The organism is Streptomyces antibioticus, from assembly GCF_002019855.1.
In the GTDB taxonomy this organism is placed as follows: domain Bacteria; phylum Actinomycetota; class Actinomycetes; order Streptomycetales; family Streptomycetaceae; genus Streptomyces; species Streptomyces antibioticus_B.
The window spans coordinates 4,883,648-4,940,552 of the sequence record NZ_CM007717.1 but is presented as its reverse complement, the minus strand read 5'-3'; the positions used below and the strand labels follow the sequence as shown (position 1 = coordinate 4,940,552).

The 56,905-nt window shown below is 71.4% G+C and carries 51 protein-coding genes and 2 rRNA genes; 18 read left to right on the top strand and 35 right to left on the bottom strand.

Going from position 1 to position 56,905, the window contains the following annotated elements:
* Nucleotides 1-669: 669 nt before the first annotated feature.
* A complete protein-coding gene (locus tag AFM16_RS22390) occupies nt 670-1,107 on the bottom strand; it encodes a DUF7144 family membrane protein (protein WP_030790394.1) in 438 nt (145 codons plus the stop codon).
* Nucleotides 1,108-1,303: 196 nt separating this feature from the next.
* Between AFM16_RS22390 and AFM16_RS22385 the strand changes: the two genes are divergently transcribed.
* On the top strand, nt 1,304-1,606 hold the full coding sequence (locus AFM16_RS22385; RefSeq protein ID WP_030790397.1) for an SHOCT domain-containing protein: 303 nt from the start codon (nt 1,304-1,306) through the stop codon (nt 1,604-1,606).
* Nucleotides 1,607-1,728: 122 nt separating this feature from the next.
* Here AFM16_RS22385 and AFM16_RS22380 read toward each other — a convergent pair whose 3' ends face one another.
* Nucleotides 1,729-2,292: a sigma-70 family RNA polymerase sigma factor gene (locus AFM16_RS22380; RefSeq protein WP_245177764.1), complete on the bottom strand. Its 564-nt coding sequence runs from the start codon at nt 2,290-2,292 to the stop codon at nt 1,729-1,731.
* 159 nt (nt 2,293-2,451) lie between these two features.
* Complete coding sequence (locus AFM16_RS22375) at nt 2,452-3,219, bottom strand: hypothetical protein (protein ID WP_370628059.1); 768 nt, start codon at nt 3,217-3,219, stop codon at nt 2,452-2,454.
* A 196-nt stretch (nt 3,220-3,415) separates the two neighbouring features.
* On the opposite strand from AFM16_RS22375, the gene AFM16_RS22370 reads away from it, so the two are divergent.
* Both AFM16_RS22370 and AFM16_RS22365 read left to right on the top strand, forming a co-directional pair.
* Nucleotides 3,416-4,027 carry a LuxR C-terminal-related transcriptional regulator gene (locus tag AFM16_RS22370; RefSeq protein ID WP_030790408.1) on the top strand — a complete coding sequence of 204 codons (612 nt, stop codon included), beginning with the start codon at nt 3,416-3,418 and terminating at the stop codon, nt 4,025-4,027.
* A 254-nt stretch (nt 4,028-4,281) separates the two neighbouring features.
* Entirely contained in the window at nt 4,282-4,545 is a 264-nt protein-coding gene (locus tag AFM16_RS22365; RefSeq protein WP_030790411.1) for a hypothetical protein, read from the top strand.
* A 75-nt stretch (nt 4,546-4,620) separates the two neighbouring features.
* On the opposite strand, the gene AFM16_RS22360 is transcribed toward AFM16_RS22365, so the two are convergent.
* From AFM16_RS22360 to AFM16_RS22325, 8 genes are all read right to left on the bottom strand, one after another.
* On the bottom strand, nt 4,621-7,089 hold the full coding sequence (locus AFM16_RS22360) for a SpoIIE family protein phosphatase (protein WP_078634421.1): 2,469 nt from the start codon (nt 7,087-7,089) through the stop codon (nt 4,621-4,623).
* A 116-nt stretch (nt 7,090-7,205) separates the two neighbouring features.
* The gene (locus AFM16_RS22355; protein ID WP_030790415.1) at nt 7,206-8,423 is read right to left on the bottom strand and encodes an MFS transporter; all 1,218 of its coding nucleotides are present in this window, start codon (nt 8,421-8,423) and stop codon (nt 7,206-7,208) included.
* Nucleotides 8,424-8,478: 55 nt separating this feature from the next.
* On the bottom strand, nt 8,479-9,741 hold the full coding sequence (locus tag AFM16_RS22350; protein WP_078634420.1) for an ArgE/DapE family deacylase: 1,263 nt from the start codon (nt 9,739-9,741) through the stop codon (nt 8,479-8,481).
* A 72-nt stretch (nt 9,742-9,813) separates the two neighbouring features.
* Nucleotides 9,814-11,229, bottom strand: coding sequence for a sensor histidine kinase (locus AFM16_RS22345; RefSeq protein ID WP_078634419.1), 1,416 nt, complete (start codon nt 11,227-11,229; stop codon nt 9,814-9,816).
* Nucleotides 11,230-11,967, bottom strand: coding sequence for a response regulator transcription factor (locus AFM16_RS22340; protein ID WP_078634418.1), 738 nt, complete (start codon nt 11,965-11,967; stop codon nt 11,230-11,232). It abuts the gene before it with no gap.
* Between the two features lie 102 nt (nt 11,968-12,069).
* Nucleotides 12,070-12,705 carry a CE1759 family FMN reductase gene (locus tag AFM16_RS22335; RefSeq protein ID WP_078634417.1) on the bottom strand — a complete coding sequence of 212 codons (636 nt, stop codon included), beginning with the start codon at nt 12,703-12,705 and terminating at the stop codon, nt 12,070-12,072.
* The gene (locus AFM16_RS22330; RefSeq protein WP_078634416.1) at nt 12,702-13,823 is read right to left on the bottom strand and encodes an LLM class flavin-dependent oxidoreductase; all 1,122 of its coding nucleotides are present in this window, start codon (nt 13,821-13,823) and stop codon (nt 12,702-12,704) included. Before AFM16_RS22330 ends, AFM16_RS22335 begins: the two co-directional genes overlap by 4 nt.
* A 91-nt stretch (nt 13,824-13,914) precedes the next feature.
* Nucleotides 13,915-14,805, bottom strand: a complete 891-nt coding sequence (locus AFM16_RS22325) for a zinc-binding dehydrogenase (RefSeq protein WP_078634415.1) — start codon at nt 14,803-14,805, stop codon at nt 13,915-13,917.
* Nucleotides 14,806-14,946: 141 nt separating this feature from the next.
* On the opposite strand from AFM16_RS22325, the gene AFM16_RS22320 reads away from it, so the two are divergent.
* Nucleotides 14,947-15,363: a winged helix-turn-helix transcriptional regulator gene (locus AFM16_RS22320; RefSeq protein WP_078634414.1), complete on the top strand. Its 417-nt coding sequence runs from the start codon at nt 14,947-14,949 to the stop codon at nt 15,361-15,363.
* A 12-nt stretch (nt 15,364-15,375) separates the two neighbouring features.
* Here the strand turns inward: AFM16_RS22320 and AFM16_RS22315 are convergent, their stop codons facing one another.
* Genes AFM16_RS22315 through AFM16_RS22305 form a run of 3 tightly spaced genes read right to left on the bottom strand, consistent with a single transcriptional unit; the run spans nt 15,376 to nt 17,700 of the window.
* Nucleotides 15,376-16,128: a TIGR03943 family putative permease subunit gene (locus tag AFM16_RS22315; RefSeq protein WP_078634413.1), complete on the bottom strand. Its 753-nt coding sequence runs from the start codon at nt 16,126-16,128 to the stop codon at nt 15,376-15,378.
* Nucleotides 16,125-17,168, bottom strand: coding sequence for a permease (locus AFM16_RS22310; protein ID WP_078634412.1), 1,044 nt, complete (start codon nt 17,166-17,168; stop codon nt 16,125-16,127). Before AFM16_RS22310 ends, AFM16_RS22315 begins: the two co-directional genes overlap by 4 nt.
* Nucleotides 17,169-17,226: 58 nt before the next feature.
* Nucleotides 17,227-17,700 carry a hypothetical protein gene (locus tag AFM16_RS22305; RefSeq protein WP_078634411.1) on the bottom strand — a complete coding sequence of 158 codons (474 nt, stop codon included), beginning with the start codon at nt 17,698-17,700 and terminating at the stop codon, nt 17,227-17,229.
* Nucleotides 17,701-17,891: 191 nt separating this feature from the next.
* Here AFM16_RS22305 and AFM16_RS22300 point away from each other — a divergent pair, with 191 nt between their 5' ends.
* From AFM16_RS22300 to AFM16_RS22290, 4 genes are all read left to right on the top strand, one after another.
* A complete protein-coding gene (locus AFM16_RS22300; protein WP_078634410.1) occupies nt 17,892-18,668 on the top strand; it encodes an SDR family NAD(P)-dependent oxidoreductase in 777 nt (258 codons plus the stop codon).
* Nucleotides 18,668-18,841: a hypothetical protein gene (locus AFM16_RS39450; protein WP_167797234.1), complete on the top strand. Its 174-nt coding sequence runs from the start codon at nt 18,668-18,670 to the stop codon at nt 18,839-18,841. Before AFM16_RS22300 ends, AFM16_RS39450 begins: the two co-directional genes overlap by 1 nt.
* 29 nt (nt 18,842-18,870) lie before the next feature.
* Nucleotides 18,871-20,130: a tyrosine-protein phosphatase gene (locus tag AFM16_RS22295; protein ID WP_078637049.1), complete on the top strand. Its 1,260-nt coding sequence runs from the start codon at nt 18,871-18,873 to the stop codon at nt 20,128-20,130.
* Nucleotides 20,131-20,277: 147 nt separating this feature from the next.
* Complete coding sequence (locus tag AFM16_RS22290) at nt 20,278-20,988, top strand: hypothetical protein (protein WP_078634409.1); 711 nt, start codon at nt 20,278-20,280, stop codon at nt 20,986-20,988.
* 39 nt (nt 20,989-21,027) lie between these two features.
* On the opposite strand, the gene AFM16_RS22285 is transcribed toward AFM16_RS22290, so the two are convergent.
* Nucleotides 21,028-22,221, bottom strand: coding sequence for an RtcB family protein (locus AFM16_RS22285; protein WP_078634408.1), 1,194 nt, complete (start codon nt 22,219-22,221; stop codon nt 21,028-21,030).
* 207 nt (nt 22,222-22,428) lie between these two features.
* Between AFM16_RS22285 and AFM16_RS22280 the strand changes: the two genes are divergently transcribed.
* From AFM16_RS22280 to AFM16_RS22270, 3 genes are all read left to right on the top strand, one after another.
* Entirely contained in the window at nt 22,429-23,286 is an 858-nt protein-coding gene (locus AFM16_RS22280; protein ID WP_078634407.1) for a hypothetical protein, read from the top strand.
* A gap of 121 nt (nt 23,287-23,407) precedes the next feature.
* Nucleotides 23,408-24,334 carry a DUF3558 domain-containing protein gene (locus AFM16_RS22275; protein ID WP_078634406.1) on the top strand — a complete coding sequence of 309 codons (927 nt, stop codon included), beginning with the start codon at nt 23,408-23,410 and terminating at the stop codon, nt 24,332-24,334.
* 76 nt (nt 24,335-24,410) lie between these two features.
* A complete protein-coding gene (locus AFM16_RS22270; RefSeq protein ID WP_078634405.1) occupies nt 24,411-25,718 on the top strand; it encodes a DUF2637 domain-containing protein in 1,308 nt (435 codons plus the stop codon).
* A 51-nt stretch (nt 25,719-25,769) separates the two neighbouring features.
* Here the strand turns inward: AFM16_RS22270 and lysS are convergent, their stop codons facing one another.
* On the bottom strand, nt 25,770-27,509 hold the full coding sequence (gene lysS / locus AFM16_RS22265; RefSeq protein ID WP_078634404.1) for a lysine--tRNA ligase: 1,740 nt from the start codon (nt 27,507-27,509) through the stop codon (nt 25,770-25,772).
* A gap of 162 nt (nt 27,510-27,671) precedes the next feature.
* Here lysS and argS point away from each other — a divergent pair, with 162 nt between their 5' ends.
* Nucleotides 27,672-29,441, top strand: coding sequence for an arginine--tRNA ligase (gene argS, locus AFM16_RS22260; protein ID WP_078634403.1), 1,770 nt, complete (start codon nt 27,672-27,674; stop codon nt 29,439-29,441).
* Nucleotides 29,442-29,618: 177 nt separating this feature from the next.
* A complete protein-coding gene (locus tag AFM16_RS22255) occupies nt 29,619-30,404 on the top strand; it encodes a DUF4253 domain-containing protein (RefSeq protein ID WP_078634402.1) in 786 nt (261 codons plus the stop codon).
* A 19-nt stretch (nt 30,405-30,423) separates the two neighbouring features.
* Here AFM16_RS22255 and AFM16_RS22250 read toward each other — a convergent pair whose 3' ends face one another.
* Both AFM16_RS22250 and AFM16_RS22245 read right to left on the bottom strand, forming a co-directional pair.
* On the bottom strand, nt 30,424-31,641 hold the full coding sequence (locus tag AFM16_RS22250; protein WP_030798213.1) for an aminotransferase-like domain-containing protein: 1,218 nt from the start codon (nt 31,639-31,641) through the stop codon (nt 30,424-30,426).
* 133 nt (nt 31,642-31,774) lie between these two features.
* Entirely contained in the window at nt 31,775-33,037 is a 1,263-nt protein-coding gene (locus tag AFM16_RS22245; protein ID WP_179123295.1) for a helix-turn-helix domain-containing protein, read from the bottom strand.
* A 170-nt stretch (nt 33,038-33,207) separates the two neighbouring features.
* On the opposite strand from AFM16_RS22245, the gene AFM16_RS22240 reads away from it, so the two are divergent.
* Complete coding sequence (locus tag AFM16_RS22240; protein WP_107419133.1) at nt 33,208-33,918, top strand: DUF4232 domain-containing protein; 711 nt, start codon at nt 33,208-33,210, stop codon at nt 33,916-33,918.
* 3 nt (nt 33,919-33,921) lie between these two features.
* On the opposite strand, the gene hemB is transcribed toward AFM16_RS22240, so the two are convergent.
* The gene (gene hemB / locus AFM16_RS22235) at nt 33,922-34,914 is read right to left on the bottom strand and encodes a porphobilinogen synthase (protein WP_078634400.1); all 993 of its coding nucleotides are present in this window, start codon (nt 34,912-34,914) and stop codon (nt 33,922-33,924) included.
* 195 nt (nt 34,915-35,109) lie between these two features.
* Between hemB and AFM16_RS22230 the strand changes: the two genes are divergently transcribed.
* On the top strand, nt 35,110-36,078 hold the full coding sequence (locus AFM16_RS22230; protein ID WP_078634399.1) for an alpha/beta hydrolase family protein: 969 nt from the start codon (nt 35,110-35,112) through the stop codon (nt 36,076-36,078).
* A 110-nt stretch (nt 36,079-36,188) separates the two neighbouring features.
* Here AFM16_RS22230 and AFM16_RS22225 read toward each other — a convergent pair whose 3' ends face one another.
* The 5 genes from AFM16_RS22225 to AFM16_RS22205 all read right to left on the bottom strand — a co-directional run bounded on the left by AFM16_RS22225 (nt 36,189) and on the right by AFM16_RS22205 (nt 41,881).
* A complete protein-coding gene (locus AFM16_RS22225) occupies nt 36,189-37,892 on the bottom strand; it encodes a bifunctional uroporphyrinogen-III C-methyltransferase/uroporphyrinogen-III synthase (protein ID WP_078634398.1) in 1,704 nt (567 codons plus the stop codon).
* Entirely contained in the window at nt 37,889-38,848 is a 960-nt protein-coding gene (hemC, locus tag AFM16_RS22220; protein ID WP_078634397.1) for a hydroxymethylbilane synthase, read from the bottom strand. The genes AFM16_RS22225 and hemC overlap by 4 nt, the downstream gene beginning before the upstream one ends.
* Nucleotides 38,845-40,551 carry a glutamyl-tRNA reductase gene (locus AFM16_RS22215; protein WP_078634396.1) on the bottom strand — a complete coding sequence of 569 codons (1,707 nt, stop codon included), beginning with the start codon at nt 40,549-40,551 and terminating at the stop codon, nt 38,845-38,847. Before AFM16_RS22215 ends, hemC begins: the two co-directional genes overlap by 4 nt.
* Nucleotides 40,548-41,351 carry a redox-sensing transcriptional repressor Rex gene (locus AFM16_RS22210; RefSeq protein ID WP_078634395.1) on the bottom strand — a complete coding sequence of 268 codons (804 nt, stop codon included), beginning with the start codon at nt 41,349-41,351 and terminating at the stop codon, nt 40,548-40,550. The genes AFM16_RS22215 and AFM16_RS22210 overlap by 4 nt, the downstream gene beginning before the upstream one ends.
* Nucleotides 41,352-41,593: 242 nt before the next feature.
* Entirely contained in the window at nt 41,594-41,881 is a 288-nt protein-coding gene (locus AFM16_RS22205) for a glutaredoxin family protein (RefSeq protein ID WP_179123294.1), read from the bottom strand.
* 119 nt (nt 41,882-42,000) lie between these two features.
* Between AFM16_RS22205 and AFM16_RS22200 the strand changes: the two genes are divergently transcribed.
* The 3 genes from AFM16_RS22200 to AFM16_RS22190 all read left to right on the top strand — a co-directional run bounded on the left by AFM16_RS22200 (nt 42,001) and on the right by AFM16_RS22190 (nt 45,580).
* Nucleotides 42,001-42,930 carry an HAD family hydrolase gene (locus AFM16_RS22200; RefSeq protein ID WP_078634393.1) on the top strand — a complete coding sequence of 310 codons (930 nt, stop codon included), beginning with the start codon at nt 42,001-42,003 and terminating at the stop codon, nt 42,928-42,930.
* Between the two features lie 380 nt (nt 42,931-43,310).
* Nucleotides 43,311-44,093 (top strand): ECF subfamily RNA polymerase sigma factor, BldN family, encoded by a 783-nt coding sequence (locus tag AFM16_RS22195; protein WP_030798235.1) that lies wholly within the window; start codon nt 43,311-43,313, stop codon nt 44,091-44,093.
* A gap of 245 nt (nt 44,094-44,338) precedes the next feature.
* Nucleotides 44,339-45,580: a DUF5667 domain-containing protein gene (locus AFM16_RS22190; RefSeq protein ID WP_078634392.1), complete on the top strand. Its 1,242-nt coding sequence runs from the start codon at nt 44,339-44,341 to the stop codon at nt 45,578-45,580.
* Nucleotides 45,581-45,643: 63 nt separating this feature from the next.
* Here the strand turns inward: AFM16_RS22190 and AFM16_RS22185 are convergent, their stop codons facing one another.
* From AFM16_RS22185 to AFM16_RS22135, 11 genes are all read right to left on the bottom strand, one after another.
* Nucleotides 45,644-46,726: a lysophospholipid acyltransferase family protein gene (locus AFM16_RS22185; protein ID WP_078634391.1), complete on the bottom strand. Its 1,083-nt coding sequence runs from the start codon at nt 46,724-46,726 to the stop codon at nt 45,644-45,646.
* Nucleotides 46,727-46,740: 14 nt separating this feature from the next.
* The gene (locus AFM16_RS22180; protein WP_030798241.1) at nt 46,741-47,826 is read right to left on the bottom strand and encodes an NAD-dependent epimerase/dehydratase family protein; all 1,086 of its coding nucleotides are present in this window, start codon (nt 47,824-47,826) and stop codon (nt 46,741-46,743) included.
* A gap of 185 nt (nt 47,827-48,011) precedes the next feature.
* A complete protein-coding gene (locus AFM16_RS22175; protein WP_003948845.1) occupies nt 48,012-48,110 on the bottom strand; it encodes a 30S ribosomal protein bS22 in 99 nt (32 codons plus the stop codon).
* Nucleotides 48,111-48,298: 188 nt separating this feature from the next.
* Nucleotides 48,299-48,511 (bottom strand): helix-turn-helix domain-containing protein, encoded by a 213-nt coding sequence (locus AFM16_RS22170; RefSeq protein WP_051781202.1) that lies wholly within the window; start codon nt 48,509-48,511, stop codon nt 48,299-48,301.
* 129 nt (nt 48,512-48,640) lie between these two features.
* Complete coding sequence (locus AFM16_RS22165; RefSeq protein ID WP_370628144.1) at nt 48,641-49,465, bottom strand: phosphatase; 825 nt, start codon at nt 49,463-49,465, stop codon at nt 48,641-48,643.
* A 120-nt stretch (nt 49,466-49,585) separates the two neighbouring features.
* Nucleotides 49,586-50,758, bottom strand: a complete 1,173-nt coding sequence (locus tag AFM16_RS22160) for an acetoin utilization protein AcuC (RefSeq protein ID WP_078634390.1) — start codon at nt 50,756-50,758, stop codon at nt 49,586-49,588.
* Nucleotides 50,709-51,932, bottom strand: a complete 1,224-nt coding sequence (locus AFM16_RS22155; RefSeq protein ID WP_078634389.1) for an MFS transporter — start codon at nt 51,930-51,932, stop codon at nt 50,709-50,711. The genes AFM16_RS22160 and AFM16_RS22155 overlap by 50 nt, the downstream gene beginning before the upstream one ends.
* 66 nt (nt 51,933-51,998) lie before the next feature.
* The gene (locus AFM16_RS39115) at nt 51,999-52,742 is read right to left on the bottom strand and encodes a VC0807 family protein (protein WP_078634388.1); all 744 of its coding nucleotides are present in this window, start codon (nt 52,740-52,742) and stop codon (nt 51,999-52,001) included.
* Nucleotides 52,743-52,811: 69 nt separating this feature from the next.
* Nucleotides 52,812-53,456, bottom strand: a complete 645-nt coding sequence (locus tag AFM16_RS22145; RefSeq protein ID WP_078634387.1) for an HAD family hydrolase — start codon at nt 53,454-53,456, stop codon at nt 52,812-52,814.
* A 63-nt stretch (nt 53,457-53,519) separates the two neighbouring features.
* A 5S ribosomal RNA gene (gene rrf, locus AFM16_RS22140) occupies nt 53,520-53,636 on the bottom strand.
* Between the two features lie 90 nt (nt 53,637-53,726).
* Nucleotides 53,727-56,848: ribosomal RNA gene (locus AFM16_RS22135) — 23S ribosomal RNA — on the bottom strand.
* Between the last annotated feature and the right edge of the window lie 57 nt (nt 56,849-56,905).

Genomic DNA, 56,905 nt, shown 5'->3' with positions numbered 1-56,905 from the left:
GGAGAACGACGGCGGCCGCGGCCCGTCGGCCTGTGCGACTGCGCCTACGTCTACGACTACGACAGGTCATGGCGTCGAGTCCTCGTCTGTGCGGGAGGTCAGCGGGGGGCCGGCGAGAGACCCGGCCCCGTGCGCCCAGGCTGCCGCGATCTCCCCGACCCGGCACGCGGGACAGGCCCACTCGGCTGAATCGGGGGGCGCTGCCGCTTGGACGGGGGCCGGTCGTGCGGGGTGCGGTGTCGCCCCGGCTGTCCCACGGCCCGGTCGGTCGGCGGGCGCCGAGGGCGAACCTCGGTGGCAGGCACCGCCCGTACACATGGGTCAGGGTGACGCGTGCGCCGACCGGGGGGCGAATCCGACGGGCTTCCAGGAGCCGTCGTACGCCCCGGGGCCCGGCATTTAGCGGAGGGCGCGCGCCGAGGCGGGCAGGCCAGGGCAAGCAGGCCGGGGGCGATACGTCGGTGGCAGCAGGCTGGCGACGACAGGCCGGGGCCGGCAGGTCAGGGGCCGGCAGGTCAGGGACCGGCAGGTCAGGGGCCGGCAGGTCAGGGACCGCGGCACACCGCCCTGCGGCCACGATCCGCCGTCCGCCCGGGCGGGCCTCGGGACAAGCGTGAGCCGCGGCTCGCCTCGAACCGCGGCTCAGCTCACGCCGTCACTGCGCCCCCGTCACATCCCGCCCCCGAAGGTCCTCGCGTCCCGGGACGGTCCGACGCACAGGGCCCAGATGACGAAGCCGTCGATGATGATCAGCATGATCGCCCAGAACGGGTACCACGGCAGCCAGGCGAAGTTGGCGATCATCGAGAGGCCGGCCAGGGTGATGCCGACGAAGCGGGCCCAGGTCGCGCCGCTGAAGAGGGCGAAGCCCGCGAGGGTCACCACGATGCCGAGCACCAGGTGCAGCCAGCCCCAGCCGGTCAGGCTCCACTGGAAGGTGAAGTTGGGGGTGGCGACGAAGACGTCGTCCTCGGCGATGGCGGCGATGCCCTGGAAGATCGCCATGATCCCGCCGAACATCATCATGATCGCGGCGAAGACGGTCCAGCCGGACATGGCCACTCCGCGGCCGCCGGCGCTCTGCGTTCCCGTGCTCTGCGTGGTCATCCCGGACTCCTTAGGACTGGGCCTCATCGCCGTACCCCGCCCCGTCCCGGACCGGGACAGGGACCGGTCGGCGATCCACACGCATCCAGCGTGACACGGGAGCCGGGGCCCGGCAGATCCACCGGCCCGCCGCCGGAATGCCGGGAAATGGCGGCGGTGGTCCAATGGAGGAAACCCGGCGCGAGAGGGGATCGCCATGCCAGGTCTGATTCGCGGGGTCGCCCGCACCGCGGTCGTCGCGGGTACGGCGACCGCCGTCTCCAACCGTGTGTCCCGCCGCCAGCAGGGCCGCTGGGCGGCGCAGGAGGGCTACCACCAGGAACCGCAGCCCCAGTACCAGCAACCGCCCCCGCCGCCGCCCCAGCCCGCCGCCGCCACTCCTCCCCAGGACGAGATGACCCAACGCATCGACCAGCTCAAGCAACTCGGCGACCTCAAGGCCCAAGGCGTGCTCACCGAGGCCGAGTTCGAGGAACAGAAGCGCAGGTTGCTGTCATAGGTCAAAAGGTCATGGGCCGTAGGTCATGGGCCGTAGGTCATGGGCCGCAGGCCGTAGGTCATAGGCCGTAGGCGCCGCAGGACCGGCTGCCGTGCGGGAGGAGGGCGGCAACTCGGGTCGGATCAGGGGGAGTCGATCAACTCCACCAGGGCCGACCTCGCCCGGGCCACTCGCGAACGAACCGTGCCCACCGGGCAGTTGCTCACCCGGGCCGCCTCCGCGTACGGCAGTCCCGCCAGTTGGGTGAGGACGAACGCCTCACGGCGTTCGTCCGGGAGCGCGGCCAGCAGGTCGAGCAGGGCGATGCCGTCGTCGAACCCGGGCAGGCCGCGCGGCTGGGCGGACTCGACGGCCCGCTGCCAGTCCGCCGTGTCGGAGAGCCGGGGCCGGGTGGAGGCGTACCGGTAGCTGTCCATGACGGCCCGCCGGGCGATGGACAGCAGCCAGACGCGCGCCGAGGAACGGCCCTCGAAACGGTGCAGGCTGCCCAGCGCCCGCAGGAACGTGTCCTGCGCGAGGTCCTCCACGGCCTGGGGATCGGCGCAGAGATGGGCGACGTACCGCAGCACGTCACGGTGGAGGGCCTGCACGAACCGTTCGACGGCGGCCGGGTCGCCGGCGCGGGCGGCGAGCGCCCAGGCGGTTATCGACTCGTCGGGGCAGGCCGGAGGGGCGGAAGCGATCACTTGGTGTCCTTCTCGGTCATCCGTGATCCGGACCGGGCACGCCGGTGCCCCGCCGCACGCCCGACGACGGCACGGCGGCGGAACCAGGGCGGAACCGGGTCCGGCAGTGGGGAAATCGGGGCGCGCGCGGACGGCGGCCCCGGGTGTCACCGGCTGTCGTCAGGCGACAGCGGGCCCCACGGGCGGACCCCGAGAAGTGATCGCGTGGACGAGGAGAAGGCGCGGAACGCGTTCGGACCGGCCGCGCGCGAGGCGCCGGCGGGGGCGGTCCGGGGTGTCGGGCAGGGCGAGCAGCAGCCGCAGCGGCGCGACCAGCCGGGCGGCCATGGCGCGCAGGACCCGGAACGCGGCCCGCTCGCCGTGCGCCAGCCACAGTCCGCACAGCAGCGCGGCCAGCAGGTGCGCGGCGAGCATCCCGGACGACGACGACACGAGCGACGACGACCAGGCACCGAGGCCGGTCAGCCCGTCGCCGCCCCCGCCCATGTCCATGGCATCCATGCCGCCCACGGAGCCCATCGAGCCCGTCGAGCCCATGGAGCCCATCGCGTGCGCGTGCCCGGCATGACCGTGCATCGCCATGTGCCCGACACCACCGACACCACCGACACCTCCGGCGTCACCGGCACCACCAGCACCACCGGCAGGCCCCGCATGCCCGTCCGGCCCCTGCGCGAGCGAGAACCCCACGTGCAGAGCCGTCTGCGCCGCGACGACGACCGACACGACCGTCGGCATCCCCCGCTCCCGGCCCGCCAGGCACCACCCCGCCGCACCGGTCGCGGCCGCGCCCGCGGCCAGGGTCCAGCCGGGCACATGGACGCCGGACATCAGCACGTGGCCCAGGGCGGCGAGCAGCACACAGACGGCCGCGAACAACGCGGCCCGCACCGTGCGCACACCCCACCCTGCGTCCACGCGCCCCATCCTGGCATCCGGTCCCGGGTCGTCATGTCTGAGTACGGAATTCCCCCCGAGGCCACACTCAGCGCACCGAATGTGTCACACGCCACACTCCGCCACCCGGGCGCTCCGTCCCGTGCCCTCCCACCACGCCGACGCGCCCGAGCCGCCCATGTCGCAGAGACTGGGAAGAGTGGGTGCTTCGAGAGCGGAGAGACCGATGAGCGGGTGCCCCGAGCGGGTGCGGATCGCGCTGGTCTGCGACTGCCCCCTCTTCCGGCACGGTGTCTCGCAGCTCATCGGCACCACCCCCGATCTGTACCTCGTCGCCCACGCGCCGTCGGTGGAGCGCGCGGACGGCAGCCTGCGCGGGGCGCACGTCGTGCTGATGGACCTCCAGGAGACCGGGCCCCGGCTCGCCGCGGCCGTGACAAGGCTGCGCAGGCGCGGACACGCCGTGCTGGTGGTGTCGTCGTCGCCGCAGATCGACGCCGTGCAGGTGATCCAGGCGGGCGCGAGCGGCTTCCTGAGCCGGCGGGCGGAGCCGGACGAGGTGCTGCGGGCGATCCGTACGGTGGGCGCGGGCCGCAGCTATGTGTCCGGGCCGGCCAGCGATCTGCTCAGCCACATCCCGCATTTCACGGACCGGGAGCAGGAGATCCTGAACCTTCTCGCGCACGGTTCCACGGACCACGAGATCGCGGCGCGCCTCGGCATCAGCAAGCACACCGTCCAGTCGCATCTGGACCGGATCGGTGAGAAAACCGGCTCCCGGCGCCGCCCCGACCTCACCCGGATCGCCGTCGAGAACGGTCTCGCCGACCAGCGCTGACAGCGCCGCAGGCGGCCCCGGACAAGCCCCCACGTGGGCAGTTCTACCCCGGTCCCCCTGGGCAGTTGTCTCCCTTGACCGGTCCCGCGCGAAAGCCGGACGGTGGAACCGAACCACTGGCGCAGCACGAGAATCAGCCGGGAGCAGTCATGCGCAATCGTCGTCTCGCAATTCTCGCCGTCGCAGCGGTTCTGCCTCTGGGCGGAGCGTCGCTGTTGGTGGCCGGTCCGGCATCGGCAGCGCCGCCGCCTCCCGTGACGGTCTCCGGGACCGTGGAGGACTGCGACAGCGGCTCCTCCCCGGAGGACGTGACGATAGAGACGAGCAAGGAGACGAAGTCCAAGGACGTCTCGGGCACCAACAAGTACTCCCTGGTGTTCAAGAACGTCCCCAAGAACGGGCGGGCCGGCACCGCGACGGTCACCTGCGAGGACGGGACCTCCTACGACCAGAAGGTCAAGATCAAGGGATCGCAGAACGCGCAGCCCGCGAAGCAGAAGATCAACCTGGAGCCGTAACGGCGGCGGGAACGACGGAGACATACCCGGACGGCCGGGCGTCGCGGAGCGCGATGCCCGGCCGCATCACGTACGTCACTCCGCCGCCCCGATCTCCTGTTCCGCCCAGATCGTCTTCCCCTTGGCGTGCGGCCGCGTCCCCCAGCGGCGGCTGAGCTGGGCGACCAGCAGGAGCCCGCGCCCGCCCTCGTCGTAGCCGCGGGCGCGCCGCATGTGGGGTGCCGTGCTGCTGGCGTCCGTGACCTCGACGATCAGGGTGCGGTCATGGATGAGGCGGAGCCGGATCGGCGGCTCCCCGTGCCGGATGGCGTTGGTGACGAGTTCGCTGACGATCAGCTCGGTGACGAACGACGCCTCGGTCAGCCCCCACGCCTCCAGCCGGGCGACGACGTTCTTGCGGGTGTCCGCGACCGCGGCCGGATCCGGGCTGACGGTCCAGGTGGCGACCCGGGCGCTGTCCAGCGCCCGGGTGCGGGCGACGAGGAGCGCCACGTCGTCCATCGGCCGCGACGGCAGCACCCGGTTCAGGATCCGGTCGCACAGGGCGTCCAGATCACACGGTGTGGGCTGCGCGTCCGCCGGTCCGGTCAGCGCGGCGCGCAGCCGGGCGAGGCCGTCGTCCACGTCGTCGTCCGGGCTCCTGGCGGCGACCAGGCCGTCCGTGTAGAGGACCAGCAGGCTGCCCTCGGGCAGTTCGGTCTCGACGGGTTCGAAGGGCAGACCGCCCAGGCCCAGCGGCGGACCGGCGGGGACGTCGAGCAGGTCGACCGTGCCGTCGGCGCGGACCACGGCGGGCGGCGGATGCCCGGCCCGGGCGAGGGCGCAGCGCCGGGAGACGGGGTCGTAGACGGCGTAGAGGCAGGTGGCGCCGACGCCGTCCCCGACGCCGTCCGCCGGGTCGGTGTCGCCGGGGAGGTCCACGTCGGCGGCGAGCCGGGCCACCAGGTCGTCGAGGTGGGTGAGCAGTTCGTCGGGCGGCAGGTCGATGTCGGCGAGGGTGCGCACGGCGGTCCGCAGCCGGCCCATGGTCGCGGAGGCGTGCAGTCCGTGCCCCACCACGTCGCCGACGACCAGCGCGACCCGGGCGCCGGAGAGCGGGATGACGTCGAACCAGTCGCCGCCCACCCCGGCGCGGGCGCCGGCCGGGAGGTAGCGGTAGGCGACCTGCACCGCCGACTGCTCGGGCAGCCGCTGCGGCAGCAGGCTGCGCTGGAGGGTGACCGCCGTGCCGCGTTCGCGGGTGTAGCGGCGGGCGTTGTCGATGCAGACCGCGGCGCGGGCCGCCAGTTCCTCGGCGAGGACGACGTCGTCGTCCTCGAAGGGGTCGGGGCGCCGGTGCCGGACCAGGACGACCACGCCGAGGGTGGTGCCGCGGGCCGACAGGGGTACGGCGATGAGGCTGTGGAAGCCGAAGTCCCGGATCCGGGCGGCGCGGGCCCGGTCTCCGGCGATCCAGCCGGCGATCAGGGTCTCGTCGAACCGGTGCCGGACGGCCCGGCCGGAGCGCAGGCTCTCGGCCGCCGGGGAGCCCTCCGGGTACATGTCCACCTCGCCGCGGGCGAGGACGGCCTCGGGGACGCCGGGCAGCACGGACTGGTGGGCGGCGCGCCGCAGGGTCAGGGGCGCCCCGGCCGCGGCCTCCTCGGCGCCGTCCTCGAACGCCGTCAGCAGGTCGACGCTGACGAAGTCGGCGAGGCCGGGGACGACCACGTCGGCGAGTTCCTGCGCGGTCCTGGTCACGTCGAGCGTGCTGCCGATCCGGCCGCCGGCCTCGGCGATGAGCTGGAGGCGTTCGCGGGCCCGGTGCTCCTCGGTCATGTCGTGCCCGGTGGTGGCCACGCCCAGGATCCGGCCGTCCGGGCTCTCCAGCCGGTGGACGTCGACCGACCAGGCGCGCCCGCGGGTCTCGCCGGGGGCCCGCGCGTGGTTCTCCAGATGGCACGGCAGGCCGGTCTCCAGGGTCCGCCGCATGTGCGCCTCGGTCTCCTCGGCCACCGGCAGGCCGACGACGTCCGTCAGGCGCAGTCCGCGCGACTCGTCGTCGCTCAGGCCCAGCAGCCGCTGTCCGGCCGGGGTGGAGCCGCGCAGCCGCAGGTCGGTGTCGTAGACGGAGACGGCGCAGGCGGGGGCCTGGAGGAGGCCGGTCCGCAGCAGTTCCTCGTCCTCGGGCCGGGGCCGGCGGCCGGTCACGGCGCCGATCAGGAGCCAGTCGTGGGTGCCGTCGGCGGCGGTCCGGCGGTGGGCCAGGACGGGGACGTCCAGGCGCCGCCCGTCCCGGTGGCGGAGGGCGAGCGTGCCGTGCGGGCGCGACACCGCGGCGGGATCCGTGAGGGCGGCGAGTCTCGCGAGGTCCGCGGGGCCGGGCGGCTCGGCGAGCAGCTCGGCGGCGGGCCGGCCCAGCGCCCATGCCGCCGGGTGGCCGAGCAGCCGTTCGGCGCCGGTGTTCCAGGCGGTCACGGTGCCGTTCGCGGCGACGGTGACGCGTGCGGTGAGCGCCTCGGCCTCACCGGCGGAATCCGGCCGGCGGTCGGGGGGAGGCTCCATCACCGCTCATCTCTCCTTCGGTCGCTCTCGCGGGCATCGCACCACTTGACCGTATGCTGCGCAATTATTCCCCCCATTGCTATGTGCCCGCTTATTGCCATCCATCCCATCTATTGCTATAAGTCCGCAAAAGCGCGCACCTGCCGCAGGCCCAGCGGTACGGCCGTGGTCACCGCGAGGGCGGCCAGGCCCACCCAGAGCACCGGCCCAGGACCGAAGGCGCTCGCCGCGACGGGTGCCAGCGCCAGCCCGGCCGGCTGAAGGCCGTACGTCCCGAGGGTGTCGATCGCGAAGACCCGGCCCAGCATGTCGGCGGGGATCGCGCGGTGCAGGGCGCTGGCCCAGGTGACGTTGAAGACGGCGTACCCGAAGCCGGTCACGGCCATCGACGCGCCCAGCAGCGCCAGGGGCGCGGCCGCAAGCAGACACAGCACCTGCGTGGCCAGCAGGCCGAGACCGAGGACACCGACCGTGCCGGGCGAGCGCGGGGTCCAGGACGCGATCACCATGCCGCCCACGATGGAACCGCCCGCCTGGAGCGCCACCATCGGCCCGTACGCGGCGAACTCGCCCCGCTCCTCCAGGAGGATCGGCAGGAGCACCGCCACCGGGGCCATCACCAGCAGCAGTTGCAGCGTGCCCTGCACGATGATCGTCAGCACCCACGGCCGTTCCCGCACCGCCGCGAAGCCCTCGCGGGCCTGCCGGAGCACCGTGCCGCCCGCCGCTCCCGGCCGCCGGACGTCCCGGGAGCCTGCCAGGGTGAGCGCGCTCACCGCGAAGGTCACGGCGTCCGCCCAGAACGCCGGACCGGCCCCGCCCGAGGCCCCGCCGGAGCCCGCGGTCAGCAGCAGGCCGCCGAGCGCCGGGCCGAGGACCTGGCCGGTGCGTACGGTGATGGAGCGCAGCGCGTTGGCCTTCGGCAGGTCCTCGGCGGGCACCAGGTCGGGGATGAGCGCCGCGAACGCGGGGGTGAACACCCCGGCCGCGAAGCCGGTCGTCAGGGCCAGCAGCACCGGCACGGCCAGTGGGGCTCCGGCCGCGCCGAGCGCGAAGCACACCGCCGTGACCAGCCGTACCAGGTCCGCCGCCGCCATCACCCGCGAGCGCCGGAAGCGGTCCGCCAGGACCCCGCCGACCAGGGCCGCCGCGACCAGGGCGAGGCTCTGCGCGCCCAGCACCACGCCGAGGTCGGTCGTCGAGTGCTCGGCGAGGACCGCGCCCGGGAGCGCGACCAGCGTGATCCCGTCCCCCACCGAACTCGCCGCCTGCCCCGCCCACACCCGCCGGAACCGCTCGTGCCGCAGGACGGCGGCGAAGGCCGGCGGCCTCACCCCGGATCCGCCCGCCCGCCCCGGCTCACTCGGTGCCGACTCACTCGGTGCCGGCTCACTTGGTGCCGACGGTCCGCAGCACCGTCACCGCCAGGGTCCGTGCCGCGTCCACCACCTCCCGCAGGCTCACGTGCTCGCGGGCGCTGTGGGCGACGGCGATGTCACCGGGGCCGAACTGGAGCGTCGGGATGCCGGCGCCGGTGTAGTGCCGCAGATCGCTGCCGTACGTCGCCCCGCGCTCCCGGGGCCGGGCGGCGCCCGTCGCGTCGGCGTACGCGGCCGCCACCGTGTCCCGCAGCGGGTGGCCCGGCTCCAGGCGGCCGCTGGCGAACTGTCCGCCCGGCCAGGTGACCGTGGCCGGGTGCGCGCGCAGCCAGTCGTCCCCGGCGCACGCCTCGGCGACGCACCGTTCCAGCGCGGCCCGCGCCGCCGCCGGGTCCTCGCCGAGCCGCACCCCGAGCCGCCCCTCGGCGACCAGCAGGTCAGGCACGCTGCTCGCCCAGTCGCCGGAGCGCAGGGTGCCGACGGAGAGGGAGTAGGGGATCGGGTACTCGGCGAGCAGCGGATCGGGGTCGCGGTTGCGCTCGGCCTCCAGCCGGGCCAGCGCCCGGTGCAGCGGCAGATAGCCGTCGATCGCGCTCACCCCGGCCTCCCGGGAGCTGGCGTGGGCGGCCTTGCCGGGCACGGTGATCCGGAAGGTGAGCGCGCCCGCGTTGGCGGTGATCACCGTCCCGGCGGTGGGCTCGGCGATCACGCACGCGTCCCCGCCGTGGCCGCGCCGCAGGGTGCCGAAGGCGCCGATCCCGCCGTCCTCCTCGCCGACCACGAAGTGCACGGCGACCCGTCCGCGCAGCCGCACCCCGGCCGCGCGGACGGCGGCGAGCGCGGCGAGCTGCGCGGCGAGCCCGGCCTTCATGTCGCAGGCACCGCGCCCGTGCACGACGTCCCCGGTCACCCGGGGCACGAACGGGTCGCCCTGCCAGGCGGCGAGGTCGCCGGGCGGTACGACGTCCACATGGCCCTGGAGGATCAGCGTCGGGCCGTCGGCGCCGCCGTCGGTGCGGCCGACCAGACCCCACGCCTCCTCGCGGGCCACCTCCATGCCGGGGAAGCCGGGGGCGAGCAGGGCGGGCAGGTCCATCGACCACAGGTCGACGTCCAGGCCGAGCCGCTCCAGCCGTCCGGCCAGATGGTGCTGGAGCTCGGACTCGGCCGGGCTGCCGGTGACGCTGGGTATCGCGACCAGCTCCAGCAGCGTGCGGCCGACGGCCGCCTCGTCGACCGCCGCCAGGACGGCGGCCTCCTCGTCACTGAGCACGACGGCTCCCTCCCTCGTGAGCGGGCTCCCCCGCCCTGGATACCTGCTCACCCCGGCGGAACCGTACGCCCGTCAGAACCCGCCGCCCACCGTGAACCCGATCACCGTGCCGCCGCCCTCGCGCCGGACGGCGAAGGGGGCGCCGCCGTGCGACAGCGCCACCTCCCGCACGATGGACAGGCCGAGGCCGGACCCGGGCAGGGAACGGGCGTCGGCGGCCCGGTAGAAGCGGTCGAAGATGCGCGTCAGATCGGTCTCGGCGATGCCCGGCCCCCGGTCGAGGACCTCGACCCGTACGACCCCCGGCCGGGCGGGGCCCTTGACGGCGATCTCGACGGGCTCGCGGCCCTCGCGGTCGAACTTGGTGGCGTTCTCGACGAGGTTGGACAGCGCCCGCTGGAGCATCTGGGGGCGGCCGTCGGTGGTGGTGTCGCCGCTGGCCCGGACCACGATGCGCCGGCCGGTGCGGCGCCGGACGGCCGCCGCGACCTCCTCGGCGAGGTCGGCGAGGTCCAGGGCGCGGGGCGGCTCGGTGTCGGACTGGCCGGCCGCGAGGTCGACCAGTTCGTTGACGAGGTCGGTCAGCTCGCGGGCCTCCTGGGTGAGGTCGGCGACCAGTTCGTCCCGGGTGTCGGGGGGCAGTTCGTCGATCCGGCGCAGCAGCGAGATGTTCGTCCGCAGCGAGGTCAGCGGGGTGCGCAGCTCGTGCCCCGCGTCCTGGACCAGGCGCCGCTGGTCCTCCTCCGACTGGGCGAGGCGGCCCAGCATGCGGTCGAAGGCGCGGCCCAGCCGGCCCACCTCGTCCTGTCCGGTGACCGGCACCTGCACCCCGAGCCGACGGGTGCGGGCGACGTCCTCGGCGGCGGCGGTGAGGATGACCAGCCGGTGGGTGATGCGCCGGGCCAGCCACCAGCCGAACAGTCCGGCGGCCGTGACGACGGCGGCCATCAGCACGAGGGTGCGCTGCTGGAGCGCCCGCAGCAGGTCCTCGGTGTCGCTGAACTCCTGCGCCACCTGCACGGCGCCCCGGCCGCCGCCGAGCGCGACGGTCGCCACCCGGTAGACGTCGCTGCCGACGTCGACGTCCTTGTGCAGGGCCATCTCACCGGCGGTCGCGGCGGCGGCGATCCGCCGGTCGGCGGCCACCACCGGCAGTCCGGGGTTGCCGCCGTCGACGACGGAGCCGTCCGCGCCCAGTACCTGGACGTCGGTCCGGGCGGGCCGCACGATGTCGTGGCCGGGCGCGGCGGAGGAGAAGTCCTCCGGTGCCATCGCGGTGCCGCGCACCTCGTCCCGCAGGTCCTGCACGACCTCGTCGAACACGGTCTCCTGGTCGACGCGGACCAGCCGGGCGGCCGCCGAGTAGGACAGCAGGCCGATCAGCAGGGTCACGGCGGCGGTGACGGCGGCGAAGGACACGGCGAACGTGGTGCCCAGCGACACCAGCCGGAGCCGCGGCCATCCCGTCGGCCGGCGCGGCCGGCGCACTCAGTCCTCCCGGAGCACGTAGCCCACGCCGCGCACCGTGTGGATGAGCGGCGGGGCGCCGGGGTGGTCGAGCTTGCGGCGCAGATAGCCGACGTAGACGGCGAGGTTCTTGGAGCCGGGGCCGAAGTCGTAGCCCCAGATCCGGTCGTAGATGGTGGCGTGGTCCAGGACGACCCCGGCGTTGCGGACCAGCAGTTCCAGCAGCTCGAACTCGGTGCGGGTCAGCTCCAGTTCGCGTTCGCCGCGCCAGGCCCGCCGCGCCTGCGGGTCCATCCGCACCCCGGCCGCCTCCAGCCGCCGTCCGGCGGGCTGCCGGGGCGCGGCGGGGGCGGGGCGTTCGGGGGCGGCGGCCGGCTCGGGGGCGGCGCCGTTGCCGGTGCGGCGGAGCAGGGCGCGCAGCCGGGCGAAGACCTCCTCGACGTCGAACGGCTTGACGACGTAGTCGTCGGCGCCCGCGTCGAGCCCGGCGATCCGGTCGGCGGTCTCCACCAGCGCGGTGAGCATCAGGATGGGGGTGCGGTCGCCCTCGGCGCGCAGCACGCGGCAGACCTGGAGGCCGTCGATGCCGGGCATCATCACGTCGAGGACGAGCACGTCCGGCGGGGACGTGTGGGCGTGCGCCAGCGCCTCGACCCCGTCGGCGACCGCGGTGACCCGGTAGCCCTCCAGGACCAGGGCGCGTTCCAGGGCGTTGCGGATGGCGCGGTCGTCTTCGGCGAGGAGCACGGTGGGAGACACGGTTTCAGTCTGCCAAGCTTTCCCCGCCGGACGACGTGACGATCTTCCTCGCGGTGGCCTTCTTACTGCCCTCTCACTCTCACGGGCACTCCGGCGGCCGGTTCACCCCGCCGGCCGCAGGGCCGCGAGCTGTTCCGCGAACGGGATCACCTCGAACCCGCCCGCCTCGGCCTTCGCCGGGGCCGCCGGGGCCGCGGGGCGCGCTGCGGACAGCCCCGTCATCAGCGCCGCCAGCTCCCCGGCGGCCCGCTCGACGCGCTCCGGCAGCCCCTCGGCGCCCCAGTCCTCGGAGGCCGCGTAGACGGCGGTCGGGACGACGACGGCCCGCAGATAGGCGAAGAGCGGCCGCAGGGCGTGCTCCAGCACCAGCGAGTGCCGGGCGGAACCGCCGGTCGCCGCGATCAGCACCGGCTTGCCGGTCAGCGCGTCCTGGTCGAGGACGTCGAAGAACGACTTGAACAGTCCGCTGTACGACGCGGAGAACACCGGCGTGACGACGATCAGGCCGTCGGCGCCCGCCACCGCGTCGAGGGCGTCGGCCAGCTTCCGCCCGGGGAAGCCGTTGGTGAAGTTGTGGGCGATCTCCACGGCGAGGTCGCGCAGCTCCACGACCTCCACCTCCACCTCCACGCCCGCCGGCGCCTTCGCCTTCGCCTCGGTCTCCGCGGCGAGGCGGTCGGCCAGCAGCCGGGTGGACGACGGGACGCTCAGCCCCGCCGAGACGACGACGAGCTTCATACGGCGCTCACCTCCTGGTTCTCCGCGGCCTTCCCGGCCCGGGCGGCCTTCTCGGCCGCGAGCAGGGACTGATGGGTCGGCGCGTCCGGCACATCGGCCGGGCGGCCCTTGGCGAACTCCTTCCGCAGCACCGGCACGACCTCCTCGCCGAGCAGGTCGAGCTGCTCCAGGACCGTCTTCAGCGGCAGTCCCGCGTGGTCGAGGAGGAAGAGCTGACGCTGGTAGTCGCCCGCGTAATCACGGAAGGCCAGGGTCTTCTCGATGACCTGCTCGGGGGTGCCGACGGTCAGCGGGGTCTGATCGGTGAAGTCCTCCAGCGACGGCCCGTGCCCGTAGACGGGCGCGTTGTCGAAGTAGGGCCGGAACTCGCGCACCGCGTCCTGGGAGTTCTTCCGCATGAACACCTGGCCGCCCAGGCCGACGATCGCCTGCTCGGGCGTGCCGTGCCCGTAGTGGGCGTACCGGGCCCGGTACAGCTCGACCATCCGCTTGGTGTGGTCGGCGGGCCAGAAGATGTTGTTGTGGAAGAAGCCGTCGCCGTAGTAGGCGGCCTGCTCGGCGATCTCCGGGGAGCGGATGGAGCCGTGCCAGACGAACGGCGCGACGCCGTCCAGCGGGCGCGGGGTGGAGGTGAAGCCCTGCAACGGGGTGCGGAACTTCCCCTCCCAGTCCACGACGTCCTCGCGCCACAGCCGGTGCAGCAGGGCGTAGTTCTCGACGGCGAGGTTGATGCCCTGGCGGATGTCCTGGCCGAACCAGGGGTAGACCGGGCCGGTGTTGCCGCGCCCCATCATCAGGTCCACCCGGCCGTCGGCCAGGTGCTGGAGCATCGCGAAGTCCTCCGCGATCTTCACCGGGTCGTTGGTGGTGATCAGGGTGGTGGAGGTGGAGAGGATCAGCTTCTCCGTGCGCGCGGCGACATAGCCGAGCATCGTGGTCGGGGACGACGGCACGAACGGCGGGTTGTGGTGCTCGCCGGTCGCGAAGACGTCCAGGCCGACCTCCTCGGCCTTGAGCGCGATGGCGACCATGGCCTTGATCCGCTCGCGCTCGGTCGGCGTACGCCCCGTGGTGGGGTCCGGCGTGACGTCGCCGACGGTGAAGATCCCGAACTGCATGGCCGCTCACCTTCCATGTTTGTTGACGGTTCAACTATACCGCCCAACGGTGGCAGCACTCCCGGTATTCCAGCCCCACCCCAAGCGTCTTCTACGGCACCAGCACCACCCGCCCCCGCAGCCCGCCCTCCGCCAGCCTGGCGTGCGCCTTCGCCGCGTCCGCGAGCGCGACCTCCTCGGCCACCCGCAGGGTCAGCGCCCCCTCCTCCACCAGCCTGACCAGCTCCGCCAGCCGCGCGCCGTCCGCGGCCACCTCGACCGCCGAGGTCCGCACCCCCCGCACGGAAGCGGGCTCGGCCTGCGGTATCACGCCCACATAGGCGCCCCCGTCCCGCGCCCACGCCAGCGCCGGCTCCCCCAGCACCGCCGCGTCCAGCACCAGGTCGAACGCGCCCGGCGCGGCCTCCCCCGCGACGAAACCGGCCGCGCCCAGGGACCGTACGAACTCCTCGTCGCCCTCCCGCGCCAGCCCCGTCACCGCGATCCCGCGCCGCGCCGCGAGCTGGACGGCGTATCCGCCGACCGCGCCCGCCGCGCCCGTGACCAGCAGGGACGCACCCGGCTCCGGGTCCAGCAGATCCAGCGCCCGGGCGGCGGTGAGCGCGTTCAGCGGCAGTGTCGCCGCGTGCGCCGCGTCCACCCCGGCCGGCGCCTTCGCCACCGCGGCCGCGTCCACGACGACGTACTCGGCGTGCGTGCCGAGCGGCTTGACCATGCCGTAGTCGAGGGCCACGACCTCGTCGCCGACGGCCCAGGCGGTGGCCACGCCCGTCGCGTCCACGGTCCCGGCGACGTCCCAGCCGAGCCCGATCTCCTTGCCCGCCCCGCCGAACCCACCGGCCCGCACCCCGGCGTCGACCGGGTTCAGCGCGGCCGCCGCCACCTTGATCCGCACCTGCCGGGCGCCCGGCTCGGGCAGCTCCCGCTCCACCACCTCGACGACCTCGGGCCCGCCGAACGATCGCACCACTACCGCACGCATGACAACTCCCCTGCCCCTACGGGCCGTTGATCGGTTCTCCGTCGTTCTCCGTCCTACGCCGACAACCCTAGGAAGAGTTACTATCCAGGAGGAAGTAGTTACCTGAAGGTGCCTACCGCACCCCGAGGAGACCTGACAGCCATGGCGACCATGACCGCGGTCCAGCGGCGCGAGCGGGCCCGCGCCGAGTACGACGCCTTCCTCAGGGCGTGCCCGACCAACCAGCTCCTGGACCGCATCAGCGACAAGTGGGTCAGCCTGGTCGTCTCCGCGCTCGCCGCAGGACCGATGCGGTACAGCGACCTGGCCCGCAAGATCGCCGGGGTCAGCCCCAAGATGCTCACCCAGACCCTGCGCAGCCTGGAGCGGGACGGCATCCTCACCCGCACGGTGACCCCGTCCGTCCCGGTCCGCGTCGACTACGAACTCACCGCGCTCGGCGGCAACCTCGCCCTGCTGCTCACCGCGGTGAAGGACTGGGCGGAGACCCACTTCGACGAGGTCCACGCGGCCCGCGAACGCTTCGACGCCGAGACCGCGTCGGACGACAGGGCCTAGCGCCGGTCGCTCTCAGGAACCGAGTGGCAGGGCGTCCGTGTAGCCGTTGCTCGGCCGTGCGGCCTTCCGGACGCTCGCGGCGTCCAGGGCCACCGCCGCCGAGGAGGTGCCGAGGGTGCCGTCCGCGTGCCAGGTGCCCGTCACCGTCACCCAGGTGTCCGGCTCCGGCGCGGCCGGCCCGTACACCCGCACCTTCACGGACTGGGCGTCCGCCGCGCAGCACGACAGCAGGATCCGGGTCAGATACCAGCCGTCACCGCCGTCGGCGGGCGTGACGAAGCCCGTCATCAGCACCGTCCGCCCCTTGATCGCCCGTGTCGTGTCCTGCTGCACCCGCTGGGTGAAGTCGGTCAGGGTGATCGGCAGCGGCGAGGCCGCGGGCAGCGGGCCGAACCCGTCCTCGGCGACGACGGCGACGGCCTTCGGCGCCTCCCGGGACGCCGTGTACGAGCCCAGCGCGGGCGGCGCGTAGAAGAGCAGGCTCAGCGCGGGCAGGACCAGCAGCCAGGCGACCCGCGGGACCCCGGAGTGGTCGTGGCCGTGGTCGTGACCGGCATGGCTCAAGGACTCGGAGTCACCCGCGCGCCCCCGCCACGCGGCCACCGCCTCCGCCGCCCCCAGCAGGACCAGCAGCACCCCGGAGGCGACGAGCAGCGGCCGCATCCCCTCCTTCACGTACCGCAGGTACTCCTCCGTGAACAGCGATGTCCGCAGCAGCCCGAGGCCGCCCAGCGCGAGCAGCCCCGCCGTCACCCAGCGCCTCACAGCAGCACCCCTCCGATCAGCACGGCGCACACCACCGCGACCACCGCCGTGGCCGCCGAGAAGCGGAACGCGAAGGCGCGGCCGAAGGTGCCCGCCTGCAACGCGATCAGCTTCAGGTCGACCATCGGCCCGACCACCATGAACGTCAGCCGGGCCACGGGGGAGAACCCGGTCAGCGAGGCCGCCACGAACGCGTCCGCCTCGCTGCACACCGCCAGCACGATCGCCAGCCCCGCCAGGAACAGCACCGACAGCCACGGCGACCCGGAGAACGTCTCCAGCACCGACTTCGGCACCGCCACATTGAAGGTCGCGGCGGCCATCGCCCCCACCACCAGGAACCCGCCCGCGTGCAGGAAGTCGTGCTGGAAGCCCTCGCGGAACTCCGTCCAGCGGCTGCGCCCCGGCCGGTGCCCGGAGTGCCGTACGGACGGCCGCAGCCACTCCTCCTTGCCCAGCCAGAGCCACAGCCAGCCCATCGCGGCCGCCGCCAGCAGGGACGCGAGCAGCCGGGCGAGGACCATCGCGGGGTCGCCCGGGAACGCGATCGCCGTGGCGGTCAGCACCACCGGGTTCACGGCCGGCGCCGACAGCAGGAACGCGAAGGCCGCGGCCGGGGTCACCCCGCGCCCGATCAGACTGTTCGCCACCGGCACCGACGCGCACTCGCAGCCCGGGAGCACCACGCCCGCCATCCCGGCGACCGGCACCGCGAGCGCGGGCCGCTTCGGCAGCAGCCGCCCGAAGACGCTCGCCGGCACGAACGCGTTGATCGCCCCGGACAGCGCCGTGCCCAGCAGCAGGAACGGCGTCGCCTGCACCGTCACCGCCAGGAACACCGTCCGCCACGCCTGCACGGCCGGCTCCTCCAGCGACCGGCCGACGGCCACCAGCACCACGCCCGGCAGCAGTGCCGCGCCCAGCAGCACCAGCGGCCAGTGCGCCGGCAGCCGACGGGCGGCGACGGCCTCCCCGCCGTCCGCAGCCACCGCGGACCGTGTCTCCGTCCGTATCTCCGTCCGTATCTCCGTGTCCCGCATCCCGCCCCAGACCCGGCCCGCCCCTGCGTCGGCGCCGTGTGCCGAGATCGTACGGCGCTCAGAAGGCGTAGGCGTCGCCGGTGTCCAGGACCAGCACCCGCTGCCGGTCGTTGCCGCGGTCACGGTCCACCGCGCCACCGGCCCACACCGTGTCCACCTCCAGCGTCACCTCCGCCGGCCGGTCCCGCAGGACCACCCCGAGCGCGATCCGCTCCGCGAGCGCGTCCGCGGCCAGCGGGCCGGTACGGCACACCACCGACCGCTCCCCGGTCCGCGCGCACCGGTCCGGCAGCGGCTGCGGCTCCGCCGCGAGCGGCGCCGACCAGTGCAGCCGTACGGTCGCCTCGGTGACGTCACCCGGGCCGTGGTTGCGCGGCGACAGCCGGACCTCCATCCGGCCCCGGTCCAGCACGGCGTAACCGTGGTACGACAGATCGGCCTCGGGCGCCTCGGCGGCCGCCGCGGGGACGGCCGTCACCGCCCCGAGCACCAGCACGGCACCCCACACCGCCCGGCCCCGCATCCTGCGCATGCCACCACTCCTCGGCTCGTCGACCCGGCACGGGCTCACGCAGGGGATGTATGCCACGACGGGCACCCGGCAGACGCCGTCCATCAGGTGAACGGACCATCGGGTGAACAGGTCATCGGGTGCGCCGGGGCGGGCCGCCTATCCTGGCCGGGCAGGGTTTCAGGGTTCCGCCGTCGTCCGAGGAGCAGTACATGGCCACCGCCGCACCGTCCGCCGCCTCCCGCATCGCCGTCGTCACGGGTGCGAGCAGCGGAATCGGCGCCGCCACCGCCCGGCAGCTCGCCGCCGCCGGCTACCGCGTCGTCCTGACCGCCCGCCGCAAGGACCGTATCGAGGCGCTGGCCGAGGAGATCGTCACCGCGGGCGGCCGGGCGACCGCCTACCAGCTCGACGTGACCGACCGGGCCGCCGTCGACGAGTTCGCGACCGCGTTCCAGACGATCGGCGTCCTGGTCAACAACGCGGGCGGCGCGCTCGGCGCCGACACCGTCGCCGCCGGGGACCCGGCCGACTGGCGCACGATGTACGAGACCAACGTCATCGGCACCCTCAACCTCACCCAGGCCCTGCTGCCCAAGCTGGTCGCGAGCGGCGACGGCACGGTGGTCGTCGTCTCCTCCACCGCGGGCCACGGCACCTACGAGGGCGGCGGCGGCTATGTCGCGGCCAAGCACGGCGCCCATGTCCTCGCCGAGACACTGCGCCTGGAGATCGTCGGGCAGCCGGTGCGGGTCATCGAGATCGCCCCCGGCATGGTCCGCACCGACGAGTTCGCCCTGACCCGCTTCGGCGGCGACCGGGACCGGGCCGCCAAGGTCTACGAGGGCGTCGCCGAACCCCTCACCGCCGACGACGTCGCCGAGACGATCACCTGGGCCGTCACCCGCCCCCACCACGTCAACGTCGACCTCCTCGTCCTGCGCCCCCGCGCGCAGGCGTCCAACACGAAGATCCACCGGGAGCTGTGATGCCCGACACCGAACCCACCGCGGACATCAACTCCCCCGAGAACCTGGAGAAGCGGCGCCTGGCCCAGGAGACCAAGGACGAACGGCACGTCTGGATCTTCCTGGCGTGGTTCCTCTTCGGCATCCACATCATCGCGTTCGTCATGATCTACGCGGTGCACCACGCACCGTAGCGTCGGCCCCGCGCCCTAGGCTCATGACCGTGGACAGACATCTACGGTTCGACGCGCTGCACAACTTCCGCGACCTGGGCGGCTACCCGACCCGCGACGGCCTGCGGGTCCGCCCGGGCCTGCTCTACCGCGCGGACTCCCTCGGCAAACTGACCCCCGGCACCACCGACTGGGACCGCTTCCGCGCCCTCGGCATCCGTACGGTGATCGATCTGCGCCACCCCTGGGAGGCCGAGCGCCGGGGCCGGATCCCGCACGACGCGTCCTTCACGTACCACAACCTCAGCATCGAGCACCGGCCCTACGACCAGGCCGCCCAGACCGCGGACGTCGAGCCCGGCCCCTACCTCTCGGAACGCTTCATGGAGGTGGCGCAGGACGGCACGAAGGAGATCGCGGCGGCCCTCACCCTGATCGCCGAGGAGCGCGACGGCGGCCTGGTCTTCCACTGCGCGTCCGGCAAGGACCGCACGGGCCAGTTGGCCGCCCTGCTCCTCGCCCTGCTCGGCGTCCCCGACGAGGTGATCATCGAGGACTTCAGCCTCACGGAACTGGCGACCGGCGCCCTCCTCGCCGACTGGCGCGCCCGCAACGGGGGCCGCTCCCCCGGCTGGCCGTCCTTCGCCCGCGCCCCCGAGTCGGTGATGCGGCTGTTCCTGGCGGCGATGCGCGCCCGCTACGGCTCGATCGAGTCCTACGTCACCCACACCCTCAGCCTGGACGCGGCGGCCCTCGCCACCTCCCTCCGCGCCCGCCTCCTGGAACCCGCCCCCACCACCTGGCCGGACCTGACCTACCGCAGGGCGACCCCCGAGGACGCCCCGCTCCTGGTCCGCCTCCGCGACACCGCCGCCCTCTGGCAGCTCGCCCGGGGCATCCGCCAGTGGCAGCCCGGCGAGAAGGACGAGACCCACTTCCGCACCCGCATGCGCGACGGCGAGGTCTGGCTGGCCCACACCGGCGACACGCCGGCCGGCGCCTGGGAACTCTGGTGGGACGACCCGGCCGCCTGGGGCCCCCGCCCACCCGAAGCCGGCTACATCCACCGCCTGATGACGACCCCTCACACCGCCCCACCCGGCACCGGCCGCCGCATGCTGGCCGAGGCGGAATCCCGCATCACCGCCACGGGCCGCCCCTACGCCCGCCTCGACTGCCTCACCTCCAACCCCCGCCTGCGCGCGTACTACGAGTCGGCCGGCTACACGGCCGTAGGAGAACAACGCCAGAAAACAGACGGCACGGGCAGCCCGTACGCGGTGACGCTGCTGGAGAAACGACTTAGCTGAACCCGGACGGGTGAATGTCGTCGATCACCCGATCGACCGACGAAACGGCGACCTAGGCTCGCGCCGACACGCCACACAAAACGGCCCCCGGCCGGGACGGGCATCCCGCGTCGAGGGCCTCACCAGCATGGAAGGAAGAGCTTCCACATGGCTGACTGCGAGCCTACCGCCGACCGGTTCATGGACCTCACGGTCCCGGAGTACGCGTACATGTTCGGGTTCCTCCAAGCCGACGGGCACCTCCGGCAAGGGGCCGGAAACAAGGGCCGACTGAGCGTGGAGATCAACGTGCGGGACCTCGATCTCCTACGTGCTTTCCAGAGGCTCACGCCCTACAACTCCAGCATCACCGAGCGCATCCGCTCGACCAATTTCGCCGAGCGAAGCCACACGGCCATCTGGACCTTGTGCTCCCTCGAAGCCAGGACGACGATCAACCGGCTCGGCCTTCCGTACGGCCGCAAATCGATGACGATCTCCCCGCCGGAATGCGCGTTCAGCCGCCGCGACTACCTCCGAGGTGTCGTGGACGCCGACGGCTCCGTGGGACACACCGGCCAGGGCTGGCCCTTCGTCTCCGAGAACGCCCAGAAGTTGGCAGCGGACCTGTACTACGACGGCTGCCTTTCGCTGGATCGTAAAAAGGCCGCGGCCGACACACTGAAAACCTGGGTTCGGCCAGTCGGCATGAGGGTCGCACCCCCACGCCGTCGCTGGACCGCCTGGGAGGACCGCGTCCTGCTGCGGCTGAACGACGACGCGGCAGCGGCGAAAGAGCTCGGCCGGACGCGAAAGAGCTGTGCCATCCGGCTCTGGCGGCTGCGCAACGGCCAAGCCCCCATGCCGAGCGCGCGCTAGCCGTCTGAGGCTCCCGGTCCGGACCGGGAGCCTCAGGCGTCACCCCTTCACGCAGATGAACTGCTTGAGCTTCGCCACGACCTCGACCAGGTCGCGCTGCTGCGCCATCACCTGATCGATGTTCTTGTACGCGCCCGGGATCTCGTCGATCACACCGGTGTCCTTACGGCACTCCACGCCCCGCGTCTGCTCCTCCAGGTCCCGCACGGTGAAACGCCGCTTCGCCGCGGTGCGGCTCATGCGCCGGCCTGCCCCGTGTGAGGCCGAATTGAACGCCTTCTCGTTGCCGAGGCCCTTCACGATGTACGAACTGGTGCCCATCGAACCGGGAATGATCCCGAACTCACCGGAACCGGCGCGAATCGCGCCCTTGCGGGTGACGAGAAGATCCATGCCGTCGTACCGCTCCTCCGCCACGTAGTTGTGATGGCAGGAGATCTCGGTGTCGAAGGTCGGCCTGGCCTTCTTGAACTCCTTGCGGACGACGTCCTTCAGGAGCGCCATCATGATCGAGCGGTTGTACTTGGCGTACTCCTGCGCCCAGTACAGATCGCTCCGGTACGCGGCCATCTGCGGGGTGTCCGAAACGAACACCGCCAGATCACGGTCGACCAGACCCTGGTTGTGCGGGAGTTTCTGCGCCACACCGATGTGGTGCTCGGCCAGCTCCTTGCCGATGTTCCGGGAACCGGAGTGGAGCATCAGCCAGACCGAACCGGCCGTATCCAGACACACTTCGATCATGTGATTTCCGGATCCGAGCGTCCCCATCTGCCGACCGGCCCGCTCGCGACGGAATCTGACCGCCTCCGCGACCCCGTCGAACCGCCCCCAGAAGTCGTCCCACCCCCCGGCCCCGAAGCCGTGCAGCGTGCCCGGGTCCACCGGGTCGTCGTGCAGGCCGCGGCCCACCGGGATGGTCTGCTCGATCTTCGAGCGGAGGCGGGAGAGGTCGCCGGGGAGGTCGTTCGCCGTCAGGGACGTCTTCACCGCCGACATCCCGCAGCCGATGTCGACCCCGACCGCCGCCGGGCAGACCGCGCCCCGCATCGCGATGACCGAGCCGACCGTGGCGCCCTTGCCGTAGTGGACGTCCGGCATCACCGCGAGGCCCTTGATCCAGGGCAGGCCCGCGACATTGCGGAGCTGCTGGAGCGCCCCCTCCTCGACCGACGCGGGGTCGGTCCACATCCGGATCGGTACCTTCGCGCCCGGCATCTCCACGTACGACATATCGCCCCCACTACCCCGGAATCACTACAGAAGTCGCCAAACGCAAAACCGGCGCCAAGGTCCACGAACAGGACGGCGGACCGGCATCCACGGTGTTGCGTGCGATACACATTGTCTGCCGGTGCCGCCCCCGTCCGGCAAGCGAATAACCAGCGGGGACACTGGAGCGGCAACCCCGCACCACCCCACCGTCGAGAGGAGCCGACCGTGCCGCGGAAGGCGTACGTACCGGGCGTCGCCGCACTGCTCGCGGCCCTGCTGGCCGGCTGCACCGGAGCCTCGGACGACGGCGGCCCGACGGACAACTCCAACCCCGGCGAGGCCGGTACCGCCTCCGTCGCCGCCCAGCCCGGCAAATACGACTCGCTCCCGGAGGCGTGCGGAGCGGTCAGCCGCTCCACCCTCGACTCCCTGCTGCCCGGCATCGAGGAGATCACCGACGAGCGGCAGCGCACGACGGCCTACGAGGGCGACGCCACCCTCACCTTCGACACGGACCGCAAGGTCGGCTGCCGTTGGAAGGTGCAGTCGGCGGACGCCACCGACCATCTCCTCGTCGACTTCGAGCGGGTCGTCTCCTACGACAACGCCGTCAGCGACGACAACCGGGCCGAGGAGCTGTTCGCGCGGAAGGTCACCGCGGCCGACCTCCCGGAGCCGAGCCCCTCCGGCACCGACGAGGAGGAGGCCGAAGGGACCGCGGAGGCGACGGCCTCCGGGTCGTCCACCGCGTCCCCAACCCCCTCGAAGCCGGCCTCACCCACCGGCTCACCCACCGGCTCCGGCTCGGTCTCCCCCTCCGCCTCCTCGACCGAGACCCCCGCCGACCTCCAGCCCCGACTGCTCGACGATCTGGGTGACGAGGCGTTCGTCGACGACGTGCTCGCCAGCTCCGGTTCGACCGCGAAACAGCGCACCGTGACTGTGGCGTTCCGCACGTCCAACGTCATCGTGACCATCCAGTACGACGAACAGCCGGCCACCGTCGGCGCGGTCCCGGACAGCAAGGAAATGCAGGACAAGGCCCGGAAACTGGCCTCGCAGCTCGCCGACTCCCTGACCTGACACCGCCCTTCGGGCCGTACCCGCCCGCCGTCCGCGAAGCTCCCGAAGCGGAACCGCGCGCCTATTTCACCGCGTACCGTGGCCCCTCGGACCCGATCCGACCGCAGGAACCACGAGCGTCATGAGTGAAGGAACCATGCAGCGACGAGCCCAGCGAGACGACCAGCAGCGTGCCGAGCGAGCCACCCGGACGGGAGGGCTGAACCGCGTCGTCGCGGCCGCGCTCGCGGTCCCCGTGATGGTCCTCGCCGGAGCCTGCTCCTCGGACTCCGGCTCCGACTCCGGCTCCGGCTCCGGCACGCAGGGCGCCGCGACCGCCTCCGAGGGTGCCGCGAGCGCCGCGCCGACCGTCCAGGCCGCCGCGTACGCCGCGCTGCCGGACTCGTGCCGGACGCTGTCGAAGAAGACCCTCAAGGACCTGGTGCCGAAGGGCGGGACCTCCGGCAAGGAGGGCACCTCCTCCGACACCGCGGCCCGCGCCAGTTGCTCCTGGTCCAGCCTGGACAACAACGGCGTGGACGGCTCGCAGTTCCGCTGGCTGAACGTCTCGCTGCTGCGCTTCGAGTCCGACCAGGCGGGCGGCACCGGCGAGGCGCAGGCCCGGACGTACTACGCGAAGCAGGTCAAGGACGCCCAGAACGTCTCGGGCGCGAAGAACACCAAGACGGAGCCGCTCGCCGGGACCGGCGACGAGGCGACCGTGGTGCGGTACGACCTGAAGAAGAAGGAAGGCGCGTTCAAGCAGCAGACGGTCGTCGCCCTCGTCGAGAACGTCGTCGTCACGCTGGACTACAACGGCGCCGGTCTCGCCGGTGACGAGACACCGAAGGCGGACACCCTGACGACGGCCGCGAAGAAGGCCGCCAAGGAGGTCGTCGCGTCGGTCCGGTCGGCCAACGGCGAAGGCACGGGCGTCGGTTCGGGCGACGGCGGCGACAGCTCGTCGAAGAGCCCGGCGCCCTCCGCGAGCCCGTCGAAGACCTCCTCCGCGGCCCCCTCCAAGACGCCCGCCAAGAGCGCCTCGAAGTCCGCCGTCGCGAAGAGCTGACGATCCGCTAACGCGTACGCCGCACACATGTGCCACCCTGTTCCGCGCAACAGCATGCACTGGGAGGGGAGTACGGGTGGCCGCGCCAATCCAACTGACTCGGACGCACCGCGTTCTCATCGGCGTGGTCGTGACCGGCGCCGTCATCATCGCCGGGATCGGCTTCGCCGGTTCGTACGCGGCGGTCCGCGAGTTGGCGATCCAAAAGGGCTTCGGGAACTTCTCCTACGTGTTCCCGATCGGTATCGACGCGGGCATCTGCGTCCTGCTGGCCCTGGATCTGCTGCTGACGTGGATCCGCATCCCGTTCCCGCTGCTGCGCCAGACGGCGTGGCTGCTCACGGCGGCGACGATCGCGTTCAACGGCGCGGCCGCCTGGCCCGACCCGCTGGGCGTCGGGATGCACTCGGTCATCCCGATCCTGTTCGTGGTGTCGGTGGAGGCCGCGCGGCACGCGGTCGGCCGGATCGCGGACATCACGGCCGACAAGCACATGGAGGGCGTCCGCCTCACCCGCTGGCTGCTCTCGCCCGTCCCCACGTTCCTGCTGTGGCGGCGGATGAAGCTGTGGGAGCTGCGCTCCTACGAGCAGGTCATCAAGCTGGAGCAGGAACGTCTCGTCTACCAGGCGAGGCTGCGCTCCCGCTTCGGCCGCGCCTGGCGCCGCAAGGCCCCGGTGGAGTCCCTGATGCCCCTGCGCCTGGCCCGCTACGGCGTCCCCCTCGCGGAAACGGCCCCCGCGGGCCTGGCAGCGGCAGGCATAGAACCGGCCGTGCTGCCCCCCATAGCCGCCGACCTAGCTGCGGGCAGTCGTGCCGCTGGGGCGGCACGGGTGGGCGCAGCGGCACCTCTCAGCGAGCAGCGCCCTGAGCTGGAGCGGTCCGCCCCCGCCCAGCAGCAGTACGCCGAGCACCAGCAGGCCCCACCGGCCCCGGGGCCGGACGAGAGCCCCTGGTTCCAGGGCGCCCCCGCCGCCGTCGAGTACCACGGCGGCTACGACCCCACCTACGACCCCTCGGAGCAGTACGCCCAGTGGTACGAGGAGCAGCAGCAGGCCGAGGCGTACCGCGAGCAGTACGAGGAGGAGCCCCCGGCCCCCGGCCAGGAGCCCTCGCCGGAGGAGACGGGGACGTTCCCGATCCCGGTCGGCCCGGGCCGCACCCGTGAGCTGGGTGAGGGCGGCGGCAACCCGGAGCCGGACGAGGAGGCGTTCTACCAGGTGTTCCGTCAGTCGATAGACGGCAGCTTCCCGACGCCGGGGGTGCTGGGTGACAACATCCAGGCGACGTACGGCACGGTCCTGAGCCCGAGTGCGCTGAAGGTGCTCACGGACCGTTTCCAGCACCGTTTCAACGCGGAGCTGGAGGAGGACCACATCGCGTAGACCGCATACGGAAGGCCCCCTCCGCGGAGGGGGCCTTTCGTATGCGGTGTCCTACTCCCCGAGCAGCGTCCGCACCCGCTCCTGCCCCACCGCGAGCAGCAGCGTGGGCAGGCGCGGGCCGGTGTCGCGGCCGACGAGCAGGTGGTAGAGCAGCGCGAAGAACGTCCGCTGGGCGGTCTTGATCTCCGGCGGCAGCTCCTTGGGCGTGGCGTCGGCCGAGAAGCCGGCCTGCACCTTGGGGACGCCGTACACGAGGTGGGTGAGGCCGTCGAGCGACCAGTGTTCGGCGAGGCCGTCGAGGAGGAGGCGCAGGGACTGCTGGGAGGCCTCGTCGAGGGACTTCAGCAGGTCGGTGTCGGGCTCCTCGCGCACGATGGTCCGCTGGTCGGCGGGGACGTGCGTGTTGATCCACGCCTCGGCCTTGTCGAACCGGGGCCGTGCCTCGTCGAGCGAGCCGAGCGGGTTGCCGGGGTCGAGGTCGCTGAGGATGCGCAGCGCCTGGTCCTGGTGTCCGGCGGTGATGTCGGCGACGGAGGCGAGCGTGCGGTAGGGCAGCGGCCGGGGGGTGCGCGGCAGCTCGGCGGCGGCGGTGCGCACGGCGCGGGAGTGCGCGGCGGCGTCGGCGGGCAGCACAGTCCCGTCGGCGACCTTGGCGTCGAGCTTGTCCCACTCGTCGTAGAGCCGCTGGATCTCCTGGTCGAAGGCGATCTTGAAGGACTGGTTGGGCCGACGGCGGGCGTACAGCCAGCGCAGGATCTGCGGCTCCATGATCTTCAGCGCGTCGGCGGGGGTCGGCACACCGCCCCGGGACGAGGACATCTTGGCCATGCCGCTGATGCCGACGAAGGCGTACATGGGGCCGATGGGCTGCTTGCCGCCGAAGATGCCGACGATCTGGCCGCCGACCTGGAAGGAGGAGCCCGGCGAGGAGTGGTCGACGCCGGACGGCTCGAAGATCACGCCCTCGTAGGCCCAGCGCATCGGCCAGTCGACCTTCCAGACGAGCTTGCCGCGGTTGAACTCGTTCAGCCGGACGGTCTCGGAGAAGGCGCACGCCGTGCAGGTGTACGTCAGCTCGGTGGAGTCGTCGTCGTAGGAGGTGACGGTCGTCAGGTCCTTGGCGCAGTTGCCGCAGTACGGCTTGTACGGGAAGTACCCGGCGGAGCCGGTGCCGTCGTCCTCGGAGGCGGCGCCGGAGCCCTCGGCGGCCTCCAGCTCGGCCTCGTCGAGCGGCTTCTGCTGCTGCTTCTTCGCCGGGGCCTTCTTGGTGCGGTACTGGTCGAGGATCGCGTCGATGTCGGCGCGGTGGCGCATGGCGTGCAGGATCTGCTCGCGGTAGACGCCGGCCGTGTACTGCTCGGTCTGGCTGATTCCGTCGAACTCCACGCCCAGCTCGGCCAGCGACTCGACCATCGCGGCCTTGAAGTGCTCGGCCCAGTTCGGGTACGCCGAGCCGGCCGGGGCCGGGACCGAGGTCAGCGGCTTGCCGATGTGCTCGGCCCAGGAGTCGTCGACGCCCTCGATGCCGGCGGGCACCTTGCGGTAGCGGTCGTAGTCGTCCCAGGAGATCAGGTGGCGGACCTGGTGGCCCCGGCGGCGGATCTCGTCGGCGACCAGGTGCGGGGTCATGACCTCGCGGAGGTTGCCCAGGTGGATGGGTCCGGACGGGGAGAGTCCGGACGCGACGACGACAGGTTTGCCCGGGGCCCGGCGCTCCGACTCCTCGATGACCTCATCCGCGAAACGGGAGACCCAGTCGGTGGTCTCGGTGCTCTGAGCCACGATCGGCACGTCCTCTGTGTGTTCTGAAGGCTGGTGTGTGTGCGGGACAGCAGGCGATGAACCGCCCGGCCCATTCTCCCAGACCACCCCGCGCCCGGGAAAACCGCTTTACCCCCCGTGGGATACTGGGCCTGTCTATCCATCCCCACGAGGAGAACGGCACCCACTCCTATGGCCTCGGTCACGTCCCTCAGCCACTCCGTCGAACAGCGTCTCGCGTCCGCCCTCTCGGCCACCCTGCCGGAGGCCGCCGGCGCGGACCCGCTGCTGCGACGAAGCGACCGGGCCGACTTCCAGGCCAACGGGATCCTGGCGCTCGCCAAGAAGGCCAAGGCGAACCCGCGCGAGCTGGCGACGCAGGTCGTGGCGCAGGTCGTCACCGGTGACGTGATCGGGGAGATCGAGGTCTCGGGGCCCGGCTTCCTGAACGTGACGGTGACCGACAAGGCGATCACCGAGAACCTGGCGGCGCGCTACGCCGACACCGCGCGCCTCGGCGTGCCGCACGCGGCGCACCCCGGGACCACGGTCGTCGACTACGCCCAGCCGAACGTGGCGAAGGAGATGCACGTCGGTCATCTGCGGTCCGCGGTGATCGGTGACGCGGTCGTCCAACTCCTGGAGTTCACCGGCGAGTCGGTGGTCCGCCGGCACCACATCGGCGACTGGGGAACGCAGTTCGGCATGCTCATCCAGTATCTGGACGAGCACCCGCACGAGCTGGACCACAAGGACGCCGACGGCGTGAGCGGCGAGGAGGCGATGTCCAACCTCGACCGCCTCTACAAGGCCGCGCGCAAACTGTTCGACGCGGACGAGGAGTTCAAGACCAGGGCGCGCCGCCGGGTGGTCGACCTCCAGGCCGGTGAACCGCAGACGCTCGCCATCTGGCAGAAGTTCGTCGACGAGTCGAAGATCTACTTCTTCTCCGTCTTCGACAAGCTGGACATGGAGATCAGCGACCCCGACATCGTCGGCGAGTCGGGGTACAACGACATGCTGCACGAGACCTGCCGCCTCCTGGAGGAGTCCGGCGTGGCGGTCCGGTCGGACGGCGCGCTGTGCGTGTTCTTCGACGACATCAAGGGCCCGGACGGCAACCCGGTCCCGCTGATCGTGCAGAAGTCCGACGGCGGCTTCGGCTACGCGGCCACCGACCTGTCGGCGATCCGCGACCGCGTCTTCAACCTGAAGGCGGACACCCTGCTGTACGTGGTGGACGCCCGGCAGTCGCTGCACTTCAAGATGGTCTTCGAGACGGCCCGCCGGGCGGGCTGGCTGAACGACGACGTCACGGCGCGGCAGTTGGCGTTCGGCACGGTCCTCGGCAAGGACGGCAAGCCGTTCAAGACCCGTGAGGGCGAGACGGTCAAGCTGGTCGACCTGCTGGACGAGGCGGTCGAGCGGGCGACGGCCGTGGTCGCCGAGAAGCGCGAGAAGGTCGGCCTGACGGACGAGGAGGTCGTGGAGAACGGCCGGTTCGTCGGCGTCGGCGCGGTGAAGTACGCGGACCTGTCCACGTCGGCGGTGCGCGACTACAAGTTCGACCTGGACCAGATGGTGTCGCTGAACGGCGACACGTCGGTGTACCTCCAGTACGCGTACGCCCGGATCCAGTCGATCCTGCGCAAGTCCGAGGACGCCCGTCCGGTCGCCCACCCGGAGCTGGCGCTGGCCCCGGCGGAGCGTGCCCTGGGCCTGCATCTGGACCAGTTCGCGGAGACGGTGCTGGAGGCGGCGGCGGCCTACGAGCCCCACAAGCTCGCGGCGTACCTCTACCAACTGGCGTCGCTGCTCACGACGTTCTACGACCAGTGCCCGGTGCTCAAGGCGGAGACTCCCGAACTGAGGGAGAACCGCCTGTTCCTGATCGACCTGACGGCCCGCACCCTGCACCGGGGCATGGCCCTCCTGGGCATCAGGACCCCCGAGAAGCTCTGACCGGACGGGACCGCACGGGACCCGGCTCCTCACGCTCGCGCGTCTTGCCGCCTGTTGCCGCCTACGGCGGTGAACGCGAGCGTGAGGAGAGCTGGTTGGACGGCTGACCCACCTGCTGCGGCGGTCGAAGTCCCGCCGCTGACCGCGTTGTCAGTGCCTGCCCCTACAGTCACCGGCATGGCGACTCTTCCCAATCCGCTGCCGAAGCTCGCGTCCGACCCGAGCGGCCGCTCCCTCGGGCTGCGGCTCCCCCTCGGGCTGCTGGTCGACGCCACGGACGACGGCCCGTGGCACGAACCGCTGCTCTGGCACGCGGCGCAGCCCGCCTCCTCGGGCAACTGGTCCGCGCTGGGCACCCCGGCGACGCGCGCGGGGCTGCTGCCCGTACTGGTGGACCTCGGCAGTGATCAGGGAGGTCCGCAGGACTGGGACCTCGCGCCCGGCGAGATGTCCTACCCCGGGGACCACGACGCCGACGAGGTGCTCGCGGAGTTCTGGGCGGAGTGCGCGCCCGACGGCGCCAAGTGGCCCGGACCGGCCGAGTCCCCGGCCCTGGTCGCCGATCCGGACACCCGGGCCGCCGAGACCGCCGACGCCCTGACCGCGGGACCGCCCCATTTCACCCGGCCGCACCTGGCACTGGTCCCGGCCCGCCGCTCCGCCGACATCCCGGCGGCGATCGGCTGGACCGGACCGCTGAACCACGAGAACGACGTGGCCCGGCTGTGCGCGGTGCTGCGCTCCTGGGAGGACCGCTTCGGGATACGGGTCGTCGCCCTCGGCTTCGACGTGCTCGTGGTCTCGGTGGCCGCGCCGCCCACCACGCTCGCCGCCGCCGAGGCCCTGGCGGCGGAGCACTTCGCGTTCTGCCCGGACAACGTCGAGCAGAACCCTCCGTACACCCTGGGCGGTTACGCGGAGCGGCTCGTCGGCGAACGCGCCTGGACCTTCTGGTGGGACTGACCGGACCGGCCCCGGTCCGCTACCGGCCGAGCCCCTTCCCCAGCCTGCGCAGCCCCTCGCCGATCTCCTCCGGGGTCTGCGTCACGAAGCACAGCCGCAGCGTCGACCGGTCGGGCTCACCGGCGTAGAAGGGCGCGCCGGGGACGTACGCCACGTCCTGCCGCACCACCCGCGCCAGCGACTCCGTGGTGTCGTACGACGACGGCAGGCGGACCCAGAGGAACATGCCGCCGTCGGGCCGGTTCCACACCGACCCCTCCGGCAGCGCGTCCGGCAGCCCGGCGAGCATCGCGTCGCGCCGCTCCCGGTAGACGTCCGCCACGCGCCGCACATGCGCGTCGAGGTCGTTGACGGCCAAGTAGCGGGCGGCCGCGAGCTGGTTGACGGTCGGGGTGTGCAGATCGGCGGCCTGCTTGGCGACGGCGCAGGCGCGCCGCAGCTCCGCCGGGGCGCGCAGCCAGCCGAGCCGCAGACCGGGCGCCATCACCTTGGAGAAGGAGCCGAGCAGCACGGTGCGGTCGCGGGCGTCGGCGTGGGCGGCGATCCACGGCACCCGGTCGCCGTCGTAGCGGAGTTCGCCGTAGGGGTCGTCCTCGACGATCCACAGGCCGTGCCGGGCGGCGACGGCGGCGAGCGCGGCGCGGCGCGCGGCGGGGACCGTGCGGCCGGTGGGGTTCTGGAAGGTGGGGACGGTGTAGAGCAGCTTGGGGCGTTCACGGACGACGAGATCGGCGAGGGCGTCCGGGTCGGGTCCTTCCGCGTCCCCGGGGACGGCGAGGATCCGGGCCCCGGCCAGGCCGAAGACCTGGAGCGCGGCGAGGTAGCAGGGTTCCTCGACGAGCACGGTGTCACCGGGGTCGACGAGGGCGGCCGCGAGCAGGGACAGGGCCTGCTGGGAGCCAGTGGTGACGAGCAGGTCGTCGGCGTCGGTCGGCAGGCCGCGGGCGGTGAGGCGGGCCGCGAGCAGGGAGCGCAGCGCCGGTTCGCCCTCGGTGGTGGCGTACTGGAGGGCCTGCGCCGGGCTCTCCTCCAGCACGTGCCGGAAGGCGGCCGCGACGCCCTCACGGTCGAACAGCTCGGGCGCGGGCAGCCCACCCGCGAAGTTGATCACCTCGGGGCGTGCGGTGACGGCGAGAATGTCCCGCACCGGCGAGCCCCCGGTCGACCGCACACGGGCGGCCGTCGGAGGAACGGGGGCGGAGGCGGGCGCGGATGCGGGTGCGGGCGCGGATGTCATGGACGCACCCTAGAGAGATACATGCCACCTACACCGTGCTTTCCGCAATCCGGACGCCCACTGCCCCCACCCAGGGGCGCGGGGAACTGCGCGACCGGCCACGACGCACCCGCACCCACCCACAAAGCCCCCGCTACCCCTCCGACCCCGCGGGGCGCCACGCAGAACCCCCGAGCGGAAACTCGTACGCCGGACGCCCGTGGTCCCCACTGGTACGGAACGGCTTCCCCTCGTCGTCGATCCTCAGCGTGCCGTGCCGCGAGCCGCTGGACCAGGACAGCTCCAGATACCAGCTCACGTCGTACGCGGAGGCGTCGGCGGTCACGTAGTAGACCTCCGGGTCGGACTCGCTCACCTTGAACGGGAAGTCCGGATGCCCCGCCTCCGGCACCGGCGCCGGGCGCGCCGCGTCCAGGGCGATCGAGAACGACCGCGTCGGCACACCGCCGCCGCAGCCGACCCCCGGGTAGCCCATCGCGTAGTCGTTCCAGGCGAGCGGCGAACGCCTGGCCACCGTACGGACCGTCAGACGGTCCACGACGACGGTCTCCGCACCCGTCCCCTGCACGGTCAGTTCCAGGTACTGCTGCCCCGCCGACACGGCCCCGTGCCGGGACACCCAGGCCGGCGCGTCCTGCTCGACCGGCGGCGGGCTGACCTCCTGCGGCCCCTGCCGGATCAGATAGTGCTGATCGCAGGGGCTCTCCCAGGCGAACGGCCGCGCGGCGACCGTCAGCGGAACGGCCGCACCGGCGCCTTTCCCGGCGGAGGGCGACCCGGCGGACGCGGACGGCGAGTCCGACGGCGACGGAGAGGCAGAGACAGCGCCCGACGGTGACGGTGACCCGGACGACGAGGCCGACACCGACGGCGTACCCCGCCCCGGCACGGACTCCGCCGCCCCGACCGGACCGCCCGCGCCACCGCCGTCGTCGGAACCGCCGCCCGGCAGCACGAGCGCGAGGGTCAGCGCGACCGACCCCAGAGCGGCGACGGCACCGACCCCGGCGAGCACCAACGGCCGCCGTACACGCACGGGCTCGGTCACGGCCTCGGGCTCAGGATCGACCTCGGGCTCAAGGTCGGGGTCGGGCTCGGGCTCGGGCTCGCGCTCGGAAACAGGTTCCGCACCCTTCTTCCCCCGCCCCGCGTCCGCCAGCACCCAACTCCGGTGCAGGGCCACGAGTTCGTCCGGCGACGCCTTGCAGAGGCGGGCCATGCGCTCCACGGGGGAGTAGTCCGTGGGCACGGCGTCCCCGTTGCAGTAACGGTGCAGCGTCGACGTACTCATGTGGAGCCGTTTCGCGAGCGTCCCGTAGCTCAGCCCGGACCGGTCCTTCAACTCCCGCAGCAGCTCCGCGAAGTCGGCCGCAGCCACCGTTCGTCCACCCCCCATGTCCCATCCCGGCGTTCCAGGGATGGTTCGTTCGCCCAGCTCACACCCGGTGCGGGCGTTCCAGTGTCCCTGATCGTCCGCCGGTCCTGGCGGCCGGGACGGATACTCTCGCAAGCTTTGGCCAAGCAGGCAGCCCATCGCAACTCGGCACCACGGAAGAGGACTTGACCATGCACATCCGCCGCACCCGCTCACTGCTCGCCGTCACCGCGCTCACCGCCCTCGCCCTCACGGCGTGCGAGAACGGGACGGGCACGAGGGACGAGGGCGCCTCCGCCCTCCCCGAGACGCCGTCGACGTCGGCATCCGCACCCGCGTCCGCACCGGCTGCGCCGGCCGACGGCGGCACGACCACCCCGGCCAAGAACGGAAACAAGGACGGAAACAAGGACGGGACCAAGGACGGCACCAAGGACAACGCGAAGGGCGGCTCCAAGACCCCCGCTCCCGCCACCCGCGTCCTCTGCAACGGCTCCACCACCAAGGTCACCGCCCAGCCCGTCCCCCGCCCGCTCAACCACCTGCTGCTCACCGTGACCAACACGGGCAGCAAGACGTGCGATCTGACCTACTACCCCGTCCTGCGCTTCGACGAGATGCAGTGGGTGCCGCGGGCCGCCGAGGAGACGCACCCGCAGGCCGTGGTGACCCTCGCGCCGGGCGAGTCCGGGTACGCGGGCGTCCTGCTGTCCGCCGCCGACGGCAGCGGCGACGGCGGCACGACCGCCGAGAAGCTGACCGTCGCCTTCCAGGGCATGACCCCGAACAGCGACGGCGGCGCCTCCGCGACCCCGGCCCTGCCCGCCGCGGGCGTCTACTACGACAGCTCCCTCACGGTGACGTACTGGCAGCAGGACCGCGAGGACGCCCTGAGCTGGTGACGGCTACCGCAGCTTGCGGGCCGCCTCGGTCGCCCAGTAGGTGAGGATGTTGCGCGCGCCGGCCCGCTTGATGCCGGTCAGCGCCTCGAAGATCGCCCGGTCGCGGTCGACCCAGCCCTTCTCGGCGGCGGCCTCGATCATCGAGTACTCACCGGAGATCTGGTACGCCACGACCGGCACGTCCACGGCGTCGGCGACCCGGGCCAGGACGTCGAGGTAGGGGCCGGCCGGCTTGACCATCACCATGTCGGCGCCCTCCTCCAGGTCCAGCGCCAGCTCCCGCATCGACTCGCGGAGGTTGGCCGGGTCCTGCTGGTAGGTCTTGCGGTCGCCCTGGAGCGACGAACCCACGGCCTCCCGGAAGGGGCCGTAGAAGGCGGAGGAGTACTTCACGGTGTAGGCGAGGATGGAGACGTCCTCCCGCCCGATCTGGTCGAGCGCGTCCCGGACGACGCCGATCTGGCCGTCCATCATGCCGCTGGGGCCCACCACATGGGCGCCGGCGTCGGCCTGGACCTGGGCCATCTCGGCGTACCGCTCCAGGGTCGCGTCGTTGTCGACCCGGCCCTGCGCGTCCAGCACCCCGCAGTGCCCGTGGTCCGTCGTCTCGTCGAGGCACAGGTCGGACATGACCAGCAGATCGTCCCCGACCTCGGCGCGGACGTCCCGGAGGGCCACCTGGAGGATGCCGTCCGGATCGGTGCCCGGGGTGCCGAGCGCGTCCTTCTTCGAGTCCTCCGGCACCCCGAAGAGCATGATCCCGGAGACCCCGGCCTCCACGGCCTCCAGCGCGGCCTTCTTCAGGCTGTCGCGGGTGTGCTGCACGACCCCGGGCATGGCCTGGATCGGCACCGGCTCGCTCACGCCCTCCCGCACGAACGCGGGAAGGATGAAGTCGGCCGGGTGCAGCCGGGTCTCGGCGACCATGCGCCGCATGGCGGGGGTGGTGCGCAGTCGCCGGGGACGCGTACCGGGAAAGGAACCGTACTTCGTCATGCGCCTACGCTACGCCCGCCCCGGGCACCCCCTTGCCGACGCCCCGTCGGCACTGCCTGGGCCCCTGGGCGCGTCCGGAGCGCGGCCGGTGGTCATCGCGTCGTCCTCCCGGAGCGGTTGACAAAACGGAGCAACGCTCCGGATAGTAAATGGAGCAACGTTCCGTTTCAGGGTAACCGAAAGGGCGTCCTCACCATGAGCGCATCCCCCACCGCCACCGGCACAGACCTCCCGGACACCCCCGTACCCGTCCTGTCCTACAGCCCCGTCGTCCTCCCGGTGCCCGGACGGCCCGTGGACCTCCAGGTCCGGGTCACCGCCCCGGAGACCGGCACCGGCCTGCCCGTCCTGCTGCTCTCGCACGGGCACGGGCCCTCGCACAACCTCTCCTCGCTCAACGGCTACGCACCGCTGGCCCAGCGGTGGGCGGCCCTCGGCTTCGTCGTCGTCCAGCCCACCCACCTCACCTCCCGGACCCTGAGCCACCTGGTCGCCGACGCGCCCGGCGCGCCCGACTTCTGGCGCTCCCGCGCCGAGGACATGTCCCACGTCCTCGACCGCCTGGACGTGATCGAGCGGACCGTGCCCGGACTCGCCGGGCGGATCGACCGCACGAAGATCGGCCTCGCCGGACACTCGCTCGGCGGCTTCACCGCCTCCCTCCTGCTGGGTGCCGGGATCGTCGACCCCGGCACCGGGAAGACGGTGAGCGTCGCCGAGCCGCGCATCACGGCGGGCGTGCTGCTGGCCGCGCCCGGCCGGGGCGGTGACGTCCTCAACGGGCCCATGGCCGCGCAGTGGCCGATCATCGGGGCCGTCGACTTCGCCACCATGACCACGCCCGCGCTGGTCGTCGCCGGTGAGAAGGACGACTCCCGGCACTTCACCGACATGGGCCCGGACTGGCACGCCGACCCCTACGCCCTCGCCCCCGGACCCAAGACCCTGCTCACCCTGTTCGAGGCGGAGCACGGCCTCGGCGGCATCGCCGGCTACGACGCCGCCGAGACCACCGACGAGAACCCCGCGACGGTAGCCGCCCTGGCCCACCTCACCGCCGCCTACCTCCGCACCCAGTTCCACCCCGGCGACGACGCCTGGCCCACAGCCACCGAGTCCCTCACCACCGGCCCGACAGCGGTCGGCCGCATCGAATCCAAGTAGCCCGCCCGGCCGGCCGGGGACACGAAACGCCGGGGACACGAAAAACGCGGCGGAGCGCTCCTCCCGAAGGAGAAACGCTCCGCCGCGTCCGTGTTCCGGCCCGCCCGGCGTCAGGTCGCCCGGCGCCGCCGTGTCCCCGGGCGTCGCTCGCTGGGCCGGGTCACCGGGTCGCCCGCCTCGCGTGCGGCCGTGCGGCGGCGCTGGCCGAAGTCGGCCAGGGCCTCCGCGAGCTTGTGCACCGACGGCTCGGGAGCCATCACGTCGACCCGCAGCCCGTGCTCCTCGGCCGTCTTGGCGGTCGCCGGACCGATACAGGCGATCACCGTGACGTTGTGCGGCTTGCCGGCGATCCCGACGAGGTTCCGCACGGTCGACGACGACGTGAAGAGCACCGCGTCGAAGCCGCCGCCCTTGATCGCCTCCCGGGTGTCCGCCGGGGGCGGCGAGGCCCGCACGGTCCGGTAGGCCGTGACGTCGTCGACCTCCCAGCCCAGCTCGATGAGCCCGGCCACCAGCGTCTCGGTGGCGATGTCGGCGCGCGGCAGGAACACCCGGTCGATCGGGTCGAAGACCGGGTCGTACGGCGGCCAGTCGTCCAGCAGCCCGGCGGCCGACTGCTCGCCGCTCGGCACCAGGTCCGGCTTCACACCGAAGGCGACCAGCGCGTGCGCGGTCTGCTCGCCCACCGCGGCGACCTTGATCCCCGCGAAGGCGCGGGCGTCGAGGCCGTACTCCTCGAACTTCTCGCGGACGGCCTTGACCGCGTTCACCGAGGTGAAGGCGATCCACTCGTAGCGGCCCGTCACCAGGCCCTTGACCGCCCGCTCCATCTGCTGGGGCGTGCGCGGCGGTTCGACGGCGATCGTCGGCACCTCGTGCGGCACGGCCCCGTAGGACCGGAGCTGGTCGGAGAGCGACGCCGCCTGTTCCTTCGTCCGCGGGACGAGGACCTTCCAGCCGAACAGCGGCTTGGACTCGAACCACGAGAGCTGGTCGCGCAGGGCCGGGGCGGAACGCTCGCCGACCACGGCTATCACCGGCCGGCCGCCCTCGGGCGAGGGCAGCACCTTCGCCTGCTTCAGCGTCTGCGCGATGGTGCCGAGGGTGGCCGTCCAGGTCCGCTGGCGGGTGGTCGTACCGGCGACCGTGACCGTCATCGGCGTATCGGGCTTGCGGCCCGCCGAGACCAGTTCACCGGCGGCCGCGCCGACCGAGTCCAGGGTCGTCGAGACCACGACGGTGCCGTCGGAGGCGCCGACCTCGGTCCAGCAGCGGTCCGAGGCGGTACGGGCGTCCACGAAGCGGACGTCCGCGCCCTGCGCGTCGCGCAGCGGCACCCCGGCGTACGCGGGCACGCCGACCGCGGCGGCGACACCGGGCACGACCTCGAAGGGAACACCGGCCGCCGCGCAGGCGAGCATTTCCTCCGCCGCGTACGTATCAAGTCCCGGGTCCCCGGACACCGCTCGGACGACCCGCCTGCCGCCCCGCGCGGCCTCCATGACAAGATGTGAGGCATCCCGCACAGCGGGTACCTCAACGCTTGCCGACGCGCCGTCGACAAGCGTCGGGTGAGGCGTGCCCGTGCCCGGAAGCGGGTCCGACGAAGGACCTGGTTCCGCGGTCACGACGGTGACGCCGGGCCGCGCGTGCGTCCGTACGACGTCGAGCACCTCGTGCTCGGCGACCAGGACGTCCGCGTGCCCGAGCGCCTCCACGGCGCGCAGAGTCAGCAGTCCCGGATCCCCGGGTCCGGCACCGAGGAAGGTGACGTGCCCGTGTTCCGGACCGGCGGGAAGGGTGGTGGGGCTCACTGTGCTCGCTCCCCCATCAGACCGGCCGCGCCCCGGGCGAGCATCTCGGCCGCGAGTTCACGGCCGAGCGCCCTTGCCCGGTCGTGCGTCTCGGGCACGGGACCGGTGGTGGACAGGCTCACCATGCGAGAGCCGTCGGTGGTGCCGACGACGCCGCGCAGGCGCATTTCGTTGACAATCTGCCCGTCGGCCAGAAGGTCGGCCAGCGCGCCCACAGGGGCGGAGCAGCCGGCCTCCAGGGCGGCGAGCAGGGACCGTTCGGCGGTCACGGCGACCCGGGTGAAGGGGTCGTCGAGGGCGCCGAGCGCGGCGATCAGTTCCGCGTCGCCCGCGGCACATTCGATCGCCAGTGCCCCCTGGCCGGGGGCGGGCAGCACCGTGTCTATCGACAGGAAGTCGGTGACCTCGTCGATGCGTCCGATGCGGCTCAGGCCGGCCGCGGCCAGTACGACCGCGTCCAGTTCACCATCGTGCACGTACCGGATGCGGGTGTCGACGTTCCCACGTATCGGGACGGTCTCGATGTCGAGACCGTGGGCCCGCGCGTACGCGTTGAGCTGCGCCATGCGGCGCGAGGAACCGGTGCCGATGCGCGCCCCGCGCGGCAGGTCGGTGAACTTCAGCGCGTCCCGGGCGACGATCACGTCACGGGGGTCCTCGCGCACCGGTACGGCGGCCAGGACCAGGTCCTCGGGCTGCGCGGTCGGCAGGTCCTTCAGCGAGTGGACCGCGAAGTCGACCTCCCCCCGCGTCAGCGCGTCACGCAGCGCGGTCACGAAGACGCCCGTGCCGCCGATCTGCGAGAGATGCGCGCGGGAGACGTCGCCGAAGGTGGTGATCTCGACGAGTTCGACGGGCCGTCCGGTCACCTGGCTCACGGCGTCCGCCACCTGCCCGGACTGGGCCATGGCGAGTCTGCTCCGCCTGGTCCCGAGCCTCAATGCCTTGTCAGTCATTCCGGCCCTCGGTTCTTCTCGGTGCTGTCGTCGGCCCGGGAGACAGAGGCCACCGTCTCCGGGTCGAGGTCGAACAGGGTGCGCAGCGCGTCCGCGTACCCGGCGCCGCCGGGTTCGGCGGCGAGCTGTTTGACGCGGACGGTCGGCGCGTGCAGCAGCTTGTCGACGACGCGCTTCACGGTCTGGGTGATCTCCGCGCGGTGCTTGCCGTCGAGGCCGGGCAGCCGTCCTTCGAGGCGGGCGATCTCGCCCGCGACGACATCGGCGGCCATCGCGCGCAGCGCGACCACGGTCGGGGTGATGTGCGCGGCCCGCAGCGCGGCGCCGAACGCGGCGACCTCGTCGCCGACGATCCGCCGCACCTGGTCCACGTCGGCGGCCATCGGGGCGCCCGCGGACGCCTCCGCCAGCGACTCGATGTCCACCAGGCGCACCCCGGCCAGCCGGTGCGCGGCCGCGTCGACGTCCCGCGGCATCGCGAGGTCCAGCAGGAACAGCACGGGCTCGGGGCGGACCAGCGCGGCGGCCGGTTCGGGCCTGCGGCGCTCGGGGATCCGGCCGACGGTGGCGGCGGTCGCGGCGAGCGCGGTGATCAGCTCGGCGTCGGTCTCGGGGCCGCGCCGGACGGCCGTACGGCGGTCGACGGTCGCGTTGTCGACCCAGGCGGCGTGCTGCTCCAGGGTCGCCGCGTCCATGCCGGCCACGGCGGCCTCGCCGAGCACGGAGAAGCCGGAGCGCTGGGCGGCGGGCAGGTCGAGCGGACAGTTCTCCTCGGTGCCGAGGGAGGTCGGCGGCAGCGCGCGGACGGCCGACGGGCCCTCCTCGCCGAGGTCGGCCGACGCGCTGGCGGCCGGTGCGCCGGCGCGGCCCTCGACGGCCGCCGCGATCGCCTCCGCGGTCAGCACGAGGCCCGTCGCGCCGGTACAGGAGACGGCGATGTCGGCACGTGTCAGCTCGGCCGGCACCGATTCCATCGGTACCGCGCGGGCCGGCACGTCCGTGCTCTCGTCCTCGGTCAGGATCCGGGCGAGCCGCTCGGCGCGGTCGAAGGTGCGGTTGGCGACGACGACCTCGGCGACCCCGGCGCGCGCGAGCGTGGCGGCGGCCAGCGAGGACATCGAGCCCGCGCCGATGACCAGGGCCTTCTTGCCGCGCGCCCAGGCCGAGACGTCCTCACCGGCGGCGAGCTGCTCCAGGCCGAAGGTGACCAGGGACTGCCCGGCCCGGTCGATGCCGGTCTCGGAGTGGGCCCGCTTGCCGACCCGGAGGCTCTGCTGGAACAGGTCGTTCAGCAGCCGTCCGGCGGTGTGCAGGTCCTGCGCCCGGGCCAGGGAGTCCTTGATCTGCCCGAGGACCTGGCCCTCGCCGACGACCATCGAGTCCAGCCCGCAGGCCACCGAGAACAGATGGTGGACGGCCCGGTCCTCGTAGTGCACGTAGAGATAGGGGGTCAGCTCGTCGAGGCCGACCCCGCTGTGCTGGGCGAGCAGGGTGGACAGCTCGGCGACACCGGCGTGGAACTTGTCCACGTCGGCGTACAGCTCGATCCGGTTGCAGGTGGCCAGGACGGCGGCCTCGGTGGCCGGTTCGGCGGCGACCGTGTCCTGGAGCAGCTTGAGCTGGGCGTCCGCGGAGAGCGAGGCCCGCTCCAGGACGCTCACCGGGGCGCTGCGGTGGCTCAGCCCGACGACGAGGAGACTCATGCCGGCATCACGGCGGGTACGTCCCCGTCGGGTCCCTGGTCGGTGCCGCCGGTCCGGCCAGTGCGCTCGGTGCGGTCGGTGCGGGAGTCGTCGCGGCCGGCCGGGGCCGGTACGGCGCCGTCGAGGGCCGCGGCCTCCTCGCCGGCCTTGCGCTGCTCGTGGAAGGCGAGGATCTGCAGCTCGATGGAGAGGTCGACCTTGCGCACGTCGACGCCGTCCGGGACGGTCAGCACGGTCGGCGCGAAGTTCAGGATGGAGGTCACCCCGGCGGCCACGAGCCGGTCGCAGACCTGCTGGGCGGCGCCGGCCGGGGTGGCGATGACACCGATCGACACGCCGTTGTCCGTGATGATCTTCTCGAGCTCGTCGGTGTGCTGCACCGGGATGCCCGCGACGGGCTTGCCGGCCATCGCCGGGTCGGCGTCGATCAGCGCGGCCACGCGGAACCCGCGCGAGGCGAACCCGCCGTAGTTGGCGAGGGCGGCGCCGAGGTTTCCGATACCGACGATGACGACCGGCCAGTCCTGGGTGAGGCCCAGCTCACGGGAGATCTGGTAGACGAGGTACTCGACGTCGTAGCCGACCCCGCGGGTGCCGTAGGAGCCCAGGTAGGAGAAGTCCTTGCGCAGCTTGGCGGAGTTGACCCCGGCCGCGGCCGCGAGTTCCTCCGACGACACCGTGGGCACCGAGCGCTCCGACAGAGCGGTCAGCGCACGGAGGTACAGCGGAAGGCGGGCGACGGTGGCCTCGGGAATCCCTCGGCTACGGGTCGCCGGTCGGTGAGTTCGGCCAGTTGCCACGGTGCTCCTGCGGGTAGAGCGGGGCTGCGAGCGGTCGTACGTCCCCAGACCGCCCCGTCGACAGCAGGCTATGTCTTTGTGAACGCGTGCACAAAGATGGTGTCCGATTTGCCCGCCCAACGTGACCGGGGTCACGCGTGTTGTTCCTGGGGGCAAAACCGACACTCTCCTCGTGAATCCCGCCCCCGAGACCAAATCGCCATCGATCCTAAGCGACGTTCGGCGTGTCTTGTACTGCTCGGTCAGTTCCCCGTCAGCTCTTTGCGCAGCCGCCCCTCGTCCACCCGCCAGAACGTGTGCTGTTCGCCGTCGACCAGCACCACCGGGATCTGCTCCCAGTACTCCTCGTGCAGGCGCGGATCGCGCGTGATGTCCTTCTCCTCCCACGGCACCCCCAGCTCGGCGCAGACCTTCTCCACCACCGTCCGGGCGTCGTCGCACAGATGACAGCCGGGCTTGCCCACCAGCGTGACCGACCTCTCGCGGGGAGGGACGGCCTTACGTCGAAAGAACGGACTCATACGGGCCATTCTCGCCCCCTCCGGCGCGGTGGGCGGATGGTCCGGTTTAACGGCACGGTCGCGGAGAGTTCACACCCGCCGAACCTCTCGGCTCCGGAACCACCGAACAGAATGGCTATGCTCACGCCATGGCCGCTCTCGGATGGCTCACCCCCCGTAGGCGCTCCGCCACGGCGCGGAGCGTGTTGGCAGGCGAAGCCTCGGCGGAGGCCGCCCGCAAGTCCACGCAGGACACACAGCTCGAACAGCCCACCGCGGACGAACCGCAGTTCCCGGTCCACGGCGACGCGCTGGCCGCCGCTTTCTTCGACCTGGACAACACCGTGATGCAGGGCGCCGCCCTGTTCCACTTCGGCCGTGGCCTGTACAAACGCAAGTTCTTCGAGACCCGCGACCTGGTCCGGTTCGCCTGGCAGCAGGCGTGGTTCCGGCTGGCCGGCATCGAGGACCCCGAGCACATGCAGGACGCCCGTGACTCGGCCCTGTCCATCGTCAAGGGCCACCGCGTCTCCGAACTGATGTCGATCGGCGAGGAGATCTACGACGAGTACATGGCCGAGCGCATCTGGCCCGGCACCCGCGCCCTCGCCCAGGCCCATCTGGACGCCGGTCAGAAGGTGTGGTTGGTCACAGCCGCCCCGGTGGAGATCGCCCAGGTGATCGCCCGCCGCCTCGGCCTCACCGGCGCCCTCGGCACGGTCGCCGAGTCGGTCGACGGCGTCTACACCGGCAAGCTGGTCGGCGAACCGCTGCACGGCCCCGCGAAGGCGGAGGCGGTCCGCGCCCTGGCCGCGGCCGAGGGCCTCGACCTCTCCCGCTGCGCCGCCTACAGCGACTCGCACAACGACATCCCGATGCTGTCGCTGGTCGGCCACCCCTACGCCATCAACCCGGACACCAAACTGCGCAAGCACGCCCGGGGCCTGGACTGGCGGCTGCGCGACTACCGCACCGGCCGCAAGGCGGCGAAGGTCGGCATCCCGGCGGCGGCCGGCGTCGGAGCGGTCGCGGGCGGCACGGCGGCGGCCATCGCCCTGCACAACAGACGCCGGCGGTAGAACTCCCCCTCGCCCCGCGCGCGATGCGCGCCACGCGCCACGCGCACAAAGGACGGTCGTACCCGTTACGGCCGTCCTTCATGCGTCACTCCTGCGCTGTTGTCCGCGCACAGCCACAACGCGCCCTGGACCGAGCCGAAACTCGAACCTTTCCGATCAACAACCGTTCACCCTGCGACACCTGATCGAGCGTCAATAGGTCACAGAAGCGACGTAATCGAAGTTTTGAGCAACTCGGTGTAGCAGCGCCTGCACGAAGCGTTATTCTCCTCAGACGCATACCGGAACCCCCCTGTCGTCACAGCGGCCACCAGGCCGTCGTCACTGCGGGTGAAAGGTTTCGCACTGCACGTGATGGAAGCTCTGCCTCTGGGAGTCCCGTGTACCCACACGTCGGGGTTGACACCTCGGGCCTGGCTACGCTGCGCGCAACGGTCGCTACGGTCCAGGACCTGTTGCGCGGCTTCGTCCCCACCGCGTACGCCGTACCCGCCTTCGTCACCGCCACGCCGGCGGGCCCGTGCTACGCACTGGCGGAAGGCGGCGCCGTCGTCGGCAGACGAGGGCGTTCCTCCGGCGCGTCCACCGCCGCCCGCCGCCCCGCCGCCGACAGCGACAGCGCCCGCATGATGGACCTCGTCGAACGCGCCCAGGCCGGCGAGGCCGACGCCTTCGGGCGCCTGTACGACCAGTACAGCGACACCGTCTACCGCTACATCTACTACCGCGTGGGCGGCAAGGCGACCGCCGAGGACCTCACCAGCGAGACCTTCCTGCGCGCCCTGCGGCGCATCGGGACCTTCACCTGGCAGGGCCGCGACTTCGGCGCCTGGCTCGTCACGATCGCCCGCAACCTCGTCGCCGACCACTTCAAGTCGAGCCGCTTCCGCCTGGAGATCACCACCGGCGAGATGCTCGACGCCAACGAGGTCGAGCGCTCCCCCGAGGACTCCGTCCTGGAGTCCCTCTCCAACGCCGCGCTGCTGGACGCCGTCCGCCGGCTCAACCCCCAGCAGCAGGAGTGCGTGACCCTCCGGTTCCTCCAGGGACTGTCCGTCGCCGAGACCGCGCGCGTGATGGGCAAGAACGAAGGGGCCATCAAGACCCTCCAGTACCGGGCCGTGCGCACCCTGGCCCGCCTCCTGCCGGACGACGCCCGCTGACGCACCCGTCCGGCGCCTACTGTCGGCCATCCCCAACTCACTTTCAGTGAAAGTCCGTTGACTTCCCGATCCGATCATCCGCCGTCCGTAACCCAAGTGCCGCGCCAGTCGTTGTGCGGGATACAGGCTCCCTGTGGTCACGTTCCGACCGCCGCCGATCACTCGATCGCAAGGCAGCGGTCCGGGCCGTGCAACCCTCGAGACCCCCGGGGAGCCGACCGTCATGACGAGAGGAGGTGCCGCCAGTGATCGCGAACGTATCGGCGCACCGGCGGGCGAGCGCCTTCGCCCAGGCTCTGGAGGAGCAGTCCGACCAGGCCACGGCGGCCGAGCAGACCGAAGGATCACCGCCGGCGCCGGCCGCTGCGGACCAGACCGAGCGGGGCCGTCTCCTGGCCCTCGCCACGAGTCTCGCCGAGCTGCCCAAACCGGAACTCGACCCCGAGGTCAAGGTCGTTCAGCGGGCCCAGTTGGTCGCGGCGATGGAGGCCATGCTGCGATCGGGCACCGTGGGAGGCGAAGCGGCGGACCCTTCGGTACCCGAGCAGCGGTCCCACCGCGCCCGGGGGGCCCACCGGGCGAGTCCGCTGGGCAAGTTCCGACCACGCTCCCGCATCGCCAAGGGCCTCACGGCCGGCGGCCTGAGCGTGGGCGTCGCCGCCGGTGCGTTCGGCGGAGTCGCGGCCGCGAGTTCCGACGCCCTCCCCGGTGACGGGCTCTACGGGCTCAAGCGCGGCATCGAGGACTTCAAGCTCACCTACCTGGCCGACGGCGACGACGAGCGCGGGCGCACCTACCTCGACCAGGCGTCCACCCGGCTCAACGAAGCCCGCAGGCTCATGGAGCGCGGCCGCGGCGGCCAGCTCGACCACGAGTCCCTCGGCGAGGTCCGGCGCGCCCTGTCCGGCATGCGGCACGACGCCTCCGAGGGCCACCGGCTGCTCCATGAGGCGTACGAGCGCGACCCGGAGTCCCTCGGCCCCATCCAGGCCCTCTCCGCGTTCTCCCGCTCGCACCGGGACGCCTGGGGCGCCCTGCGCGACAAACTGCCCCTCCAGCTCGGCGACGTCTCTCAGCAGGTGTCGTCGGTCTTCGAGGCCATAGAGGACGAGGTCGCCCCGCTCCAGTCCCTGCTGCCGCAGCCACCGGCCCCGGGCGACGCGGGCCCCGGCAGCAGCCGGAGCACCGGCTCGACGGCCACCGGCGGCACCGACACCGGCCGCTCCACGACCCCCGGCACCGACGCCTCCCGAGGCAGCGGCGCCGGAACCGGCAGCGGCGCCGGCCCCAGCAAGTCCTCGAGCGCCGGCACCGGCGACGAGGGCCTCCTCGGCGGCAGCACCGGCGGCCTGCTCGACCCGCCCAAGGAGTCCGGCGCGGCCTCCCCGTCCACGCCCACCCCGGTCAAGCCGCCGGACGTGACGATCCCGCCACTGCTCCCCGGCCTCCTGCCGGGCCTCGGCATCGACAGCCAGGACGCGGACTAGAGCAGGTGGCACACAGATGGGGGCGCCCTTCCCGGGAAGGGCGCCCCCATCTGTCGTACTCCGTCAGAAGAACACCGACCGCCGCTGCACCAGCAGCTTGTACAGCGTGTGCTGGATCTGCTCGCGCACCTGGTCGGTGAGGTTGAACATCAGCATCGGATCCTCCGCCGCCTCCGGCGGATACCCGTCCGTCGGGATCGGCTCGCCGAACTGGATCGTCCACTTGGTGGGCAGCGGAATCGCGCCCAGCGGCCCCAGCCACGGAAAGGTCGGCGTCAGCGGGAAGTACGGGAACCCGAGCAGCCGCGCCAGCGTCTTGGCGTTGCCGATCATCGGGTAGATCTCCTCCGCCCCGACGATCGAGCACGGCACGATCGGCGCGCCCTGCCGCAGCGCGGTCGACACGAACCCGCCCCGCCCGAACCGCTGGAGCTTGTACCGCTCCCCGAACGGCTTCCCGATGCCCTTGAACCCCTCGGGCATCACCCCGACCAGCTCCCCCTGCCCCAGCAGCCGCTCGGCGTCCTCGGCGCAGGCGAGGGTGTGCCCGAGCTTGCGCGCCAGCTCGTTCACCACCGGCAGCACGAACACCAGGTCGGCGGCGAGCAGCCGCAGATGCCGGCCCGCGGGGTGATGGTCGTGGACGGCGACCTGCATCATCAGCCCGTCCAGCGGCAGTGTCCCCGAATGGTTGGCGACGATCAGCGCCCCGCCCTCGGCCGGGATGTTCTCGACGCCCTTCACCTCGACCCGGAAGTACTTCTCGTACACCGGGCGCAGCAGCGACATCAGGACCTGGTCGGTCAGCTCCTCGTCGTACCCGAAGTCGTCGACCTCGTAGTCGCCCGTGAGCCGGCGGCGCAGGAAGGCGAGCCCGCCGGCGATCCGCCGCTCCAGGCCGCCGTCGCCCCGTCCGCCCGCCGCGTCCCCCGCCTCCGTCCCGTCCTTCACAGGAACATCATCCTGCTCCCCGGCCCTGGTGGGCAGGGGCTGGACCCCGCCGGTCCCGGCGAGGTCACCGATCTCCCGGACCGGAGCGGGCTCGCCGTTCGCGCGCCGGGACACGCCCCGCCGCCGCGGCTGCCGCCCTGCGGCACCCCCGCGGGAGCGGTCGTCGTCGAACGGAATGACCTTGGCGTCCGCCATCGTTGATGCGCTCCTCAGTTGGCGCTCGGCGTCGGGGGGTGGGCCGGGACGGGGGCCCCGGGCAGGGCGCCGCCCGCGAAGGGCAGCGCGGCGACCCGGTCGACGGCCTCCGCGACGGCCTCGGGCGGCAGCAGCCCCGGCCCGTGGCTGCGCGCGAAGTCCGCGAACGCCTCGGCCGTGGTGTACCGCGGGCGGAAGCCGAGCGTCTCGCGCATCTGGGTGGTCGCCACCACCCGGCCGTGCGTCAGCAGCCTGATCTGCTCGGGCGAGAAGTCCGTCATGCCCAGCGTACGCACCAGGGTTCCGGCCCAGGTGACCGCCGGCAGCAGCAGGGGCACGGTGGGCCGTCCGAGCCGCCGCGAGCACTGCGACAGCAGCAGCACGCCGTCCCCGGCGATGTTGAACGTGCCGCTGTTCAGGGTGCCGCGCTCCGGCTCGTGCGAGGCGATCCGCAGGACGTCGATGACGTCGTCCTCGTGCACGAACTGGAGCCGCGGGTCGTAGCCGAGCACGGTGGGCAGCACGGGCAGCGAGAAGTAGGAGGCGAGCGGCGTCTCGGCGGTGGGCCCGAGGATGTTGGCGAACCGCAGCACGCACACGGCGACATCGGGCCGCCGCCGCGCGAAGCCGCGCACATACCCCTCGACCTCGACGGCGTCCTTGGCGAACCCGCCGCTGGGCAGCGACTTGGCGGGGGTCGTCTCGGTGAACACGGCCGGATCGCGCGGCGCCGACCCGTAGACGTTGGTGGACGACTTGACGACCAGCCGCTTCACGGTCGGGGACTTCTGGCAGGCGCCGAGGAGCTGCATCGTCCCGATGACGTTGGTCTCCTTGACCACGGTCCGGCTGCCGCTGCCGAGCGCGGTGGCCGTCACGTCCAGATGGACGACGGTGTCGGCGCCCGTCTCGGCGAGCACCCGCGCGACGGTGGCCTGCCGGATGTCGGCCTGGACGAACTCGGCGCCGCCGAGATGGTGCTCGGGCCGCACGGCGTCCACGCCGATGACCCGCTCCACATCGGGGTCCCGCTGAATCCGTCGTACGAAACGGCCCCCCAGTTGACGGGCCACTCCGGTCACGAGCACGACCTTCCCCAAGATCAGCGCCTTCCTTCCGCCTCGGTCCCGCGCGGCCCAACCTACCGGGTTGATGTTGCGCTGTGATGACCCCCCGGACGCGCGAGGTGACGGAAACGGCCGGAGGGTGGCCGGGACATGCGTGTGGCCCCCCACCAGGAAACCCCAAGTGGAGGGCCACACCACGCTCTCGCGGCTCGCGTCGCCTACTTCTTGTTACGACGCTGAACGCGCGTGCGCTTGAGCAGCTTGCGGTGCTTCTTCTTGGCCATCCGCTTGCGCCGCTTCTTGATAACAGAGCCCACGACTACCCTCGCTCACTTCTCATCACTCGGTGCTGGGCGCCATGGGCCCATACGACCTACGAGGGGCTAGCCTACCCGCCTGAGCGCTGAGGTCGTAATCGAGGCGACCGGAGGGGTCCTGAAGGTGCCCTGTGCCGCTGGTCGCGCTGCTCTGCGAACCGATTGCGGACCCCTCCGCCGACACGGTCTCAGGCGGTTTCCACCCCCACGTAGCTCTCGCGGAGGTACTCGTGCACCGCCTGTTCGGGGACGCGGAAGGACCGCCCCACCCGGATGGCGGGCAGATGACCGCTGTGCACCAGCCGGTACACGGTCATCTTCGACACTCGCATCACCGAGGCGACTTCCGCCACGGTAAGGAACTGAACCTCGTTCAGAGGGCGTTCGCCTGCTCCAGCCATGACACACCTGAACCTTCCGCACTCGACGGCCACCGGCTTCCCCTTCCGGTGACTCTTCGTCGTTGCGTGCTCACTCCCCAATGTAGGGGCGGGTGATGCGAGTGGGGAAGAGGTGCACCCATCGCCGCCCTACTGTGACAGACACGCCCGATTGAGTACGTAGCGGGCCAGCGGCAGGTAGTGGTCCGGGCACACACCGTCGTCAAGTGGAACGGCGACGGCCACCGCCCCCTCGGCCTGCCCCACGAACACCGCCGGGTCGTCGGTGTCGGCCAGCCCGATGGCCTCGAACCCCAGTTGACCTGCCCCGCAGACCCATCCGTGGTCCCCGATCACCAGATCCGGCAACGGCCGCCCCTCCGCCGCGGCCGCCCCGAGCGCGACCCGAACCGGCAGGGGTGAGTGGCTGTGCACAGGGGTCGCACAACCGGCGCGTTCACCGTCGCCCTCCCGGACGACCGCGACGCCGCGTACGTAGTCGAGGTGGTGCGTACGTAGACCGAACCGGGTCGTTATGTCGACAGAGCGACCCTGCGCGAGGGTGAGGACAGTACATCCCGCCGCCGACAAAGCGTCCGCGAGCCGACCGTAGAACCCGAGCAGCCGATCCGGATGCCCGGTCCCGATCAGCACGCTCCCACCACGCTGGGCGACCGCCGCCACCCGCTCGGCGAAGGCGTCGAGCGCGGCGACGGTGCGATCCGGATCGATCACATCATGCCCTGAAACGCATCGAGGATCGGCCGAAACCCCACACTTCTCCGCCATCAACGCAAGCAACTCCCCCACCCCCCAGGCCCCCTGCGGCTCCACCCCCATCAACACCCGAGGATCCCGCGCAGCGAACGCCCGATACCGCCCCAGACTCTTCTCCCGCCCACTTCCCACAACCCCGGCCAGCCCAACGGCGACGAGGTACCCCCGAATGCCCCCATACCCGCCCACGCGACAGATCCTGAACCATGCCGAGGGCCTGCGGCCAGGGGGTGGGGGGAAGTGGGCTCGGTTGGCGTAAGGGGAGGGGGTCACTTTCCAACTGACCGAGACGGGCAGGCGGGTGGGCAAAAGCACCCCCTATGTCAACAACCCCCGCAACGGAAACACCGCCCGCCGAGTAGCCCGTACAGCCTGATCCAACCGAGACTCAGGGTCGTACCCCGCCTCCCACGCCCCCCACTCCACGGGCCACCGCCCATCAGTCATCCGCACCGGCGCCAACTGCCGCGTACGAGCAAAAACGGCCTGCCGCCAACTCTCCGGAATCACCGTCTCCGGCGCCACCGGCCGCCCCGCCACCACCCCCACCAGATGCGCCCACGACCGCGGCACCACATCCACCACCGCGTACCCGCCCCCACCCAACGCCACCCACCGACCCCCCGCATGCGCGTGCGCCAGCTCATGACACGCCATCTGCACCGCCCGCTGCGCGTCCAACGACACCGCCAGATGCGCCAACGGATCCTCGAAATGCGTATCCGCCCCGTGCTGCGTCACCAGCACATCCGGCCGGAAGTCGGCGAGAAGCTCCGGCACCACCGCGTGGAACGCCCGCAACCACCCCGCGTCCCCCGTCCCCGCCGGCAACGCCACGTTCACCGCGGCCCCCGCCCCCGCACCCGCCCCGGTCTCCTCCGGCCACCCGGTCTGCGGGAACAACGTACGAGGATGCTCGTGCAGCGAGATCGTCAGCACCCGCGGGTCCTCCCAGAACGCCGCCTGCACCCCGTCCCCGTGATGCACGTCCACATCGACGTACGCGACCCGCTCCGCCCCCAGCTCCAGCAGCCGCGCGATGGCCAGCGCCGCGTCGTTGTAGATGCAGAACCCCGCCGCACCCCCGGGCATCGCATGGTGCAGCCCGCCGGAGAAGTTCACCGCGTGCAGCGCCTCCCCCCGCCACACCGCCTCCGCCGCCCCCACCGACAACCCGGCGATCAGCGACGACACCTCGTGCATCCCGGCGAAGGCCGGATCGTCCACCGTCCCCAGCCCGTACGACACGTCCGCCGCCCGGGGATCCACGGAGGCCGCCTTCACGGCCTGCACATAATCCTCCCGGTGCACCAGCCTCAGGGTGGAGTCCCCGGCCGGCTTCGCCCCGACGACCTCCACCTCCCGGTCCAGCCCCAGGGCAGACACCAGCCTCCGCGTCAGATCCAGCCGGACCGGATCCATCGGATGCTCCGGGCCGAAGTCATAGCCCGTTACTGCCTCGTCCCACATCAGCTGTGCGCGGCCGCTCATGCCCGACACCGTATCGGTCCGGTTGAGCGGCGAACGACCGGGCGTACACCAACGTCACCAGCACCAACACCATCGGCACCACCATGGCCCCCCGATAGCTCCAGGCGTCCCCCAACGCCCCCACCAAGGGCGACCCCACCAGGAACCCCACGTAGTTGAAGACGTTCAGCCGCGCGATCGCCGCGTCCGACGCCCCCGGGAACAACCGCCCCGCCGCCGCGAACGTCTGCGGCACCAGCACACACAGCCCCAGCCCGACCAGTGTGAACCCGCCCATCCCGACCCAGGCGCCCGGCGCCCCGGCCACCACCGCGAACCCCACCGCCGCCACCAGCGCCCCGAGCCGCACCACCGCCGCCGCCCCGAACCGCCGTACCCCGAAGTCCCCGATGGCCCGCCCGACCAGCGTGGTCACCATGTACACGTTGTACGGCACGGTGGCGAGCTGCTCACTGCTCCCGAGCACGTCCTGGAGGTACTTGGCGCTCCAGTTGGAGACCGTCGAGTCCCCGATGTAGGCGAAGGTCATCACCAGACACAACGGCAACAGCAACTTGAAGACGACCCCGTCACCCTTGGCCCCCGCCTCAGAACCCTTCTCAGCCACCCGCTCCGCATCCGAGTCGACGTACCACCGGCTCCCCACCAGCACCGCCGGCACCAGCACCGCCACGACCGGCAGATACGACACCCAGAGCGCGAGATGCCAGTGCGCCCCCGCCCACGCGAACGAGGCGCCCACGATCCCGCCCAGGCTGTACGCGGCATGGAAGCTCAGCATGATGCTGCGCCCGTAGGCCCGCTGGAGGCTCACCCCGAGCATGTTCATCGAGGCGTCCAGCACCCCCACCGAGAGCCCGAAGACGGCGAGCGAGACGGCGAGTTGGAGCATCGTGTCCCCGGCGCCCACCCCGACCAGCGCCAGCAGCACCACCGGCTGCGACCACCGCAGCAGCGCGCTGGCCGGCACCCGCTTCACCAACTGCTCCGTCGCCACGCTCCCGGCCCCGGCCAGCACCGGCACGGCCGCGAGGAAGGCGGGCAGCAGCGCGTCCGAGACCCCGTACCGGTCCTGGATGGCCGGGATTCGGGTGACGAGCAGAGCGAACGCAGCCCCCTGGGCGAAGAAGCTGAACGCCAACGAGGCCCTACCGCGCCGCAGCAGTTCTGTCATGGCGGCGAGCGTAGGGCCCCGGCGTACTCGTGGGTAGATCCAGCCAAAGATGAATTTCCCTCATCTTTACCGGGCGAGAGCCACGACAGGCATCTCGGCCGTCTCCCCGACCGCCACGTCACCCCGCTCCACCGACCGCTCCCGCGCGGCCTCTTCGGCGACCATCGCCTGCATGGGCCCGGCGCCCAGCGCCCCACCCACCACGAACCCCGCCCCCATCGCCACGACCATCACCACGGACCCCAGCCACACCATCGTCTCCACCGGCACCGTGTACGCGCCCACGACCCGCAGCACACACTCCCCGAGCAACACCGCACCCCATACGACGGAGAAGACCCGCTCTCGCCGCAGGAAGTCCGCGGAGGCCGCCGCCCGCCCCGCCGTCAGCCGCTCCCAGGCCGCCTCCTTGGCCGCGTCCCCCTTCACCAGGAACGGCTTGAGCCCGGCGGTCATCATCGGCCTCCCGCACGCCACGGACACCAGGATCCCGATGCCGACGACACTGCTGACCCCGCTGTCCTTGGCGAGCATCAGCCGCGGATCCCCGGCGACGAGACTGAGCAGCAGCCCGACGACGTTCACCACGAGGATGAGCCCGGCGAGCCCGTTGACCGTCCGGTCCCGCAGCAGGCTCCACCCGGTCCGCACGGCCGGCACCACACTGCTCCAGGCCAGCGCGGCGAAGGTGCTCATCCCGAAGGCGCCCTTGAACAGGTAGTACGACCCGAGCGGTACGGCCACGTCCACGAGGAGCGGGACGAAGGCGTTCTGCTGCTTGCGCTGCGTCTCGTGCTGGTTCGTCGTCATGCCCTCAGCTTCGCCGCCGGCCCGGTTCCCCCGGTAGAAACGATCGTCCGGACCTACGCATGACAAATGTCAGGCCAGCAGCCCAGCCAAGTCACCCATGTCGTCGAACAGTTGGGTGGCCCCCGCTAGCTTGGCGGCCGGTGTCATCGCCGTGAACCCGTACACGTCCATCCCGGCCGCGACAGCCGCCTGGACGCCCAGCGGAGAGTCCTCCACCACGACACACCGCGCCGGCTCGACGCCCATCCGCTCGGCCGCGTAGAGGAACAGATCGGGAGCCGGCTTGCCCTTCCCCACGTCCTGGGAGCTGAAGATCCGCGCGTCCTCGAACCACCGGTCAAGCCCCGTCGTCCGATGCCCCACCCGGATCCGCTCATGGCTCCCCGAGGACGCCACGCAGTACGGCACCTCGTCCGCGGCGAGCTTCCCGAGGACATCCACGGCACCCGCGACGGGCCGCAACTCCCGCTCGAAGGCGTCGAACACCCTCCGGTGGAAGACGTCGTCGAAGTCCGCCGGCAGCCGCTCACCCGTGCGCTCCAGGACCAGGTCGTGGATCCGGTGCATCGCGGACCCCATGTAGTCCCGGATGGAGTCCTCGTAGCTGGTGGGATGCCCCAGCTCGGTCAGATAGGCGGCCAGCAGCCGGTTGGAGATGGGCTCGCTGTCCACCAGGACACCGTCGTTGTCGAAGATCACCAATTCGTAGCGCATATAAAGAACCCTAAACGCAGAAAACCCCGCACCATGAATGGTGCGGGGTTTCCCACAATGATTGTTCGGCGGTGTCCTACTCTCCCACAGGGTCCCCCCTGCAGTACCATCGGCGCTGTGAGGCTTAGCTTCCGGGTTCGGAATGTAACCGGGCGTTTCCCTCACGCTATGACCACCGAAACACTATGAAACTGTTTCAGCCGCACCACGCCGTGACCGGGCGTGGGGCTGTTCGTGGTTTCAGAACCAACACAGTGGACGCGAGCAACTGAGGACAAGCCCTCGGCCTATTAGTACCGGTCACCTCCACACGTTACCGTGCTTCCAGATCCGGCCTATCAACCCAGTCGTCTACTGGGAGCCTTACCCCATCAAGTGGGTGGGAGTCCTCATCTCGAAGCAGGCTTCCCGCTTAGATGCTTTCAGCGGTTATCCCTCCCGAACGTAGCCAACCAGCCATGCCCTTGGCAGAACAACTGGCACACCAGAGGTTCGTCCGTCCCGGTCCTCTCGTACTAGGGACAGCCCTTCTCAAGACTCCTACGCGCACAGCGGATAGGGACCGAACTGTCTCACGACGTTCTAAACCCAGCTCGCGTACCGCTTTAATGGGCGAACAGCCCAACCCTTGGGACCGACTCCAGCCCCAGGATGCGACGAGCCGACATCGAGGTGCCAAACCATCCCGTCGATATGGACTCTTGGGGAAGATCAGCCTGTTATCCCCGGGGTACCTTTTATCCGTTGAGCGACGGCGCTTCCACAAGCCACCGCCGGATCACTAGTCCCGACTTTCGTCCCTGCTCGACCCGTCGGTCTCACAGTCAAGCTCCCTTGTGCACTTACACTCAACACCTGATTGCCAACCAGGCTGAGGGAACCTTTGGGCGCCTCCGTTACCCTTTAGGAGGCAACCGCCCCAGTTAAACTACCCATCAGACACTGTCCCTGATCCGGATCACGGACCCAGGTTAGACATCCAGCACGACCAGAGTGGTATTTCAACGACGACTCCACCTGAACTGGCGTCCAAGCTTCACAGTCTCCCACCTATCCTACACAAGCCGAACCGAACACCAATATCAAACTGTAGTAAAGGTCCCGGGGTCTTTCCGTCCTGCTGCGCGAAACGAGCATCTTTACTCGTAGTGCAATTTCACCGGGCCTATGGTTGAGACAGTCGAGAAGTCGTTACGCCATTCGTGCAGGTCGGAACTTACCCGACAAGGAATTTCGCTACCTTAGGATGGTTATAGTTACCACCGCCGTTTACTGGCGCTTAAGTTCTCAGCTTCGCCAMSMCGAAKMBTGACTAACCGGTCCCCTTAACGTTCCAGCACCGGGCAGGCGTCAGTCCGTATACATCGCCTTACGGCTTCGCACGGACCTGTGTTTTTAGTAAACAGTCGCTTCTCGCTGGTCTCTGCGGCCACCCCCAGCTCGRRSAGCAAGTSYYCTCACCARDBRTGGCCCCCCTTCTCCCGAAGTTACGGGGGCATTTTGCCGAGTTCCTTAACCATAGTTCACCCGAACGCCTCGGTATTCTCTACCTGACCACCTGAGTCGGTTTAGGGTACGGGCCGCCATGAAACTCGCTAGAGGCTTTTCTCGACAGCATAGGATCATCCACTTCACCACAATCGGCTCGGCATCAGGTCTCASMCTMWRTGWSWGGCGGATTTGCCTACMTSWCGKSCTACACCCTTACCCCGGGACAACCACCGCCCGGGCTGGACTACCTTCCTGCGTCACCCCATCACTCACCTACTRCMASYYTGGKYCRKCGGCTCCACCACTYYCCTTKCCCCGAAGGSTCCGGRRCGGCTTCACGGMCTTAGCATYRMYDGGTTCGATGTTTGACGCTTCACAGCGGGTACCGGAATATCAACCGGTTATCCATCGACTACGCCTGTCGGCCTCGCCTTAGGTCCCGACTTACCCTGGGCAGATCAGCTTGACCCAGGAACCCTTAGTCAATCGGCGCACACGTTTCTCACGTGTGAATCGCTACTCATGCCTGCATTCTCACTCGTGAACCGTCCACCACTGCCTTCCGGCGCRGCTTCACCCGGCACACGACGCTCCCCTACCCATCMMWRNMGSCGTTGGSCSTRTTRYWKSAATGACACGACTTCGGCGGTACGCTTGAGCCCCGCTACATTGTCGGCGCGGAATCACTAGACCAGTGAGCTATTACGCACTCTTTCAAGGGTGGCTGCTTCTAAGCCAACCTCCTGGTTGTCTCTGCGACTCCACATCCTTTCCCACTTAGCGTACGCTTAGGGGCCTTAGTCGATGCTCTGGGCTGTTTCCCTCTCGACCATGGAGCTTATCCCCCACAGTCTCACTGCCGCGCTCTCACTTACCGGCATTCGGAGTTTGGCTAAGGTCAGTAACCCGGTAGGGCCCATCGCCTATCCAGTGCTCTACCTCCGGCAAGAAACACACGACGCTGCACCTAAATGCATTTCGGGGAGAACCAGCTATCACGGAGTTTGATTGGCCTTTCACCCCTAACCACAGGTCATCCCCCAGGTTTTCAACCCTGGTGGGTTCGGTCCTCCACGAAGTCTTACCTCCGCTTCAACCTGCCCATGGCTAGATCACTCCGCTTCGGGTCTTGAGCGTGCTACTAAARYCGCCCTGTTCGGACTCGCTTTCGCTACGGCTACCCCACCCGGGTTAACCTCGCAACACACCGCAAACTCGCAGGCTCATTCTTCAAAAGGCACGCAGTCACGAGAWMWSWGCAAGCWSWKWTCCGACGCTCCCACGGCTTGTAGGCACACGGTTTCAGGTACTATTTCACTCCGCTCCCGCGGTACTTTTCACCATTCCCTCACGGTACTATCCGCTATCGGTCACCAGGGAATATTTAGGCTTAGCGGGTGGTCCCGCCAGATTCACACGGGATTTCTCGGGCCCCGTGCTACTTGGGTGTCTCTCAAACGAGCCGCTGACGTTTCGACTACGGGGGTCTTACCCTCTACGCCGGACCTTTCGCATGTCCTTCGCCTACATCAACGGTTTCTGACTCGTCCYRYSGCCGGCAGACSRYRGAAGAGAGATCCCACAACCCCGCACACGCAACCCCTGCCGGGTCTCACACGTATACGGTTTGGCCTCATCCGGTTTCGCTCGCCACTACTCCCGGAATCACGGTTGTTTTCTCTTCCTGAGGGTACTGAGATGTTTCACTTCCCCTCGTTCCCTCCACACTGCCTATGTGTTCAGCAGCGGGTGACAGCCCATGACGACTGCCGGGTTTCCCCATTCGGAAACCCCCGGATCAAAGCCTGGTTGACGACTCCCCGGGGACTATCGTGGCCTCCCACGTCCTTCATCGGTTCCTGGTGCCAAGGCATCCACCGTGCGCCCTTAAAAACTTGGCCACAGATGCTCGCGTCCACTGTGCAGTTCTCAAACAACGACCAGCCACCCATCACCCC

What these genes read in the sequence shown, in the direction of transcription:
- AFM16_RS22390 (WP_030790394.1), bottom strand. Translation starts at nt 1,107, where the DNA reads ATGACCACGCAGAGCACGGGAACGCAGAGCGCCGGCGGCCGCGGAGTG.
- AFM16_RS22385 (WP_030790397.1), top strand. Translation starts at nt 1,304, where the DNA reads ATGCCAGGTCTGATTCGCGGGGTCGCCCGCACCGCGGTCGTCGCGGGT.
- AFM16_RS22375 (WP_370628059.1), bottom strand. Translation starts at nt 3,219, where the DNA reads ATGGGGCGCGTGGACGCAGGGTGGGGTGTGCGCACGGTGCGGGCCGCG.
- AFM16_RS22370 (WP_030790408.1), top strand. Translation starts at nt 3,416, where the DNA reads ATGAGCGGGTGCCCCGAGCGGGTGCGGATCGCGCTGGTCTGCGACTGC.
- AFM16_RS22360 (WP_078634421.1), bottom strand. Translation starts at nt 7,089, where the DNA reads ATGGAGCCTCCCCCCGACCGCCGGCCGGATTCCGCCGGTGAGGCCGAG.
- AFM16_RS22335 (WP_078634417.1), bottom strand. Translation starts at nt 12,705, where the DNA reads ATGAAGCTCGTCGTCGTCTCGGCGGGGCTGAGCGTCCCGTCGTCCACC.
- AFM16_RS22330 (WP_078634416.1), bottom strand. Translation starts at nt 13,823, where the DNA reads ATGCAGTTCGGGATCTTCACCGTCGGCGACGTCACGCCGGACCCCACC.
- AFM16_RS22325 (WP_078634415.1), bottom strand. Translation starts at nt 14,805, where the DNA reads ATGCGTGCGGTAGTGGTGCGATCGTTCGGCGGGCCCGAGGTCGTCGAG.
- AFM16_RS22320 (WP_078634414.1), top strand. Translation starts at nt 14,947, where the DNA reads ATGGCGACCATGACCGCGGTCCAGCGGCGCGAGCGGGCCCGCGCCGAG.
- AFM16_RS22310 (WP_078634412.1), bottom strand. Translation starts at nt 17,168, where the DNA reads ATGCGGGACACGGAGATACGGACGGAGATACGGACGGAGACACGGTCC.
- AFM16_RS22305 (WP_078634411.1), bottom strand. Translation starts at nt 17,700, where the DNA reads ATGCGCAGGATGCGGGGCCGGGCGGTGTGGGGTGCCGTGCTGGTGCTC.
- AFM16_RS22300 (WP_078634410.1), top strand. Translation starts at nt 17,892, where the DNA reads ATGGCCACCGCCGCACCGTCCGCCGCCTCCCGCATCGCCGTCGTCACG.
- AFM16_RS39450 (WP_167797234.1), top strand. Translation starts at nt 18,668, where the DNA reads ATGCCCGACACCGAACCCACCGCGGACATCAACTCCCCCGAGAACCTG.
- AFM16_RS22290 (WP_078634409.1), top strand. Translation starts at nt 20,278, where the DNA reads ATGGCTGACTGCGAGCCTACCGCCGACCGGTTCATGGACCTCACGGTC.
- AFM16_RS22285 (WP_078634408.1), bottom strand. Translation starts at nt 22,221, where the DNA reads ATGTCGTACGTGGAGATGCCGGGCGCGAAGGTACCGATCCGGATGTGG.
- AFM16_RS22275 (WP_078634406.1), top strand. Translation starts at nt 23,408, where the DNA reads ATGAGTGAAGGAACCATGCAGCGACGAGCCCAGCGAGACGACCAGCAG.
- argS (WP_078634403.1), top strand. Translation starts at nt 27,672, where the DNA reads ATGGCCTCGGTCACGTCCCTCAGCCACTCCGTCGAACAGCGTCTCGCG.
- AFM16_RS22255 (WP_078634402.1), top strand. Translation starts at nt 29,619, where the DNA reads ATGGCGACTCTTCCCAATCCGCTGCCGAAGCTCGCGTCCGACCCGAGC.
- AFM16_RS22250 (WP_030798213.1), bottom strand. Translation starts at nt 31,641, where the DNA reads ATGACATCCGCGCCCGCACCCGCATCCGCGCCCGCCTCCGCCCCCGTT.
- AFM16_RS22245 (WP_179123295.1), bottom strand. Translation starts at nt 33,037, where the DNA reads ATGGGGGGTGGACGAACGGTGGCTGCGGCCGACTTCGCGGAGCTGCTG.
- AFM16_RS22240 (WP_107419133.1), top strand. Translation starts at nt 33,208, where the DNA reads ATGCACATCCGCCGCACCCGCTCACTGCTCGCCGTCACCGCGCTCACC.
- hemB (WP_078634400.1), bottom strand. Translation starts at nt 34,914, where the DNA reads ATGACGAAGTACGGTTCCTTTCCCGGTACGCGTCCCCGGCGACTGCGC.
- AFM16_RS22230 (WP_078634399.1), top strand. Translation starts at nt 35,110, where the DNA reads ATGAGCGCATCCCCCACCGCCACCGGCACAGACCTCCCGGACACCCCC.
- hemC (WP_078634397.1), bottom strand. Translation starts at nt 38,848, where the DNA reads ATGACTGACAAGGCATTGAGGCTCGGGACCAGGCGGAGCAGACTCGCC.
- AFM16_RS22215 (WP_078634396.1), bottom strand. Translation starts at nt 40,551, where the DNA reads ATGAGTCTCCTCGTCGTCGGGCTGAGCCACCGCAGCGCCCCGGTGAGC.
- AFM16_RS22205 (WP_179123294.1), bottom strand. Translation starts at nt 41,881, where the DNA reads ATGGCCCGTATGAGTCCGTTCTTTCGACGTAAGGCCGTCCCTCCCCGC.
- AFM16_RS22200 (WP_078634393.1), top strand. Translation starts at nt 42,001, where the DNA reads ATGGCCGCTCTCGGATGGCTCACCCCCCGTAGGCGCTCCGCCACGGCG.
- AFM16_RS22185 (WP_078634391.1), bottom strand. Translation starts at nt 46,726, where the DNA reads ATGGCGGACGCCAAGGTCATTCCGTTCGACGACGACCGCTCCCGCGGG.
- AFM16_RS22170 (WP_051781202.1), bottom strand. Translation starts at nt 48,511, where the DNA reads ATGGCTGGAGCAGGCGAACGCCCTCTGAACGAGGTTCAGTTCCTTACC.
- AFM16_RS22160 (WP_078634390.1), bottom strand. Translation starts at nt 50,758, where the DNA reads ATGAGCGGCCGCGCACAGCTGATGTGGGACGAGGCAGTAACGGGCTAT.
- AFM16_RS22155 (WP_078634389.1), bottom strand. Translation starts at nt 51,932, where the DNA reads ATGACAGAACTGCTGCGGCGCGGTAGGGCCTCGTTGGCGTTCAGCTTC.
- AFM16_RS39115 (WP_078634388.1), bottom strand. Translation starts at nt 52,742, where the DNA reads ATGACGACGAACCAGCACGAGACGCAGCGCAAGCAGCAGAACGCCTTC.
- AFM16_RS22145 (WP_078634387.1), bottom strand. Translation starts at nt 53,456, where the DNA reads ATGCGCTACGAATTGGTGATCTTCGACAACGACGGTGTCCTGGTGGAC.